Below are 57671 nucleotides of genomic sequence, written 5' to 3'. Positions count from 1 at the left end.
AGCTTCCAGCTATAACCAAGCACCAACGCGGTGTCGATTTCTTCCAGGGTCTGAGCAATGTCCTGCGCGACCGTGCAGGCGTAGGTCAGCACACGCTTTAACACTGTCCACGCATAGTGCCCCGCAGCGCAGTCGCTTTCGCACAGTTGCCGCAGAGTGCGCGACTCTTCGGCCACAGCTGGCTCAGCGATGTACTCCATAGTGACAGGGTCAAGAATCGAACGGCTCTTGCGCCCCTCTGTGCCCATGCGATAGAAGCCTTGCCGGGTCTTGCGACCATGCATACCCTGTTCGATCATCCGCTGGATCAGCGGATGGGACGGCAAATCATAATGCTGCAGGCCATCTGTCGTAGGCAGCGCACGCATAAGTCCGCCCCACACCAGGGGCACCAGGTCGATGCCCACCAGGTCGAACAAGCCGAAGACACCGGTTCGGGGCACACCAAACGGTTTTCCGGCTACCGCGTCCGCCTGGCTGACAGACAGGCCGCGGTCTATCGCTTCAATCGCGGCGACTGCCATCCAGTAGCATCCAAGCCGGTTGGCAATGAAGCCAGCGGTGTCTCGGCAGGTGATTACGGTTTTGCCCAACTGCGCAGCACCTGCTGCGCTCACTTTCTGCACCACCTGCGGTGGGTTTTCGTCGCCGCAGACGAGCTCTAGAAGCTGCATATGCCGCGGCGGATTGAAAAAATGAGTGATGACGAAGTCGCGCTTGAATGCTTCTGGCATCCCTTCAAGCAGGGCTCGCCGAGTGATCGTCGAGGTATTGGATGACACCACCGACCCAGGCTGGCGGACGGCCTCGATCTTTTTATAAAGCGACTGCTTGAGTGCCATGTCTTCGATGATGGCCTCAATAATCCAGTCCGCATCTGCGACCCACTCTAGGTCGTCATCGACATTACCGACCTTGACCCATGTCGCCGCCTCGGGCGCCATGAATCCGCCCGTGGTCAGCTGTTTTTGCACACCCGCTTTCGCCAGTGCACGGCGATCGGCCACGCCTGGCGGCGCAATATCCAGCAGCACCACTGGGATCCCGGCATTAGCGAATTGCGCAGCGATGCCTGAGCCCATGGCCCCGGCGCCGATCACCGCGGCTTTGCGAATTTGAGTACTCATGCGCGCTCCAAGACCATTGCCGTTCCCATGCCGCCACCGATGCATTGCGTGGCTAGCGCATATCGCCCGGCCTCGCGCTGCATCAGCATTGCCGCTTTACCGATCAGACGCGCGCCGGTCGCTCCCAGCGGATGACCAAGGGCCAATGCACCGCCATCACGATTGAGGATTTCGCCAGGAATCGCCAGCTCTCGTTGACAGGCCTCAGCCTGGGACGCAAAGGCTTCGTTCATTTCTACTGAACACAGGTCATTGATCGAAACCCCGGCCCGGCGCAGCGCTTTGCGGCTTGACTCCACCGGGCCCATACCCATGACCCCTGGCTCGCAGCCAGAGACTGCAAAGCTGGCAATCCGCGCCAGGGGTACAAGCTGATGGCGACGCAGGAACTCAGCCGAACACACCAGCAGCGCAGTGGCACCGTCGGTCATCGGGCTAGAGGAGCCGGCGGTAACGCTGCCTCCCTCAAGAAACACCGGCTTCAAAGACGCCAGTTTTTCAAGCGAGGTTTCGCGCACACAACCGTCGCGATCGACCACAATGTCGCCGACGTTGACGGAGCAGATTTCCGCCGCCAACGCTCCACTTTGTTGCGCCAGAAATGCCTTCTGATGACTTGCGAATGCATAACGGTCCTGATCCTCACGACTCAAGCCATATTGTCGGGCGACGCGCTCGGCAGTCACTCCGACATTGCAGTAATCGGCGACTTGTTCAGCGCTCCAGTCCGGGTGCGGCGAGAGGTTGAAGCCCATCATGGGCACACGCGACATGCTTTCGGTGCCACCGACGATAAACGCGTCGCCAGCGTTCATCGCCAGCATGCCTGCAGCGATCTGTGCCGCCTGAATGGCTGAGCCGCACCAGCGGTTGACGGTCATACCCGCGACGCTGACCGGCAACCCTGCCCTCAACCCGACGATGCGGCCGATATTCAGCCCTTGCTCGCCTTCGGGAAACGCACACCCCCAGACCACATCCTCGATTTCGTCAGGCGGAACGCCAGTTCGTTGCAGCAAGGCACGAATAACGTGTGCGCCCAACTCATCGGGACGCACAGAGGCGAGCCCACCCTTTTTCGCAAACGTGAACGGGGTACGAACATAGCCCGCGATGAAAGCTTCACGACTCATTGGCAACGCCTCATGAAAGAATGGCTGGTTCAGCGAAAATAATCGGATGCAGCGCTCAGACGCTCTTGACACTCAAGCACCATGCCCTGGATCAGCGCCTCGCACGTGGGCACGTCATCGATCAAACCGACCACTTGCCCGGCCCAGACCAGCCCACCTTCTACGTCACCTGACTCCAGCGCTGCACGACCTCGCGCGCCAGCAACCAGATGGTGGATCTCACTGAATTCCACGCCGCCAGGACGTTGCTCTTTGCTCACCACCTCTTCCGAGATGCCGTTCTTCAGTACTCGGCCGGTGTTGCGCAACGTTCTGAAGATCAACTTCGTATCGACTTCGGTCTTGCTGACCAGCAGTTGTTTGATGTGGTCGTGAATCGGCGCCTCGCGCGTTGCGCAGAACCGCGTGCCCATGTTCACGCCTTCAGCACCCAATGCCAGCGCCGCAGCCAGTCCGCGACCGTCGCCGATCCCACCGGAAGCTAACAAAGGAATGCGTATTTTCCGGGCCGCAGCAGGAATCAGCACCAGTCCTGGGACGTCATCTTCACCTGGATGACCGGCGCATTCGAAGCCGTCGATGGAGATGATGTCTACACCGTTACGCTCAGCCGACAGCGCATGGCGCACCGACGTGCACTTATGAATGATTTTTACCCCCGCAGCCTTGAGTCGCGTGATGAACTCCTTCGGGCTGCTCCCGGCGGTTTCAATGATCTTGATCCCGCTGTCGATAATCACATTCAGGTAGGCCTCGTAAGGCGGAGGGTTGGCCGAGGGCAAGATCGTCAGGTTCACGCCAAACGGCTGATCAGTCATCTCACGGCAGCGCGCGATTTCCAGCGCCAGCGCCTCAGGCGTAGGCTGAGTCAGTGCTGTCAGCAGCCCCAGCCCACCCGCGTTGGATACCGCAGACGCCAGTTCTGCACGCCCCACCCACATCATGCCGCCTTGGACGATCGGGTAACGAATACCCAGCATCTCGGTGACTCGATTCTTCATCGCCGGTACTTTCTGATACGTGTCTTCAGTTGCATGGAACATGGAACTCTCCCCTGAACACCTGCCTATCACTGCAACGGGCAGCGGTGCGCACCACATAAATCGGTCTGTGCACAAGAACGGCATTTGAAATTAAAGGGGGCCAATGACGTCGGCCCCCCGTACCCGTTATCCGGCGTGGAAAACGATCGACTTCAGATAGGTGTATTCGTTGAGGCCTTCAATGCCGAACTCACGTCCATAGCCCGAACGCTTGATGCCGCCAAACGGGGCGTGAGAGCTCATGCCACCCGAGCCGCCGTTGAGATAAACCTCTCCGGTGCGGATGTGTTTGGCCATCTCGAAGGCGCGACCGACATTTTGCGAGAAAATGCCACCACCCAGACCATATTGAGAGTCGTTGGCTAGGGCGATGGCTTCTTCATCGGTGTCGTAGCCAATGACTACGCCCACAGGTCCGAATACTTCTTCCTGGGCAATCCGCGACTTGTTGTCGACTTCAGTGAACAGGGTGGGCTCGTAGAAGAAGCCTTTATCCAGGCCCTCCGGACGCTTGCCACCTGTCACCAGTTCCGCGCCTTCCTTGCGCGCCACATCAACGTAGTACTCCACGCGTTGACGTTGAGCGTCACGGATCAGCGGGCCCATACCAACATCAGGGTCTGCTGGATTGCCGAGCTTGATCGCCTTGGCCATGGTTGCAACACGCTCTACATACTGAGCGCGGATCGAATTGTGGACCAGGTGCCGAGTCGTCAGGTTGCAGCCTTGGCCGGCATGCCATGTAAAGTTCATGACGCCGGCAGCAGTTGCCTGATCAAGGTTGGCATCCTCGCAAACGATCAATGCCGACTTGCCGCCAAGTTCCAGCAGCAGGCGTTTGAGCGTCGGTGCCGCTTGCGCCTGAATCGCCGCCCCGACGTTGTCCGAGCCGGTGAAGGTAATGAGGTCAACCCGCGGATCGGTTGTCAGGATTTCGCCGACCTCCTTGTCGCCTGTAATTACGTTCAGCACCCCGGCAGGCAGCCCAGCCTCATGCGCAGCCTGCGCCAGCACCAACGCCGCAAACGGCGTGTAGGGCGAGGGCTTGAGCACGACGGTATTGCCCGCTGCCAGCGCCGGGAAGACTTTGGACACGTTAAGGAAGAACGGAAAGTTGTACGGAGTGATGGCGACCACGACGCCGACCGGTTCACGTATCGTGACACCGGCACCGAGCATCTTGTGATCACCCATCGCGGCGTGAACCTCAACCGGCAGCGGTTTGGTCGTATCAAGGTTGCAGGCGTTGACGAAGAACTGCGCGTGTTGCATCGCAATCCCGAATTGCACGCGCTGGGCGATCATCGTCGCACCCGCCTCGCGGGTGATAAGCGAACGGATTTCGTCGCCTTTGCTTACGAGTACGTCGTAGAACGCCTGCAGCTTGATAGCGCGCTGAGCCCCGCTCAAGCGCGCCCACTGACCGAGATCGAATGCCTGCCGCGCGGCCGCAATCGCCGCCTCAGCCTCAACCCTGCCACCCACCGGAGCCATCCCGACGACCTCCTCTGTCGCCGGATTCACCACCGGTTCACAGGCGCCACTTGTCACCGGCACCCACTCGCCATTTATGTACAGCGCTTTATTGTTCTGTGTGACTGACATAGGTTCTATTCCATTCAGCTACGCCAACGATGGCGATCAGATCGAGGCAAACATTTTGTTGACGTCGCCTGAGGTAACCGGACGTTTTTCACCCTCGGTAGGCTTGGCTCCGCCCTTGCCGGCTACAGGGCGGGTGTCAACATGGGTGGCCTGAGCGCGCAAGGCGCCTACAGTGCAGTTTTCGCGACCGAGGATCGAGAACGGATCAAACGAGAACTCGCGCATTGCATTGAGGTGCGAAATCTTGTCGATTACCTCGTCGCTGATACCCGCTACGCCGTCCATAAACACTTCCGGCGCTCTCGGCCACAGGCTGTCAGAATGCGGGTAGTCGCACTCATAGGTCACCTTGTCGATGCCAACATCAGCCAGGTTCTTGACCCCGAACTTGTCATCGATGAAGCAGGTGATGAAATGACGTTTGAAAACATCGCTCGGTTTTTCAACGCCGAAATCGGCGTTGGTCCAGGCGCTGTGGTGCTGATGGGTAAAGTCTGCACGCTCCAGGAAGTACGGCACCCAGCCGATCCCGCCTTCGGAAAGCGCGATGCGCAGATCCGGGAATTTCTTCCACATTGGGGCGTACAACCAATCGCCGGCACTGACCGCGATCGACATCGGGAACGTACCGATCCAGGCATCGATCGGGGTATCCGGCGAAGCATGCGGAGGGGTTGATCCCGATCCAATATGGGTGCAGATCACCACTTTATTGTCAGCGCAGATCTTCCACAGCGGATCCCAGCACGCGTCATGAATGCTCGGCAGATTCAACGATACGGTACTGTCCGGGAACGACACTGCGTGAACGTTATGGGGCACCATGCGTTTGACTTCTTCGACGCAGAGTTTGACATCCCACAGCGGCAGAATGATCAGGGGGATGAAGCGGCCCGGATACTCGCCGCACCAATCCTGGATGTGCCAGTCGTTGTAGGCCTGGATCGCGGCCAGCGCAATTTTCTTGTCTGCGGTGCCGTTAAACACGTTTCCGGCGAAGGCGGGAAAGGTCGGGAAACACATCGAGGCCAGGATTCCGTTGACGTTCATGTCCTCGACACGGGCATGTACGTCCCAGCAACCACGGCGCAAGTCCTCGTAAGCCGTCGGCTCCATTCCGTACTCTTCCGGTGGCCGGCCGACCACGGCGTTCAGGCCGATGGAGGGGTAAACTTTGCCTTCAAACACCCAGAAATCCTTGCCATTTTTGGTCTCGATACGCGGGGCTCGATCTTTCATGGACTTGGGCATGTGATTGATGAATACGTCGCGCGGTTCAATCAGGTGGTCATCAACACTGATCAGAATCAGATCTTCAGTCTTCATGTTTACTCCTGGGTGGTTGGACGTCACTGCCTGTCGACGTAATCGATGATATGGAAGTACAGCACAGTGACCGATACATCAATTCAAAGGCCGGCACACCTCGACGCCCGGTAATCGGGCCAGAGTGGGCCTGCCTGCGGAATTCGTTAATCAGCTCTTGGACTGGTACTCGCGCATCACGCGTTGCTGGATTTCGATCGTCGACAACGTATGGTCATCCGCAGCGTCGGGGAACTGTCGTTCAGTGGCGGATTCAATCTCGGTCCAACGCTTGTGGGCGACGTCGACGACATGCCGATGCGTCAGAATGAAGAACTCTTCATTGCGCACAGCAGCCACGATCAGCCTGCCCGCCTCCTCTGCGTCCAGCCCGTAGCTCATGGCCTTGGCATTGATCGGGTTGCCGGAAAACTTGCCGCCAAATTCGTCGGGGCGGTTGCGCCCGGCATCCCACATGCCGGTCTTGACGATGCCCGGGCAGACCACGCTGAAGCCTATCTGCCCCTGGAACTCGTCACGGAACGCTTCGGTCATGCCCATGACCGCATGCTTGGAAGCGGTATACGCCGCCGTGCCGATGCTGGCAGCCGCCAGGCCGTTTTCCGATGAGGTATTACATATCCAGCCCTTAATGCCCTGCTTGATGAATCGACTCGCAAACTCCATCGACCCGTTCCAGACGCCGAAGGCGTTGACCGAGAACAGCCACTGCAGGTCTTTGAAGGAGGTATCCAGGGCCATGCCGCTGATCACCACACCGGCGTTATTGAAGATCAGCGCAGTGTGAGGAAAAACGCCAAACGCAAAATCGGCCAGCTCCCGAGCTGCACCTTCTTTAGCGGCGTTGTATACGAACAGCTCGGCTTGACGGCCCAGCGCCCGGATCTCGGCGACCACCTTGCCGGCGCCGACCGCATCGATATCGGCGACCACCACATCAGCACCGGCGCACGCCAGAGCCAGCGCTATGCCTCGACCGATGCCACTGGCTCCGCCTGTTACCACCGCAGCCTTGTCTTGAATATCCACACATACCTCCAGATTCTTGTTTTTGTCTAAGGGGTGAAATCGAGAATAAGCTAGATTAACCATATGATCAAGATGTACTTTCGACGACAAAAACCCCTGACCGAGGGTTATTTCAGCTGTTTTCCACACCCGACAAACACTAACAAAAAGTCTTATAAACCGCTCTAAATAATGGGTTTAAAGGGTATTTCAGAATACAGAACTCGCTGATGGGGTAGTTCCTACACTGTGCTGTCGGATTTTCGAAAAAAACCAAAAAAATAACCGTTTAAAAAAAACTTATTGCATCATTCATCTAGTGGATCTATACATATCCATGACAGATCTCAGCCCTCGCCTACGGAGTCGGACGAGCTGGCACCTGATGATTCGGCTCAAAATAAAAACAAGAGGCAAATTAGATGGTCATTCCACGTTTACTCGTATTGTCGTTAGGCTTGTCGCTTGCTGGCTGTGAAGCGGTCGACCATTTCCGGCTGACCAACGCAGTCGAGCGTTACCGCAATATGTGCACGCAAAGTGCGACCGTGGATTGCGCGACGCAGTTGGTGGATATAAATATCCTGACGCTCGGACAAATACGCAGAACAGCAGACCATGAACAGAAGGAGTTGGTACACCTCAGCGGTAACCGAGGCTACGACAGTGTGATCAGTGCAATTGATAAGGAGATTGCGCACCAGCAAGAGCTCAAGCCCAACCTGATCGCAGACTGGTTCATGCCTCAGTCTCCAGACAAGAGCATGAATGCACCCGTTTCCGTGGATTTCTACGCTAAGCTCAAAGCTCGTGCAGTCGATGATTACGAGCAGTCGATGACAGATTACGGTCTCGCGTCTATCAACGCTGCACGTTGGCAAGCCCTGAATATGAACTTCGGTTCCTCGATCTGGCCGCAGTAACCAGGCCTCGAAAAACTGAAGATCAAAGTCGCCTCCCCCCCCCCCGACACACCGCTACGGTGATCGTGCTGGAAGCGTTGCGGAGTACCGTTGCATGGCTAGGAAATGCAAGGCAGTTGCGGACAAGACCTATGAATCGCTGTTGGATGCTGCTGAAACGGTCTTTAGCCAAAAAGGTTATTCCCAGACTACGTTTCAAGAAATAGCCGAACATGCAGGGGTGACACGCGGTGCGATCTATTGGCACTTCGACGACAAATATCAGTTATTGGATGCCGTGCTGCGGCGCGCGGAGTTGCCTTGGGACCGGCTACCAGGCACCTTCGCCTCGCTTAACGAAGCGCCTTCGTTGAGCGAGCTTGGCCAAATCATCAGCGGCACCCTGCAAGAAATCATCAACGCCCCCCGCCTCCACCGAGTAATGCTAATCCTGCTGCACCGTACGGAACTGGTTGCCGACAACCGTCATGTCTATTGCCGCCTGACGGAGATTCTGAATCGGATCAAGACCTGGCTGATTGCGGCGCTCAGTTGGCGCTTTCAGAACGCCAACGGCAGCCCGCACCGCAACATCCCTGCCGCCGCCACTGCAGTCAAAGCGCTGCTCACCGGTATGATCTACGAGTGGCTGCTGGATCAGGTAGACATAGACCTGGCGCAAGTGCCGCAGACCGTAGAGATGCTGATCAAGCGCTTTGTCGACAACACTGCATGCGCAGCATGACGCATCATTGCGATGAATGCCGCCGTGCCCTCTTTACGAGGGGATCAGCCCCGCCCCTTTCATGATCTCCACCTGAGTGGGATGGATGCCCTCAAGTGAAATGGTGCGACGCCGAAAACGCCAGCGCTCTTCACGAACCATCAAGTCCTGGTAACGACCGAACACCCCACACCTTGGGAACGTCGTCATCGTCGCTGTCTATACGCACGATAGTGCTTTGCACTGTGGCACTGTTGCCCGTTATCTGAATCCGATAAGCCGCTGTGAGATGCTTGTGCCAGCGATGAGGCGCTTTGGTGTGCCCGACGATGAAGGGTCGAAGTGCATCATGACCACGTACTTCGAATGCAATACCAATTCTCGTCTTTACTTCAAACAACCCGTCCGCAGTGAAACAGTCCAGCCACTCTTCATCCAGCCCGTCGTCCATCACCGTCGAGTAGCGCTGAATGGTATCGATGATTTCCCGCTCCGCCTCCAGCAGGTCCAGCCTCGTACTCAACCGAGCGATGCTCACCGAATCGGTAATCACAGGAAGTCCCTCGTCATGATATCGGTGCCGGACTGCGTGCCTTCAACCGACGCCTTGTACGCCCGGGCGGTGTCCACGGCACTCACTACCTCAAGCCCGCCGAACTCGGTCATGCCCCTCGCCAGCATGGTTTCGCGGACGAACGTGGCGCTGACACCGTTGATACGAATGCCACGCTGCATGTCCTTGGCGGCCCCTCCAACGAAGCCATCAATGGCCCCATTGGTCGTCGTGATCGCGGAGAAGCCATGGATCGGATTCTTGTTCATGAAGCCGCTGGACAGCGTGAAAGAGCCACCATCGCTGATTCGGTGGACACCCCTGCGAACCAGGCTGACCTGAGTCATGACTCGACTGTCCCAGGTAGCCAGATAGTCCTCTGGATCAAGCTCCCAGAAAGGCACATAAACCTGCCCGGTACCGATGGCGACAACCAACGCATCAAACGCGCCTGCCGCGTCATAAAACGCGTCAATGGACGCCAGCAAGTGGCATCCACTCGCAGATCGCCGGCATTGCGACTGGCGCGTCGCACCTCATGATCTTTGGATAACAGGTCGGCGACCGCCGTTCCGATGATGCCCATACCCACGACAATGATTTTCACAGCTTGATCTTCCGAGGATGTTTGCTTAAACCACTTTGCTCGGCACAGGCCACACCAGCGGCAGAGCATCCAGGCCAATGACATCGCCGACATGGGCGGTCAGCGCTACCCCTGGCTTTACCTGGAAGTCCGGAATGCGCTGCAGCCATGTCTCTACCATGATCGGGAGCTGAGCTCTTGCTACCGCGGCGCCGATGCAGAAATGCGGACCGAAACCAAACGCGATGTGACGCGCGGTGCGCTCGGTGTCGACGCTCTGCGGACATTCGAATTTTTCTGCGTCCATGCACGCCATCGGCGTCGACAGCAAGACGTTGTCACCCTTTTTCAGCGTGACGCCCCTGATAACCACATCCTGTTTGACGAAACGGTTGGTCGACACGATCGAGTAACGACGGAGCATTTCTTCGACGAATGTAGGGATCGATTGCGGGTTATCACGCAACGCCTGACGGCGATCAGGATTCTGTGCTAGATACCGCAGAATCCACGCTGTACTGGAACCCATGGTGTCCATACCGGCGAGGAACATGAACAAAATGAAACCTGAGCATTCCGCCTCGCTTGGCGAATGCCCATCCACCTGACGGTTAACGAACGCGTTGATCAAGCCCTTGCCCGGTTTGCCCTTGTTGGCGTGGTAGAGGTCCTTCATGGCATCGAGCATTTCACGGGCGCATGCAAAACGGATCATCGGGTCATATTGATGAATGACCTGGAACAGAAAACGGATGTACAGGTCGGACTTTTCGATCGGCGCGCCGACTAACTCGCACCAGACCGCAGCCATCATCTTGTAGCCGCAAGGAACGATGTCGGCTTCGCCAGAATCGATGATTTCGTCAATCACAGAGTCGACGCCCTGGCGCATCACGGGTTCCAACGCCAGAATTCTTGCGCGGGAAAAGTAAGGCATCAAAAAGGTTTTATATTGCGTGTGATCAGGCGGATCCAGTTCAACCGGGATCAACAGTTGATCGACGCCCGCCAACAAACTGAAACCAGAAATATAGTTACTGGTAAAGTTCTGTGTATCACCAAACACTTTCTGAATATCATCGTATCGTGTCAGCACCCAAGTCCCATATGGATTACGGTCATTCTTGGGGATATAGAACAATTCTCGACCACCGTGCAGCTTGGCCAAGTTGGCATTGGGATCGCCATCGGCATCTTCCAGACCGTACCATTTAACATCCAGTACCAACTCCGGTGGAACGTGTGCAGGAAATGCGCTATTCACAATGAAAGCCCTCATTTACCAACCAATCGTTATTGTTTTTATTGTGTGGTGTGACGCTGGTTCAACGTCCTTTGTAAACGGCTGGACGCCGGTCAAGGAACGCGGCTACCCCTTCCCGGAAGTCTTCGGTTTCTGAACAGCGTGCGAAACCGGCTCGCTCAGCACTCAGTTGCTCAGCAAGCTCTGTATTGAACGAGTTTCTGATCAGCCGTTTCAGAATTCCCAATGCAACGCCGGGACTTCCTGCCAGACGCGTTGCCATCTGATGGGTCTGCTCGACCAGGGCATCATGCGCAACCACAGCATTGACCAACCCCAGGCGCAGCGCCGATTCGGCATCCAGGGTGTCGCTCAGGAGTGCGATCTCCAACGCGCGACGCATGCCGACCAGGCGTGGCAAGTTCCACGAAGCACCCAGGTCACAGCTGGCGCCGACCTTTGCATACGCCAGGTTAAACCGCGTATTGTCGGCAGCGATAGCGAGATCACAGGCGAGTGCGAGGCTCATGCCGGCGCCGGACACCGCACCGTGCAGGCTGGCGATGACCGGGGCCTGCAGGTGCGCGAGCAGCAGGATCGCCTCATGCATGGGGTCGATCAGCACCTCTGGCACGCTGAGTGGGTCCTGACGGAATTGGGCCAAATCCCCTCCTGCGGCAAACGCCCTGCCCGCCGCATTGATCACCACGACGCGGATGTTTTTGTCCGTGCTGAGCTCCTGGCAGGTTGCCAGGAAGTCACGTGCCAAATCAGCATTGATTGCATTGAGCACGTCAGGGCGGTTGAGGGTGATGTAAGCGATCGCACCCTCACGACGATAGATAACCGTTGATTCATTCTGGTTCATGCAACACTCCGTGCCGCGATCGTTCGATTGAACTGCAGAATTAAAACTGCGAGATCGGCAAACGGATGATCAGCCCATCCAGCTCCGGGGTGACCGTGATCTGGCAGGTCAGACGGCTATGCTCCTGTACGTGCATGGCGCACTCGAGCATGGCGGCTTCATCGGCGTCTGCGGGCGGAACATGAGCCACCCACTTTTCGTCGACATAACCATGGCAGGTTGCACAGCTGCATGCGCCACCACAGTCGCCAATAATCCCCGGAACCCGGTTATTAATGGCAGCCTGCATTGCGCTCTGACCCACCTCGGCGTGAACTTCCTTACTGGAACCATTGTGTTCGATAAATGTAATTTTCGGCATCTCAGACCTCAACTTTACGCAATTGTTATTATATTAAGCAGGCAATAATTCTTTGAGATTAAGACGCTCATCCGCGAGCAACTCCGCGCTCAGAGGCACCTTATCAGAGATCAAGCGTTTCGCAATCATAAACTCAGCCGGACGACTCACAGTGTCTGCGGCAATTATCACGCCTTCTTTCAGGTAGAACGCGGAAAACGAACGAGTCTCAGTTGAACCCCTTACAACCAATTGATCAAACCCTGCAGAAAGACCAACCATTTTTAGTTTGAGGTCATATTGGTCGGACCAGAACCATGGCACTGCGTTATAGGCCTCACGCTTACCACAAATACTGGCTGCTGCGGTTCTTGCCTGTTCAACCGCATTGGGTACCGACTCCAGACGCAAGCGGCGACCCAGCTTGGCGTTTGGATGGGAGGTACAGTCGCCGGCAGCTACGATGGATTCGTCTGCAGTGCAGGCGTATTCGTCCACCTCAATACCGTTGTCCACTGCCAGCCCTGCCGCTTGCGCGAGTTCGGTGTTGGGTATCAGGCCAATGCCGGCAATCACTACATCCGCCTCTACTTTAAAGCCGCCCGAACAGAGCACGGCCGTCACGGCGTCTTGCGATTTATCGACTTCCAGTGCCTGGACTTCCACGCCAGTGTGAATGGTCACGCCGGCTTCACGGTGAATCCTTTCATAGAAGGCGGATATTTCAGGTGCGGTCACCCGGGCCAACACACGTGGGGCTGTTTCCAATACGGTGACGTGCATGCCCTTCTTGGTTGCAGCCGCCGCCACCTCAAGGCCCACATAACCACCACCAATGATCACTAACCGCAGCCCTTGCTTCATCTGCGAGTGGATTCGCTTCACGTCCGCAATGGTCCGCAGATAGTGGAAGTTTTCTGTCTCCTCCGCCAGCTCAGCACCTTTGATCTGCAACCGCCGAGGACGGCCGCCAGTGGTAAGCGCCAGTTTGCTGTAGTCCAGTACTCGCCCATCAGACAGGCTCACGCGCTTGGCTGCACGATCAATGTGTTGCACCGACACACCGAGCAGCAGTTCGATACCTGCTTCGTCGTAGGTAGAGCGCGGCTTGAGGTACAGGGCCTCGGTCTGGATCTCACCGCTGAGGTAGCCTTTGGACAGCGGCGGGCGCTGATAAGGGATGTGCGGCTCGTCACCAATCATGATGATGCCCCCTTCCCATCCGTGGTTGCGCAAGCTGGTGGCCAGCTCGCCGGCGGCATGCCCTGCCCCCACAATGATCACCTGTTCATGAGTCGTCATATCATCACCTTTTGCCAGGTTTAAAACCTTGGTTATTTGATTTCGTTAAAGGGGACGTCACGATCGACGCGCAGGTCTGATGGCAGCCCAAGCACGCGTTCGGCGATGATGTTGCGTAGAATTTCGTCGGTGCCGCCGGCAATGCGAAGGCCAGGGGCAAATAGGTAGTAGTACTGGAACGGCGAGACCTTCGGGTTTTCGCTGTCAAGGCCGTCCGCTTCCAGCAGGTCCATGCCGAGGGCACCCACCTGCTGGCGAGTCCTGGCCATCACCAACTTGCCAATGGACGCTTCCGGCCCCGGTTCCTGGCCCTTGGATAACGCCGTTTGCGCGCGCATTCGCAAAAACTCCAGTCCGGCATCATTGACGTAAACCTGAGCGATCGCTTCGCGAATCGAGGCGTTATCAAGCAACGGCACACCGCCGCTGCAAACCTCCTGAGCAAGGCTGATCAACTGATCGACACCTGGAGCATCGGCAGCCTTGCCGATCGCCAATCGCTCATGCATCAATGTGGTCAACGCGACCCGCCAACCAGCGCCGACTTCACCCAGACGCTGTGCATCAGCGATACGCACGTCAGTCAGGAACACCTCATTGAAATCCGTATGCCCGGTCATAGAGCGGATCGGACGAACTTCAACGCCAGGCGTACGCATGTCGATGAAAAACATGGTCATGCCTTTGTGCTTGGCAACCGATGAGTCAGTGCGCGCCAGCAACAGCCCAAAGTCGGAATGGTTGGCATAAGAGGTCCAGACCTTTTGCCCGTTGACCACCCACTCATTCCCTTGTCTGACTGCACGGGTACGGACGCCGGCCAGGTCGGAACCGGCAGCAGGCTCCGAGAACAGCTGGCACCAGATCTCGTCGCCGCGCATGGCGGGGCGCACGTAACGCATGGCCTGCTCTGCCGGCATATAGGTGTAAAGCGTGGGAACACACATGCCCATCCCGACTTGAAACGGCGTAACAAACACGTTGTAGCGCGACTCTTCCTGGCTGAAGATGACCTGCTCGATAGGATTACCTCCTACCCCACCCACTTCGACCGGCCAGGTGATGCCCACATAGCCGTGTGCGCTTTTCAGCGACTGCCAGCCACGGGCTCGTGTCATTTTCTGGGCTTCGGTTTCTTTTCTGCCCACGGGCTGCGCCCACTTGGGAGCCTGCTCTGCCAGCCATTGCCGGACTTGCTGCCGATAAACGGCTTCTTCATGTGAATCATCAAAATCCATGACCGAAACCTCAATTAGCCGTGTCAGAGGAGCTGCGGGAAGACACCAGGGAGCTGATCAGCCGGCCCGACCAGCGCTGCTTGTTGCCCAGCAGCAAAGCCAGCGATCTGGCGCGTCGGTAATATAGGTGGCAATCACTTTCCCAAGTGAACCCGATGCCGCCATGCAACTCGATAGACTCTTCCGCCGCAAAGGTGCAGGCGTCTGTTGCGGCGAGCCGCGCCCCTGCGGCAGCAGTGGGGATCTGCGCAGAGTCTGTCGACAACGCCCAGGCGCCGAACAGGCAATGCCCACGCGCCAGTTCGATCTTGGTGTACATGTCTGCCAGGCGATGTTTGACCGCTTGCTGACTGCCGATGAGCGCGCCGAAGGCACGGCGGGTCTTGGCATAGTCGACGGTTGTTTCGAGCAACGCTTGCGCTGCGCCGACTTGTTCGAACGCCGCAAAAATAGCCGCCATGTCGAGCAGTCTGTTCGTCAGGCGCGTGCCATCACCCGCTGCACCGATGCGCCTGACAGGCGCCGCATCAAAAGTGACTTGCGAGTAACCGCGCAGGTTGTCGATGCTTTCGATAGGCTCCAGGTGGACGTGGCTTGACTTCAGTTGCACCAACCACCAACCGAAACCCTGGCCATCCTCCTCTGAGCTGGCAGAGACAATTGCAATATCCGCTACTGCTGCATCCGCAACCGAGCGTTTGAAACCACTGAGCAGACCATCCTTCACCTGACATCTTGGCAAAACATCCCAGACGCCGCCGCCTTCGCTGAATGCGACCGTGCCGATGACCTCACCCGAAGCCAATCCGGGTAACCAGTTGTGAGCGACTTCGCCACCGGCCAATTTCAACGCCTCTGTCGCATGCAAGACCGAGGACGTCAAAGGCAGCGGGACCAATGTTCTTCCTGCCTCCTCGGCCAATACGCAAAGCTCCAGTGCCCCCAGGCCGAGGCCTCCGAGTTCTTCGGGAATGGACGCAGCAGTAAAACCGAGTTCGCAGAATTGAGCCCACAGGGCCCCGTCGAATGCGCTGCCCGCATCGAGCTGGGCTCTGGCCAGTTGCGGACCATTATTGAATAGTCTGCGCAACTGCTCCCTCAACGCATGTTGTTCCGGTGAGAAATCGAAGTTCATTGTTGCACCTCGCCCGACCCGTTGGCTGCAGGGTAAAAACGTTGGTCACGCTCAGCGCGCATCACCAGCCACTGGCTGGGCCGATAGCGCTCGCCGAAACGCGCTGCCAATCCCTGACAGTTATGGACGAATTCGCGGATCCCCACAGTGTCGATGAAAGAGAACACGCCGCCGGTATAAGCCGGAAAGCCAATTCCCAATACAGAGCCGACATCGCCGTGCGCGGGATTGGTAATCACGCCTTCCTCGAACGCACGCGCCGCTTCCAGTGCCTGGATGTACAGCATGCGGGTTTTCAGCTCTTCGACGTCTGGCTGCTGAGCAAGGGGCGCATAGACCTGAGCCATCCCCGGCCAGACCGAACGCTTGCCGTCGACGTAGTCGTAGAAACCCGAGCCATAGCGGCGGCCCTTGCGATCGAGGTCACGCACGAAGGTGTTGAACACCGAAAGTCCGTGGGGTTCTACCCAGGCGTCAGCGGCGTCGGCCTTGTACTGCTGTTGCGCGTTGTAGGTGAGTTCGATGGTCAAATCATCGATCAATGACAACGGACCAATGGCAAAGCCGGCCTGCAACGCAGCATTGTCGATGAGGACTGGCGAAATACCTTCAGCCAGCATCCCTGCACTTTCGAACAGATAGGCACTGATGACCCGTGTGGTAAAAAAACCTTTGGCGTCATTGACCGCTATAGGCGTTTTTTTCAAGACGCCGACCAGAGCCAGCGCGCGAGCATAGGTACGGTCAGACGTCTGTTTGGCTTTGATCACCTCAACCAGCGGCATTCTTCCTACCGGAGAGAAAAAGTGCAGCCCGACAAAGCGCTCTGGCTGTTCAATACCTTCGGCAAGGCTGGAAACCGGCAGCGACGAGGTGTTGCTCGCCAGCACAGTGTCAGCGCTGACCACCGCCAGGATCTTGCGGAAGACGTCAGCTTTGACTTGACGATTTTCGAACACAGCCTCCACCACCAGGTCACACCCAGCCAGCTGGCTGTAGTCGCCAGTGGCCTTGATGCGCGACAGTGCTGAGTCGGCAAGTGCAGGTTCCAGGCTACCTTTGGCCACCAGTCGCTGGAGCATTTCACTGATCTTCTGCTTGCCGGCTTCAGCCCGCTCGGTTGTCGCGTCGATCAGCACCACATCCAACCCAGCCGATGCGCAGACCTGTGCAACGCCACCACCCATCAGCCCTGCGCCCACGACACCTACTTTCTGCGGACGTAGCTCACTGTCGGCACAGGCAGTGCGGGCAGCCTTGCGGCACTCTTTGACCGAGATGAACTGAGTACGCATGAGGTTGCGCGACACCGGGTTCATGATCAGCCGGGTGAACTGCCGCGCTTCTTCCCTGAGACCCGCGTCCATGGGCACGCTGGTGCCCCTGGCGACAGCACTGACCAAGGCAATGGGTGCAGGCAGGTTACGTTGGGTCTTGCCAGCAATGCCGGTCGCGGTCTGGGCGTAAAAGGCTCCGAGCTTCGCATCAAAATAGCCGGCGCCACCTGGCACTTGATAGTCGCGTTTGTCCCATGGTTGCACCGCATCGGCCTTGGTCAACAGCCAATGTCTGGCCCGCTCCAGTAGTTGCCCAGGCGCCGCCACTTCGTGAATGATGCCCATTTGCAAAGCCTGCTCAGCGGACACCGAAGTGCCCTCAAGCATTAAGGCAACCGCCTGGCGAATACCAATCAAGCGAGGCAGGCGCTGAGAACCGCCAGCGCCCGGCATTAGTCCTATGGTCACTTCCGGCAATGATATGACCAGTGCAGGATCATTGCTCGCCACGCGGTAGTGACAAGCCAGGGCAATCTCCAGACCTGCGCCAATGGCGGCGCCGTTGATGGCGGCAACAAACGGTTTGCCGCACGTCTCCAGTTGCCGCAGAAGCTCGCTGAATGGCCGCGAGATTTCGGCGTATACCTTTTTCTCATCCGTCAGTCTGTCGAAAAAATCGACCATTGCATTGATGTCGCCACCTGCCATGAAATCACTCTTGGCAGAGGTAATGATTGCGCCGCGGATATTTGAATCGGCGGCGATCTTCCTGACCGCCGCGCGCAATTCATCGCGTAGTTCAGGCGTTGTCACATTCATTGGTTTGCCGGACACGTCCATCGTCAAAAGCGCGATGCCGTCACTGTCCACGACCATATTCAGACTCGCCACAGGGCGTCTCCTTTATTTTTATCCGCTGCTACGCTACCGATCTGCATGGGCACACCAGACCTCAGACTCGCTCGATGATGGTGGCAGTGCCCATGCCCAGGCCGACGCACAGTGTCACCAGGCCCGTGCTTTTTCCGCCACGTTCCAGCTCATCGAGCAGAGTGCCGAGGATCATTGCGCCGGTTGCGCCCAACGGATGCCCCATGGCAATCGCGCCGCCATTGACATTGATCCGCTCGGCCGCAATGTTCAGGCGCTCCATGTACAACAACACCACGGATGCAAACGCTTCATTGAGCTCATAGAGGTCGATGTCCGAAGCCTGCATTCCGGCCAGAGACAAGGCCTTGCGACTGGCCATCTCGGGACCTGTGAGCTGTATGGTCGGTTCTGAACCCACCGAAGCAAATGCTCTGATCCGCGCCCGCGGCTTCAGATTCATCCGCTCGCCAAACGCCGCGCTGCCAATGATCACGCCGCCGCTGCCGTCGACAATACCGCTAGAATTGCCGGCGGTATGCACATGGTTGACGTCCAGTACCTGCGGATAGCGCTGCCGCACCACGGCACCGAACCCTCCGGCCTCGGTCATCGTGACAAAGGCCGGCGCGAGTGCATTCAAACCTTCCAGCGTGACCTCCGTCCGCATGTGCTCGTCACGTTCCAGCAGAACCATGCCCAGATCGTCGACCACCGGGATCACCGAGTTTGAGAAACGCTTTTCTTGCCATGCTTGCGCCGCTCGCGCCTGGCTCATCAATGCGTATTGGTCGACATCGTTACGGGTAAAGCCGTGCAAGGTGGCGATCAAATCCGCACCGATGCCCTGGGGCACCATGTGGTTCTGGTACACCAACTGCGGATCGCTGTACCACGCCCCGCCGTCGGCGCTCATCGGCACTCTGGACATCGACTCGACACCGCCGGCGATGATCAATTGTGCTTGCCCGCTCATCACCTGCGCCGCAGCGTAATTCACCGCGTCGAGGCCGGATGAGCAAAAACGGTTCAACTGAATTCCAGGCACGGTATGGCTGTAGCCGGCATTCAATACGGTAGTGCGCGCCAGGTCACAGCCTTGCTCGCCAACGGGTGAAACAATACCCAGCACCACTTCGTCCAGCTGTGTCGTGTCGAGCTGATTGCGATCACGCAAGGCACGCAGCACCTGACTGGCCAACTCGACCGGAGGCACTTCATGCAACGCACCGTTTGGCCGGCCGCGCCCGCGAGGTGTACGAACGTGATCGTAGATGAAAGCGTCCATGGAACTCTCCCTAAAGCACTCGGAATGCAAATTGCCGCCACTCAGCGTTTGGTCAGCGTGAGTCCTGCTTTCTCACGGTCCCAGGTAGTCGCTGTGCAGCCTTCGTCTCGCAACTGGTACTTGAGAATGCGACCGACCGGATTGCGCGGCAGTTCGGCACGGAACTCGATGTAACGCGGCACGGCAAAGTACGGGAGACGATCCACCGCCCAGAGACAAAGTTGCTCTTCGCTCAGCGTGAAACCTGGTTTGAGCACTGCAGTGACCTTTACGTCATCTTCGGTCAGCGCTGATAACACCGCATGAACGGCGACGTCCTCAATGGCCTCGTGCGCGCGGAAGCTGGTCTCCATTTCATAGCTGGAGATGTTTTCACCGCGACGACGCAGGTAATCCTTCTTGCGATCGATGAAGTAGAAGAAACCGTCATTGTCGAACATGCCGATGTCGCCCGTGTGCAGCCACAGGTTGCGCATGATCTTCAGGGTGTCTTCCGGTCGGCGCCAATAACCTTCGAACATCACATGTGGGTGCAGTGGGCGGCAGATGACTTCGCCAGCAGTGCCCGGTGGCAGCTCAACATCGTTGTCATCGACAATACGCACATCGAAGTCAGGAACACGCATCCCCGACGAGTTGGGTGCCGGATCGACCCCGTGAGGCAAGGACACGATGACCGATGCCTCAGTGATGCCATAACTGTTGGCCCCCATATGGCGACTGCCGAAGCGCGCCAGCCATTTGTCCTGGAGCAATGCCGGGAATGGCGTGCCCAACACCACGCGAATCTGCCCAAAACAACGTTTGGCCGCATCCACTTCTGCGGCTTCAAGCAACAGCGGAATCATCGAACCGAGCAGACTGACGATGGTTGCACCGGTACGTTCGATTTCCGGCCAAAAGTTGGACACCGAGAAGCGCTTGTAGACAGCCGCCTTGCCGGCCACGAGAGCGCTGGACAGGATGGTCGTGGAAGTGGCGTTCATATGGAACAGCGGCAGTGCGGTCCACTGCACATCCTTCTGCGTCCTGCCTGCAGCCTTTACCAACTGACGCGCGAGGTTGACGGCGTAGTTGTGGCTGATCATGCAACCTTTTGACGGACCTGTGGTGCCCGCCGTGTAGATCAGCATCGCCAGATCACCGGGTGCGACGTCATCATCGATAGCGCTGGTGGTGTCCAGGCGATAATCGTCCAGCGCAGCAATGGCTTTTCCTGCCATGCTGCCTTCCGGTGCTTTCTCGCGATACAGCAACGTGCGCAGTTCAGTCAGTCCGTCGGCGATGGCCACCACGCGCTCGGCGTAGTCGAACTCAGCGATCACAACAGCGGAACCGGAGTCGTTCAGTTGATGGCGCAGGAACTCGCCTTTATAGGCGGTGTTCACCGGGACACTGATCGCCCCGAGCTTGTTGATCGCCAACCAGCAGAGAATCGCGTCGACGTTGTTGTCGAGAATAGTGGTGACCGTCTGGCCTTTGACCACTCCGAGGCTGCATAAGCCATGGGCAAGACGCGTGGTTTCATGATCGATTTGCGCGTAGGTCCACTCGCGATCCCCGATATCCAGGAACACCTGTTGCGGATGGCTGGCTACGGCGCGGGCGATGACCCGGTTGACTGTGTCTTGTTCTCCGGCCGACCACGTCAGTGTTTGTGCAGTCACTTTTACGTCTCCTTTTGTTCTTGTTAAGTACGTAATGCATTGGTGAGTAAACGGTTTACGTCCACTTCAGGGGAAGAGCATCGACACCGAATACCACCCCACCGTGCATGCGCACGCTGTCGTCATCCGCAATTTCAAAAGGGGGTACCAGACGCATCCATTCTTCGATCGCAATCACTAGCTCACGACGAGCGAGGTGAGAACCGATGCAGCGGTGCGGCCCGGAAGCGAATGCGATGTGACGGTTGGGGCTGCGACTGAAGTCCATTTCCTGCGGATGATCGAAGTCCTCCGGGTCCAGACTGGCAAACATCGAATACATCGCGATGCAATCGCCCTTCTTCATCGAGACGCCGGCAACTTCGGTGTCCTCGGTGACAAATCGGCTGACCATAACCACCGAATACGCGCGCAGCATCTCTTCGATCGCATCCGGAATAAGCGAAGGATCCTCGCGAAGTTTTTGCTGCTGCTCTGGGTGTTCGGCCAGGTACTTGAAGTAAAAGCCCAGCGAGGACGCTACGGTATCAAGGCCACCGACGAACAGCAGATAACAGATGCCCAGCATTTCGTCGTCGGTCAGCCCGACACCGGCGATGGTGGCGTGGGTCGCGAAGCTTGTCAGGTCGCCGGTAGGCGATTTGCGGCGGGCAGCAATCAGATCCAGCAGGTAGTCGCGAATAGTCGCGGCGGCTTCGACTCGGGCTGATTGGTCAGCGGCATGCAGCAGCGTGTCTTCCCAAAGCAGAATCCGATCCAGATCCTGGAGTGGCAGCCCCATCAGTTGCATGAAAATCCGCACCGGAAACTGCCTGGCGAACGCTTGCACGAAGTCGCAACCGCCCTGATCCACAACGTTATTGATCAGCTCAATGCACGAAGCGCGGATACCGTCTTGCATCTGCGCAATTCGCGCCGGTGCAAGCAATGGATTCAACAGGGCACGAAATTTGGTGTGATCCGGCGGATCCAGCTCCAGCGGGATCATGTCCCAGTCCTCACCCAGAAGCTTGGAGAAGCCTGAAACACCTTTGCTCGAAAATAGCCCTGGCGTCTGCAGCACATAACGAATGTCTTCGCCACGGGTCAATACCCAGGCGCCATCGGCGCTGGAAAAGTGCGAAGGGGTGTAGAGAACGCTACCTTTGCCCCGAAGGGAGTTCATCGTCTGAAACGGACATTGCTTCGCACCTGAAATGCGTAGCAGGTCGAACGGTACCACCAGCTCCGGCGGAATATGCGCGGGCACTTTGGAGGTGTCGATACGTGCGGATTCCTGGATTGTCATTATTATCAGTCTCCTGTCTCATCATTCTGGCTGCTCATCGGCTGGCATCGAATATAGTGGGCTCAAATGCGCCTCACCAGCACTATCGTCAACGCGCTGCGCGCGGCACTTTTTACCTCAACCGGTGGTGCTAGAGCGCTTGTTTGAAACGAGCGGCAGCGCATCACTCCAAAGCAGGTCCGCCGCACCTGCGGCATGTCCAGCGACACCGCCGGCTTCGAGGCTGAGCATTTGCAGACGCAAGGTCCAACGGTAAAGTCCGGACTCCAGGGTGAAACCCTGTGCACCACTTAGCTGATGCGCATCAAGACACAGGGTGTGGGCTGCCGTTGCTGCGTAAGCCGCAGCGGTTGCGGCAAATTCGTTGCTGTCGTGCCAGGCGGCATGGCGTACCAGATAACGCGCGCACTCGAGCGAAACCGCGAGCTCCGACACCCGATGTTGAATCGCCTGGAACGAACCCAAGGCTTTGCCAAACTGCTCGCGAGTGGCGAGATGGCTGGTCAGGTGTGCGATCGCCCCTTCCATGGCGCCGACGATTTCCGCGCCGATGCTGATCTGCCAGCGACGGGTTACCAGGTCGGCAGGCAGAATGGCGATGACGTCGCCTGACACAGCAGCGGGCGTCGCCAGTGGGTAGACAAAGTTGCTTTTTACTGCGACAGCCTTGGCAGGGTCGACGCGATAGACTTTCGCTACATCTTCGCCAATCACCGCCAGCAACGGGGCAAATCCGGCATAACGCACGGGAACGTGTTCTCCCTGACGACACACTGCCAACGCTTCATGTCGATGGTCTGCCATCAGCGGGGCGGTGATCATTGCCTGAACACCGACCGGCGACATGCCATTGAGGCGGGACACTTCCTCAGTCAGAAATACCGCTTCCAGTGCCTCGTACGGTGCTTTCTTGCCGGTTCCGAAATAACCGTGCTCCTGCAAGCCATTCCAGAGCACTGCATCGAAAGGAGCGGTGGCGTCAGCCCGATACCAGGAGGTCAGGTAGGTCTTGAGCGTTGCCAGCCACGCCGTTTGCTTCTCTGATAGATCAAGGTTCATGGTGCTTCCTTCTACTTGGGCATGCGCAGCCAGAGGCGTGCAATCAGGTTGAGTTGCATTTCATAACTTCCGCCGCCCAGCCCTGCGATCATTGCCGTGCGGAATTCACCATCGGACAGAGAGTTTGAAACCAGCCCTTCCTCACCAAGCACTTCGAGGGCAAGGTCCGATACCGCTCGTTCTGAACGAACGATGGCGCAACGACCCAAATAAGCCTCAGGCCCGGCACCCTCGCCGCGTGCCCTTGCCTGGCGGACCTTGTAGGTCAGCAATCGCGCAGAGCTGCAGGCGGCCAACGCAAGGACGGCCTGACGACGAATGCCTGGATCAGTGAAAATCCCCTTGCGGTCAGCGACTTCAACGACCTGCTCAAGCATCTTCTCGGCGCGGGCATAGCGCGGTGTTCCGACCCGTTCATCCGACAGCGCGTCGCGCACAACCGTCCAGCCCTCGCCCTCGTCGCCGAGACGGCAACTGGCATCAACGCGAACGTTGTCAAACGTCAGACGATGTACCTTGTGCACATCGAGCATCGAGGGGATGACCTCGACCTTGATGCCCGGGGTGTCCATGCGCACCAGAAAGATCGTCACGCCAGCTTTGGTCGTGTCGGAGCCCTCAGTGCGGGTCAGCAGAAAACAGTATTCGGCTTTACCCGCGTAAGAGGTCCAGACCTTGTGACCGTTGATGATGTACTGATCACCGTCACGTAACGCGCTGGTTTTCATGGCGGCGAGATCGGAACCGGCCGTCTCCTCCGAAAACCCCTGACACCAAAGCACATCACCGCTGGCAATACGGTTGAGGTGCAGCTGTTTCTGCTCCTCGGTACCCGCGGCAATGATCGCTGGACCGATCCAGTTCACGTTCATGTACTGCGAGCCACGGGGCTCTCCAGCCATCCACAGTTCTTCACTGAGAATGGCGAAGTCCCACGCAGACGCCGCGTTACCGCCGTACTCCTTCGGCCAGTGCGGAACCATCCAGCCGCGCTGTGCCAGCTTGTGACAGAAACCCATGGTGGTATCCGAATAAGGATCTTCGCCCGGTGTCAGGCACGTCCATTCCTCGGGTACTTCCTCGCTAACGAAGGCCCGGACTTCGTTCCGGAACCGCACCTCTTCTTCACGCCATCCGAATTCCATCATCGCTCCCAACTAGATCATATAGTCGATCTAGATTATCGCCACTTTCTCGCAATCGTCAACTGCGTTCCGAAGGACAAATGAACAAATTGCTGAACGCCACGAAATCCGTGCCCTCCAGATTGCCGTCAACGTAACCGAGAGACACCCACCAGCCGCCAATTCCCAGGCAGCCGGAAGCCGCAAACGCAAGGTTTGCGCTGTGATCCAGGTCGATGAAAGGGCGGTGGAAAGGCTAGAGCGTCAGCGCAAGCGCGTCATTTTTACGCATAGCAGGCGGATCGCGCCGCTCATTGACGATCGACGCCGCGAATGTCTGCAACTGACTGGCGAGCGTCACATCGTGCAACGTGGCATGCGCGCAATGACGCAGGCAGAGGCCGCTGACCAACGAGATGATGGCCGCCGCCGCGCCGTCACAATCCTGGAGGATGAAGACGCGTTGTTGCTGGCCCGCATTCAGGATTTCGATGAGTTGCGCATCTATTTTTCGTTTGAACTCAAGCGCGACACTCAGCCCCTCTTCCTCAAGGCTACGAATGTCCAGTTCGGCGATCATGGTACTGTCCATGTTCGCCAAAATGTAAGCACAGTAGAGTTTGACGAAATGACGCAGCGAAGCACCCGGCGGGCGCTGCATTCGCTTTGCCCGTTTCCATATCAGCAGAAAGCCTTGCAGGTACTCATGGATGATTTCCTGCAACAGGGCTTCTTTGCTCTCGTAATGCACATAGACGGAACCCGGCTGAATCCCGCACTCACGCGCAAGGTGTCGCAACGAAATAGAGGAAAAACCGTTTCTGGCGATCAGCGAGATCGCTTGCTGCTTGATCAGCTCGGCTCTGGTCATATCGATCACTCATGGCAAGGACGCGCCCAAGCGCCGCCGAGGCTGCAACGCCCTGAAGCCTGCAAGACTAAACACACCTCGGCTGACATCAGGCCGCAGAGCTCAGCGCCTGAACTAGCGGACGGAAAAGGTTTTGCTGGCGGCCATCACAGCGGCGCGATCCACAGCTGGCTCACCCAACGGATTGCCCAGTTGCGTGTATTTCAGCGCCATCTGCAAGGCTGAGCTTCGGTGCACATCCAGGGATTCCCAGATCGACCGCACCGTGCCTTGTATCGCCGCAGGCGGTTTCGCAGCGATCAGCGCAGCCATCTGCTGAGCACGGGACCAAAGCTCATCTGCTGGCGTAACTTCGGTCACCAGACCGATACGCAAAGCCGTATAGGCGCTGATGCGTTCGTCATTGCCGAGCAATGACATGCGCAAGACATCACCCAGCGGCATGCGATACGTCATACCGATCGGCTCCAGCGCCGCAGTCATGCCATAGGTCACATGCGGCTCGAAAAACTGCGCACCCTCATCACAAATAATAATGTCGCTTTCATTAAGCCAGTAGAAAGCGCCGCCAGCGCACAGCCCATGTACCGCCGCAATGACCGGTTTCCAGCATTTATTTTGCTTGGGGCTCAGGCTTTCGCCAGGATCGGCATGCGTCCAGACATTCGGATTAGGGTCTGGGAATGAAGGATCCTTAATGTCGACCCCAGTGGAAAACGCCCGGCCAGGTGCCGCGCGCAACACCACGCAATAAATGTTTTCGTTTTCCCGAATATGCCGCCACAGCCAGGCGAACTCATCCACCATCTTCCGATTGAACGAGTTCATTGCGTCAGGGCGATTCAAAGTAATCGTTGCGACATGGTCGATGACGTCAAACAGCACTGTTTCAAATTGATCTATCACGTGTATCCCCTATTACCAAGACAACTGAGCTGGTTGATCAAGAGCGGCTGCGCGGCATTTCCAGCGCGCCTTCAGCGATGATGCTGCGATGAACTTCGCTGGTTCCACCGTAGATCGTGCTTGGAATGGAGCGGCGATATTCAAGCTCGATCGCGCCACCTGCCATTTCTCCCATCCACAGCGAGTCGGGTGCTGCCAACTCCATGATGTCTTCGGAGCGCGCTAGCCAAGCTTCGCTGCCAAAGAGTTTCGACATTGAGCCAAACCACTTCTGCGACACCCCCTTCTCGCCGGCCCAGATACTGCGTCGGGTTAACGCGTCGGCAACCTGGATATCGCAAAATACCCGTGCCAGCCTGGCTCGCACTTGAGGCTGATTGATCGCCGCCCGACCATCACGCTGCGCAGTCCGAGCCCATTGCAGGGCGTTGCCCAGCAAGCGTCGCAGCGGCCCGACGTTATAAAGCCCGACACCTTGCTCAAGTGTGAGCGCAGCACTCATGATTTTGATACCGCCATTCACATCGCCAAGACGGTAGTGGTCCGGCACGCGCATGTCGGTGTAATAGGTGATGTTGGTCCGTTCCGCACCGATCGTCTTGACCTCCTGGGACTCATACCCCGGCTGATCGAGCGGCACTACAAACAAGGTCAGCCCCGCGTGCTTGGCCACCGATGAGTCGGTGCGCACCAGCATCAATGCGTAATCCGCCAAATGGCCCTGAGTGGTAAACATCTTCTGACCATTGATGATCCAGTCTTCACCGTCACGAACCGCCTTGGTGGCCGCGGCAAAAACGTCAGAGCCACAGGAAGGCTCGGTATAGCCCAAGCTGCAATATTTGGTGCCATCGGCAAGTGCAGGGAGAATGTCGCGTTTGGCCTGTTCGGTGCCGAATCGCAGAAGCATCTTGCCGACCATATCGGTTACAACCGGCACCAGTATCGGCCAATCCACTTCGTTGAAAACTTCCTGTATTGCCGCCAGGGATGCACCATCACACGCTCGGCCATGAAGCTGTTCAGGCCACTCTGGATAAAGCAGGCGCGCCTTCGCCAGCTTCTGAAAGAACGCCGGATGGTGGGCATCATCCGAGGTCGCCGCAAAATGCTTGAGCTCATCATTCAGGTGCTCAGAGAAAAATTGCCGGGCTTCGCTGGCAACTCGATCCGCCTCCTCGCCCCAACTGAAATCCAGTCCGCTTTCGCCGGCGGCAGGAAGGCTCGCGAGCTGGTCAGCCCAAAGGCGATCCCCCGCTTCCTGAAGCCAGATCGCCGGATCACCGGCCTGCAGCGCAATACCCCGAGCGCGACGCAAATAGAGCTGCGCGTCGTATTCCAGGGTCATGCCGTAACCACCGAAGACACGAATCGCCCGTGTGCAAGCGGTTGTCGCGATGCGGCTGGAGAACCAAAACGCCAGCGAAATATTGGCCCCTGCCACTGACAGGTGCTGTTCGATCGACCAGACTGTGCGCCACAGCAACAGCCGTGCACCTTCCACATCGGTAATGGAGTTGGCCAACGGATGGGCCACTCCCTGAAAACTACCGATGGGTTTACCGAACGCAAATCTCTCGCAAGAATATTCAGCCGCCATTTCAACAGTCTGCTGGGCGATGCCGATGAGCAGCGCACTGCTCAGCAACTTCCACTCTTCAATCGCAGCGAGGAACGCGTTGCTGGCATCCTTACCGCTGGCCAAAAGCACACAGTCGTTACCAGGATAAGTCTTCAGCCCTAACGCCAGAGAGCCCTGATTGGGCGAAGCAGCAGTTACCGAACCGCCACTTTCCAGACTGAGTTTTACCTGCTCACCATCCAGCCACAGAATCGCATCCGCAACGGCGCCGCCCGGAACCGTCTGCTCGCCCACAGAAGCCGCATTGCTCAACGCCAATGTGACCAGTTGTTGGCCCGACAGCAAAGAAGCTGGAACTTGCGAAAGATCCGCATCCAGGGATCGCAGCAACCGGTTGGCGACAATGCATTCGATCAAAGGCGCACTGATTAACGCGCGACCCGCCTGCTCGGCAACCAGCACAGCGTCCAGCAAACCCGCACCGCCGCCGCCCTGCTCCTCGGCAACACGCATTAAGGGGGCTTCCATGGCAACGATTTCGGCCCATAGATCACGGTCGAGTCCAAGGGACTCGGCAGCTCGAATACGGGTAGGTGTGGAAAGGTCACGAAACAGCTTGGCGAACATATCCTGGATGAGATGCTGCTCTTGCGACAAATGAAAATTCATACGTGCTCCTGTGGGGCTGAAAGCTTCCAACGGGCGTTACGCCCCGCTGAAACGCCGGCTTGCATGGGCCGTGTTTGTCATTGCTAGAACCGTATGATAATCTAGATTGTATAGATGTAAATAGCTGCAACAATGTTAATCCCTTGGAACGCGCTGAGGCCGCTGCCCCCTCGGCATAACCCGGCAAGCATTTCAGTCAGGGCAATCGAACAGCGTTGATACACTGGAGTAATCTGAATTGGTACCAGTCAAGCCACCGGTTGTCACATCCGACCTCAACCGCTTTTTCTGGCAAGCGGGGGCACAGGGCAAACTGCAGATTCAACGCTGTCAGGCCTGCCAGTTCTATCTACATCCACCCGGCGCAATCTGTCCGCGCTGCCACTCTGCAGATCTTTTGCCGGAAGCTGTCAGCGGACAAGCTACCCTTTATACGTATTCTGTGATCAAACGCGCCTTCCATCCGGCCTTTACCGAAGACCTCCCCTATGCGGTTGCCATCGTCGAGCTCGTGGAGCAGAACGCGCTGCGAGTCGTCACTCGCATCGTTGACTGCCCAGAACAGTCGCTAGACATCGGGATGAAACTACAGGTCAAGTTTGTTCAGCAGGACGATGTCTGGCTGCCGATGTTTTCTCCCTGCGTAACAGAGTAGCCCTCGCCCTTTCCATAATTGACTGCCAAGGATTTGAAATGAACAAGAAAGGACGGGAAATTGCTGTGGTGGGTGTGGGCTACTCAAATGTCTACCGCGGCCCAAGCCCCTCGGTGGAGGCGCTGACCACCACTGCATGCCTGGCGGCCATCGAGGACTCCGGGCTCACAGCAAAAGACATTGACGGTATCTTCGAATATCAGATTGGTAATGAATCCCCTAAAGCGCTCTATGTACAGGGAGCACTGGGTTGTGCGGATCTTGCCGCCTATGCCGACATCATGGGTACCGGCCCTTCCGGCCTTGCTGGCGTGTTAGCGGCTATCGCCGCAGTTTCCGCCGGCACTTGCGAGACCGCCCTGGCCTACCGGAGCATCGAACAAAACGCCGGTAACACCGGCACCGCCCAAACGATGGTTTCAATGGCGGGCAGCTCTCCGCTGCACGATGAAATGGTCAACCCATTTGGGATGTTCGGTGTGATTCCGTCCATCGCAATGCGCATGAAACGTCGGCAGAAAGAATACGGCGGGCGTGAAGAAGACTATGGGCTGATCGCGCTCAACGCCCGCGTATGGGCCAGCCAGAACGAACGTGCCGTGCAACGCAACCTGTTGACCATGGACGACTACTTGCAATCAAAGGTGTTGTGCGAACCATTGCGCCTGCTTGACTGCGACTATCCGGTCAGCGGCAGTTGTGCAGTGATCATTACCACCCTAGAACGGGCGCGGGATCTGCGGCAAAAACCCGTCGTCGTCAGCGGCCACAGCTATGGAACCGGCAGCGGAGACTGGCTGCATGGCGACGATTTCCTGTATGGCGGCAAGATCAACTGCGCCAAGCGCCTGTGGGATCGCTCGGGCATGACGCCGGCCGATATGGACGTCGCCCAACTGTATGACGGCTTTACCTACGTCACACTGACTTGGCTCGAAGCCCTTGGCTTCTGTCCTTTGGGAGAAGCGGGTCGGTGGCTGGACAATGGCCGGACTATCGGTCCTGGAGGCTCGTTGCCCATGAACACCAACGGCGGACAACTTGCCGAAGGAAGACTCCACGGTGTGTCATTTCTGGCTGAGGCGGTACAACAGTTGCGCGGTTTGAATGGCTCACGTCAGGTACACGGCGCGAAGAACGCCGTGGTTGCAACCTCCACCGGACCGCAATGCGGCGCAATGATTTTGACCAACCAAACATGATGGATGGCGACGCCCTTTGCCTTGATCATTATTGTGATATAGATGATTATAGTCTAAGACGCGCAACCTGAAACAGCTCAGCGCATAATTTCTCTATCAAAAGGTCCTGTATGAAACCAACCCGCCAATCTTCTCCAGCAAAAAGCAAAAATAATGGCGCCGTTGCGGAATCACAAGTAGATCGCTCTATTTCGGTACGCACCGCTCGGGTCCCCGAATTAATGGCTGCGGATATTCGTAAGCGCATTGTGCAGGGTGATTTAAAGCAAGGCGACACACTGCCACCTGAAACACTGCTGATGGAACAATACGGCGTTTCCCGCCCGACACTTCGCGAGGCACTGCGGATTCTTGAAGCGGAATCGCTGATCGTCGTACGCCGAGGCGGTATTGGCGGCGCGGTTGTACAGCGTCCATCTGTCGATGCTACAGCCCGTCACTTTGCGCTGATCCTGCAAGATCGAGGCGCAACAATTGCCGACGTGTTCAAAGCCAGGTTCATCATTGAACCTCCGGCATTCTCAGACCTTGCACGCTCCGTGACAGTAGACGACATCGTCGAAATTGAAGAGCGCCTCGATCAATTGGACTCGACCGTCGGCTCTGCGCGCAACTATGCGCATGCATTCAGCAACTTTCGGGAGTACCTGATCGTCAAGTCGGGCAACCTGACGCTTTCGCTTATTTCGCGCTTGCTGGATGACATTCTTGAAAAGCATGCCGCGCGCACGGGCGAAGCACAGGGCAGCGACTGGGAAGCATTGCAACGTAAAAGCCAGCGCTCGTTGCGTAAGCTGGTTTCGCTGCTCAAAGAAAACGATGCCCAAGGCGCTGCGGCGTTCTGGCAACGTCACCTGGAGCAAGCGGCCGTTCATTTGCTGAAGAATGGCAGTAGCCCTACCACCACCGTTGATTTGATTGGCTGATACTGACATTACAGACCAGCCTTGCGCCGGAAAGCGCGCGCAAGGCTGTTTTTACACACGCTAGACATCCAGGGCAACTTATGACTGCCGAACATTGTGTCGGCCCACATGGGTTCATAACGTGTTGGCGCCATAACCGCATACTGTCCGTGTAAAGAGCAGGTTCTAACTTCTCGTTCCTACTCGTGCCCGATGCAACGTCGCGCGTGGGCCAGTGCCTATCCGCTGCCCAATTTTCCAGTAAGACACACAAGAGCCCGAGCAATGCGTGCCTGGCGAAAAGAAGTGCGCACTTTAAAAGTAATTGCCTTAAACACAACTATTACAACGCATTACAGACTTTCCTGAATAACAACTTTAGCTAATAGGAGGTAGGTTTGCACATCAGTATTCCATTAGAAACCCTGACGGGTGAAACGCGGGTTGCTGCAACTCCGGAAACCATCAAGAAGCTCATCGGCCAGGGTCATCAGGTCACCGTCCAGACGGGCGCAGGCCTTACCGCCAGTGTTCCGGACAGTGCTTATGCAGCGGCAGGCGCGACCATTGGCAGCGCCAACGATGCGTTTGGGGCCGAGCTGATTCTCAAGGTGGTCGCCCCCAGCAACAGCGAGTTGGCGCTGATCAAGAGCGGCACCGTGGTGGTGGGCATGCTCAACCCGTTCAGCGATGAAACCATTGCCAAGCTGGCCGAGTGCGGCATTACCGCGTTCGCGCTGGAAGCCGCGCCGCGCACCTCCCGCGCTCAGAGCCTGGACGTGTTGTCGTCCCAGGCCAACATCGCCGGCTATAAAGCCGTGCTGCTGGCCGCGCACCACTATCCGCGCTTCATGCCGATGCTGATGACTGCCGCGGGCACCGTGAAAGCGGCGCGCGTGCTGATTCTCGGCGCGGGTGTGGCGGGGTTGCAGGCGATTGCCACGGCCAAGCGCCTGGGTGCAGTGATCGAAGCGTCCGATGTGCGTCCAGCGGTGAAAGAACAGATCGAATCCCTGGGCGCCAAGTTCGTCGACGTGCCGTACGAGACCGATGAAGAGCGCGAATGCGCCGTCGGTGTCGGCGGGTACGCGCGCCCCATGCCCGCCAGCTGGATGCAGCGCCAGGCGCAGGCCGTGCACGAACGCGCCAAGCAGGCGGACATCGTCATCACCACGGCGCTGATCCCGGGCCGCAAGGCGCCGACGCTGCTCAGCGCAGACACCGTCGCGCAGATGAAACCCGGCTCGGTAGTCATCGACCTCGCGGCCGCCCAGGGCGGCAACTGCCCGCTGACGGTGGCCGATCAGGTGGTGGTCGCAAACGGCGTGACCATTTGCGGTCCGACCAACCTGGCCGGTGCGGTCGCGGCCGATGCCTCGGCCCTGTACGCGCGCAACCTGCTGGACTTCCTGAAGCTGGTCTTCACCAAGGAAGGCCAGTTCGAGATCAACCTCGAAGACGACATCGTCGCCGCGTGCCTGATGTGCCGCGACGGCCAAGTCATTCGCAAAAACGCCTAAGCAGGATTCAGACGATGGAAGAGTTTATCTCCCCCGGTATCTACAACCTGATCATCTTCGTGCTGGCGATTTATGTCGGTTATCACGTGGTCTGGAACGTTACACCTGCACTGCACACGCCGCTGATGGCGGTGACCAACGCCATTTCGGCGATCGTGATCGTCGGCGCCATGCTGGCGGCGGCGCTGACCGTGACGCCGCTGGGCAAGACCATGGGCACCCTAGCCGTGGCCCTGGCCGCGGTCAACGTGTTCGGTGGCTTCCTGGTCACCCGGCGCATGCTGGAAATGTTCAAGAAAAAAGCGGCCAAAGCGCCGGCGGCCAAGGCTGAGGTGCAGCAAGCATGAGCATGAACCTGGTTACTTCCCTCTATCTGGTCGCCTCGGTCTGCTTCATCCAGGCGCTCAAAGGCCTGTCGCACCCGACCACGTCCCGCCGCGGCAACCTGTTCGGCATGCTCGGGATGGCGTTGGCGGTGATCACCACCGTAGGTCTCATCTATAAACTAGGTGCTGAATTGGCAACCGCCGGCATTGGCTACGTCATCGTCGGCCTGTTGGTTGGCGGTACTGCTGGCTCGATCATGGCCAAGCGCGTTGAAATGACCAAGATGCCGGAGCTGGTGGCCTTCATGCACAGTATGATCGGCCTGGCGGCGGTGTTCATTGCCATCGCGGCGGTCGTCGAACCGCAATCGCTGGGCATCGTCAAGCAACTGGGCGACGCGATTCCAGCCGGCAACCGGCTGGAGCTGTTCCTCGGCGCGGCCATCGGTGCCATCACCTTCTCCGGTTCGGTGATCGCTTTCGGCAAGCTCTCGGGCAAGTACAAATTCCGCCTGTTCCAAGGCGCGCCGGTGCAGTTCGGCGGCCAGCACAAGCTCAACCTGCTGCTGGGCCTGGCGACACTGGGCCTGGGTGTGACCTTCATGCTGACCGGCAACCTGAACGCCTTCGCGCTGATTCTGGCCCTGGCCTTCGTGCTCGGCGTGCTGATCATCATCCCGATCGGCGGCGCGGACATGCCGGTGGTGGTGTCGATGCTCAACAGCTACTCGGGTTGGGCGGCGGCGGGTATCGGCTTCTCGCTGAACAACTCGATGCTGATCATTGCCGGCTCCCTGGTCGGTTCGTCCGGTGCGATCCTCTCGTACATCATGTGCAAGGCGATGAACCGTTCGTTCTTCAACGTACTGCTCGGTGGTTTCGGCAATACCGCCGACGCGGCCGGCCCTGCTGGCTCGAAAGAAGCACGCCCGGTGAAATCCGGTTCGGCCGACGACGCGACCTTCCTGCTGACCAACGCCGACACCGTGATCATCGTTCCGGGCTACGGCCTGGCGGTCGCCCGGGCCCAGCACGCGCTGAAGGAGTTGACCGAGAAGCTGACCCATCGCGGCGTGACCGTGAAGTACGCGATCCACCCGGTGGCCGGGCGCATGCCGGGCCACATGAACGTATTGCTGGCCGAGGCCGAAGTGCCTTACGACCAGGTGTTCGAAATGGAAGATATCAACTCCGAGTTCGGCCAGTCCGACGTGGTGCTGGTATTGGGTGCCAACGACGTGGTCAACCCGGCGGCGAAGAACGATCCGAAATCGCCGATTGCCGGCATGCCGATTCTCGAAGCGTTCAAGGCCAAGACCATCATCGTCAACAAGCGCTCGATGGCCAGCGGTTATGCCGGCCTGGACAACGAACTGTTCTACCTCGACAAGACCATGATGGTCTTCGGCGACGCCAAGAAAGTCATCGAAGACATGGTCAAAGCGGTGGAGAACGGCTAAACCCAGCCGCAAAAAAAAAGCCCCAGCCGGTTCTCCGTGCAGGGGCTTTTGATTGGCGGTGAACGATCTGACCGCAGCTCAAGACAGCGCGCGCGGATGCCCGAACAACGAGTTGCCACCCGAGTAATGCATGATCTGACCGGTTTCGAAGAACTCATCGCGGACCAGCATATAGGCGAATGCAGCAATGTCGTCCGGGGTTGCCACACGACCCAACGGGGTTAGTTCGGCGAAGCTCCGTTCGAAACTTTCGGGGTCCGCCCCGTAGTTACGCATGCCCTGACGCGACAATTCAGTCATCACTAGTGACGGGATGATGCCGTTGATGCGCAAGCGTTTGTGACGGTATTCAAGAGCAGCGCCCTGCACCACGCGATCCCCCGCGCACTTTGACGCCGCGTAACCAACGATCCCCGACATGGCATCGTAAGCAGACAGCGACGAAACATTGACGATGGCGCCACCGTCGACCATTGCATCCGCCACATACTTGATGAACATCGCTGGGCCTACGAAGTGTAGGCGTGCCATGTCCAAAAGATGCTCTTCAGTGAAGTCCTTAATCGACACGCGCGGTGCCTGGCCTACTACGTTGATTGCGATATCAAGGCGTCCGTATGTTTCCAGGGTTTTATCGATCAGGGCCTGAATGGTCTCGTGGCGAGTAATGTCTACCTGCATTGCACTGCAACCCAGAGTGCGGGCGATGTCTTCGGTCAGCGCCACATTCCTCGCCGCCACCATTACCGTAGCACCTTCGCGAACCAGGCGTCTGGCGACCGCCTCACCCATTCCACCGGGCGTAGAAGCACCTAACACGATTGCGACTTTCCCATTTAAATCTGCAGAGGAACGATTAATTGTTGTTGTATTCATACATCCCACTCCATCAGTGAACAGCAAGATCCAACGGCAAACGCCATTGCCCACAAAGCATAAGCACTATCAGCTAGATGATCAAGATTATACGTCTGATTGCACTGTACTTGCATCACTGGGATCAGCTCGACCACAAACCGCTGCTCGTATGGCGTCAGGGGCAATGACCTGTTTGATGGGGCGGCGAACGGCAATCAAGTTGGGCTGCTCCCCGCCCTGATCAGCTTTCATCGGCCGAGATACAAGAGCGGGTTACCCTTGATCTGCTGCCACAACAAGCTCAAGACGATTAATTGGCGGGGCCGCAAAAAAGTCAGACGTCGGTCAACCAGCGGCGCCTGGTCGGAATAGGCCTGAATGGTGGACTCACATCGATGGCAATTCTGGTGTCCGACTTCTATCTCCCCTGACCCGCCCCGCAGGAATAGCCTGGTTGTATGGCTTCGGAAGGGTCGGTGGGATTATCGGGTCTGCACTGAGTGGCCTGCTGATGCAGGCAGGATTTGCAACCGCGACCATATTGCAGATGCTCACCATTCCGTTCTCTGTCACGGTGGTCGCCTTGCTGGTCAAAGGATGGGTGGGGCATCGCACGACGTGGCAGCGTCATACCGTAGAAGCGACTGAAGTCGGCAGCGACGTGCAGTGAAAACGGCGCAAGCTAGACTCATTACGCAGGCGTACCCTGGCTCTATCCCAACAACGCTCTGATATCGGCCGACTCAAGAATCGATTTCGGAGCACCGGTTTTCGCGGCTTTGAGCATTACTAGCCCGATCTCCTCTGAAGACACCACATAATTGGGGAACAACTTGCGTGCCAACGTCAGCAACGGTGCGGTGGCCGCATAAAAGGCGTGATACATCGGCGTTTTCGAGCGAACCCCGTGCAGCGGCTGAATGACCCCAGGGCGGAGCATGTATGCACTTTTGAGTGGCAACGCGAGTAGAGCCTCTTCAGTGCGTCTTTTGACTTTGGCCCACATCGCCTTCTGACTGCCAGTTCCGGCACCGGAAACATACACAAACGTCATCTGCGAATTGAGTCGCGAAAGCAGCATGCCATGGGCAACCGGGATGTCGTGGTTTACCCGCGTATAGCCCGCCTCATCCATACCTGCCGCCGATGCACCCAGGCAGAAAAAACACGCATTGATACCACTCAACTGAGACTCGATTGACGCTGGGTTAGTCAGGTCAGCGAGTAAAATTTCCCGCAATTTGGGATGGGTCGTTCTCGTAGGTGAACGGCCGACTATGTGCACTTGGGTTACGCTATTATCACGCAACGCCTCTCGCAGGACACCCTGCCCGACCATGCCGCTGGCACCATAAATCAACACCTTCATCATGAAACTCCGTTACCGGATCGCCATTCCGAGGGGGTTTGATTTTCCCACTGGCGGAACGCCCGGAAGAAAGAATTCTGGTCTTCATAGCCCAGCATATACCCGACTTCCACGATAGAAACGCTCGCGTCCGACAGATACTCCAGAGCAAGCTGATGGCGCGTCTGGCTAAGCAATCCCTGAAAGCTTTCGCCCTCTTCTGTCAGGCGCCGCTGCAGTGAACGCTCACTCAGGGCCAACTCACTGGCCACTGAGCGAATGTCAGGACGCCCGGCCGTCAATCGCCGCCGCAAAACCCATTGCACTTGAGCGCTGAGCGAGAGATTGTCCAGCTGGTTGACTAGCTTTGACTCAAGCGCAGGTGCCAGGATTTCCAGCAGATCGGCGTTGTAACTCAAAAACAGACGATCAAGATCAGCCCTGTGCAGTGAAAGGCAATTTCGACCCGAATCAAACTGCACCGGACAGCCGAAGTAGCAGGTGTAAATTGCTTCAAAGCACATTGGGCGGGCGAGCTCGACGCTTATTGGGGTAATGTGAACCCCGGTTGAGCGACGGCCCATCTCCAGCAATGAGACCAACGCAGCGTCAATGAGCGAAGGCGGTACCGTTTCAGGATTGTCTTGTGTCCATTCCAGCGTCAATTCACAACGATCATCGAGCTCCGTTATCAGGAGCTCTTCAGGTGTACACAACCGCTTGAAACGCGCGACACGCAATAACCCATCACGAAAATTCCGAGCGTGATAAGCCGCCAGAAAAGACGGTGGCATAACAGAGCCGTCGAGCGCACAAGCCAAGGATAAACCCACAGTCGGATCACCCTTGATCTCGACCATGCATCGCCAAAGATCGAAAAACTGTGCCGTCGATACTGGAGAGTCGTCCCGCAGCAGACGGAACGGGAGCCGACTCCGGGCAATAAGCTCGGCAGGAGACATGCCCAGACGATTCACTCCCTCCCATAACGCGGCAGGAATCTTGATCCTTGCAGGTACTGCGCTCGGCGTTTTACTCATTTGGCCTGAAAACCGCCGTCGACATTCAAGATATGTCCGGTCACGAAGCTGGCCTGATCGGAAAGCAGCCAGAAGATCGCGTTGGCAATTTCGTCCGGGTTGCCCAGACGCTGCATTGGGTGCATGGCTTCAAGCTCTGCCTCGTTGCTGTTGATCTGCTCAGCGATGATATCAGTCCTGATGGCACCAGGCGCCACGCCATTGATACGCAAGCCCTGCGCGGCATGATCAAGCGCTGACGACTTGGTCAGACCAACCACTGCATGCTTGGTCGCGGCGTAGGTTGCACCCCATGGGATACCGTTCAAGCCAGCAATCGAAGCTAGGTTTACAATCGAGCCTTTGCCTTGGCTGAGCATCTGGGTGATTTCGCACTTCATGCAGTGATACAGACCAAGCACGTTAACCTCGATCATGTCACGGAACTGCTTGGTGTCAGATCCGTTGACCGGGGCATATTCAGTGAAAATACCGGCGTTATTGACTGCCATGTCGAGCCGACCGAAGTCTTGAACGATCTGTTCGATCATCGCTTTCACAGCCACCTCGTCAGACACGTCGTTCTGAATAAAGCGCACTTGGGCTTCGCCCGTGGCGACAGCGGAGATTTCAGCCATTGCTGCATTTCCGACGTCTGCGCGGCGGCCGCTAATCACCACGGTTACACCACTAGCAGCGAGTTTCAATGCCACGGCTTTACCGATGCCAGATGCACCGCCAGTGACCAGGGCTACTTGATTTGTCATGAGAATCTCCAAGGTGGCTTGCAACACACAATATGCCGCTGAGAGAACTGTACGAGATATAGACTTTTTCCTGGTATGCGCAAGGCGCCAATCGACTTGCAAAGCACGCCAAGCGTTCTCTGGTGTGCCTGCTCATACAACTGGTGCCGCACAACAGGATCTGATGATTCTGCCGGCAATGGCCGCAGGATGGGTTTCCAGTTTGGACGCCGACGCGCTTGGGTAAGGGACTTCATGCGCTGGTACAACAACGAGCATCGGCATAGCCGTATCCGCTTCGTCACGCCGGCTGAGCGGCACCGGGGGCAGGACCATCAGGTCCTGACACAGCGACATAAGCTGTACGAATGGTCCAAGCATAGGAAGCCGGAGCGGTGGTCGGGCCGTATAGTGGCAAACTTATCCCGGATTTCAGCAGCAGTTCAACCAAAGGGAAAATTAGGGAGTGTCGCAAGACATCAGCATGCAAAGATTCTAGCGAAGCAGGTAGTACCACTAAGGTAGTACCACTAAGCACTTGGAGCATTCGAATGAATTCACCAGGCGCGCCCCCATTTCTCTTATAATTGATTATGTCCCTGATGGTCCGGGCAATGCCGAGCCCTCAATAGCCTTCGGTGTCGCCGTGAGCGACGTCAACCTCATGCTGATCCAGTGCTTTCTCTATCCGTCGTTTCACCTTTTGAACCGCTCGACTGACCTGCCCCATACACGAAGAAAGCCGCGAAACAGGCCAATGCGAAATAGGCAGCGTTAGCATCCAACATTCGAATTTCTAACCGTTTTCATCGACGCGGGAATTGGGTTGTGAGAATAACGTCACCAACGAAGCTCATTGAGAGTGGAGTTGCCAAAGGGGCCCGGCCATTCCTCACCGAAGGCCGCAGGGCCATATAGCTGTAAGTAAACACCACCAATGTTCCCGCGAAAAAAGCGATCCAACATAACTCGCTTTTCTTACTAAACGACCCCAACCGTTAGCTCGATTCTGTACCCATACCCACATGGGGCAGAATCATGCCGCCTACCATCTTTCGCTGCTGATTACTATTCTCACTGGCCATCGTCCATGGCAGCAGCCATGCAGTCTTCGTCCATAAACAAACTCAGCTCAGTTTGATTCTGCAGCAGCTCGACACGATCGAACGGCTTGCCACGCGCACCAACAGCACGCTGAGCCCTGCGCGCGTTATCGCTTCGACTATTCCCGCCTATCCAAAGACATTCAGCGCATCCGCCAAGGGGTACGGGGCTACCTGTCCCCTTCCCGCGCACAACCGCGTGATCCCGCAGAACTGGTCAGTGATTACCGCCTCGACACGCCGCGCGAGGAGACCTCGCCATGAGCGTGACGGCCGCTCAGACCGCCGCGCTCCGAAATGCCTCCGGTTTCTCGACCCAGAACAGTTCGACGCTCATGCTATCCCTGACGCTCGTCCTGGCCATGCTCTGGTGCACCTGAGTGATGTGGAAGGCGTACTGCGGTTGGGCGAATGGCAACGTGCACTTCGGCGCGTTTGGCGGCAGTGCCGCGGGGCTCGTGCTGGAGTTTGCTAGTTCTGATCTTTTTCACCCTGTCCTAACCCAGGAGATTGCCGTCATGTTCAAGTGCTTTACCCCTCTGAAGAACAACCTGCGTGACCGTGCCAACCAGCGTCCGATCGGTTTGGGGACGAAGATGTGGCGCAAGCTCGGCGAATCAGTGCCTCACGGGAACCACGAACCCAATTTAAGATAAATAATCAAACGTCGTCATGACGCTCGTTCTTAGCGCACATCGTCCAATAGCTCGATTACACGCAGGATGCGAATTAAAATGTGAAATTCAACTTGAACTACTTAAATCTATGTAAAAGCGAGCCAGGCGTCCTCGGCCCGAGTGAGAAGCTCAGAGTGGTGGGTGAAGTCAATGGTGGAACCAATCACCCGTACGGCTTTAGCAACATGTTGCGGCTGCAACGTAAAACAACCGCCTGTAGCTTCTGGATGAGAGACCAAATCTAAATTCAAGCCTCGGCCGCCGGAAATAAACACTGATCGACGAAGTGCCAAAGCCATTTCGCACTCTTCTTCGGGCAGTGTGCGTTGCGCCCAATTAGCGAAATCACGCCTGAGATCCTGGTGCCTATAGATTGACCTGGATACTATCCGGGTTTGAAGCAGATCCCACTCAAGTTTCACGCTTCCATTTCGAACCAATCGTGCAGAACGCCTACCATCAACCGCGTCCGCTACTTGCATATCGTAGCGCAGCGAGGATACGCCGCGCGTGGCAGCAGCGATTGACATCTTGCGCACAGACAGGCCGGCGTCGAACTTTAGGCGTAGTACCTCTCGGATTTTACGCATGTATATACCCTCAAGAATGACCTCTTCGCTTCGAGAAAAGAGGTCGAAGGTAGTGAATAATCCTGCGTCGCTACCTGCCTGGGCTTGGGTCAGATCAGTGAGGGATCACTGTCCAAGTAACCGTGGAATGAGTGTCCAAGTCAACGTGGAATCGTTGTCAAAGTGTTCGTGGACTGGGTGTCCAAGTGCGCATGGAATCCCCATTTAGCCGGGCGGTATACTCTTGCTGCTATCGGTAGTTTCAATGACTTTGACTCCACTTTCGATAATCACATTGAGGTAGGCCTCGTAGGGGGAGGACTAGCGGAAGGAAGGATCGTGGGATTGACCCCGCATGGTCGATCCGTCATCTCGGCAACGAGCAATCTCATCGGCAAAGAGCGGCCGGAGTGGGGTTGCGTCAGTGCAGTCAGCATTCTCAATCCACCCGCGGTCGACACCGCAACCGCGAGTTCTGCTCGCCCCTACCCACATCATTCCGCCTTTACGATGGCGTAGCGAATACCAAGCATCTCGGTAATTCGATTCCTCATCACGGGTGCTTTTTAATTCTTGTTAGTCGTGCGTTGCAACATAAAATTCTTCCCTCTTGATCACCTATTCGGCGCAGCATCAGACAGCAGCGCACACGATGAAAAATCAACCCGAGCCTAGAACAACGCATCGAGTGAAATATATCTCCGTTAAGCTATATGATCAATCTGATCTACACATACAAAAGTTATTTGATGATGCAACAAACCCTAAGTGCACAAGCTTGCCAGCGAGGGCCTGCGATCTGAGCTAAAAAGGATCGTTACAAGGATGTATATCGTGAGGGGGTTCGACACCATGACATTTACGGAAGAAAGAAAGGCCGAAATGAACCGGCCGACCTTTTCTTCTTCGTTACGGAGAAAAACGAACTTCAGAGACGACCGGGCTGACTGCATTTATTTTCAGTTAGCAGGTAAGGTCAGCGCACCAGTGGCATCCAGAGGCATGTCAGGGCTCCATACAACTTCCCAGCTATTGCCTTCAGGATCAGCAAAATATCCAGAATAAAGGCCGCCGTCACGCAACTTGAAAGGACTGGTTTCTTTACCGCCTGCAGCCACAGCGTGAGCAAATACAGCGGATGCTTCGTCCTTGGTTGGAACGAATACCGCAAGAGACGCGTTTGTGCCTCTAGCAATTGGCTCCCCACGCTCCTTTGCAAGATAGTCACTGTCCAAAAACACCAAAACCGTATGTCCGACACTGTACGCAATGGAGATCGGTGTGACGTGACCCCAGACTTTCCAACCCAATCCTTGCTCGTAAAACTTTCTAAGCTTGGCGAGATCATGGGCACCAACCATAATCATACAGACTCTCTGATCCATAATTTCCTCCAACGATCTAACTGATAGTGTTGACTATCCCGTGTACAACTATTATTCGGCTAGCAAATAAAAAACAGAGTTAACCTATTCCCAATTAATTATGAAAATAATTGATTTGAGATAAGTGTACTCGTTAAGCTCATCCATACCGAACTCCCCGACCATACCCCGAACGCTTTATACCTCCGAAAGGCGCGTGGGAGCTCATGCCACCGGAGCCGCCATTGAGATAAACCTCACCTGTGCACAAGCGCTTCGCCATTTCAAAAGCATGCCCTTCGTTTTGCGAAGAATGACGCCACCCAGTCCGTATTGTGAGTCACTGGCCAAGGTAATCGCTTCATCGTCGGTGTTATAACCAATAACCACACCTACCAGACCGGATACTTCTTCCTGAACAATACGCAATCTGTTATCAGCATTGGCCAAGAGGTTTGGCTCGTAGAAAAACCCTTATCGAGCCCTTCTGGATGCCTACCACCTGTTACTACGTCTGCGCCTTCCTGACGTGCGAGGTCGACATAATACTCAACACGTTGCCGCTGTCTTTCCCTGAACAATGGCCCCGTGGACACAAGGATCCGCAGGATTTCCCACTTTCGACGACATCTACCCCGGAACGAGCAAGTGCCAACGCAATTCCACGGCCTATCCCACTAGCAGCGCCGGAGACCACCGCAGCCTTGTCTTGAATATCCAAGCATACCTCCAAGTTTCAGCTCTTTGGCAGGGTCAATTCGAGGATAATCTAGATTAACCACATGATCAATACGAATAACCAGCTTTCACTGGCAGACAGCTTGGAGGCCCTAGAAGCCCTCATCTGCTAGGCGGGGAGCGAAGGGGCTCATCGTTGGCATCAGTCATCATGTCAAAAACCTAAGAAATTTCATCTGAAAAAAATCATTGTTCATCTGTATGATATATACATTTAAAAATCGGAGATTCTACCCCTCAATGTCCTAAGAAAAGCCTCGTCCTGCCCCAATGACAAAAAATAACAACAGGTAAATCAGTAGACAAATGGAATGGCCTCACCGAATCTAAAATCCGCTTAAGCAACCACTGCCAGCATTTCCCCGCAGCAGGCGACGCAGGATGTTCCACGGAAGGCCGATCCATAGGAATGGAGGTCCATCCGTACATGCACGCCGACAATTTCAATCCGCTGGCTAAAACCTTCTATCGACCAATCGATGCCGTCTTGCGATGGTGCGATCTCATGCAATACGAGGCCAAAATCGTACAAGCTGGCGAGTACTGTCCGCATAGGCTCGGGGTTTTATTCCCCCAATGGCCCTGCCTTCCGGCCAATCTTGAACGACTGTACGATGCGATACGCAACGGGGAGTTGTCCTATAGCCACTTCGGTGTTTCCGTGCCGCTGGGAACGCCTTGGGACCCTGTTGCGTTAACGGTGCGCCATGCTGACTTGCGCCGCTGGATGCAACGCCACTATCCCGATCATCGACCGGCGTTTCTGTTCGAATCCATCCATGACACCCATGAACACATCAGCCCAGCGGCTTACCTGTCCCTCCAGGCTGAGCGCGACGCCCTCGTACAAGAACGCAATACGCTGCAACGCCAGCTTCACGACGTTGAGGCCAACCTCCACGCACTGGGACTGAAACAGGATGGCCTTGCAGCGTTGGCGAAAACGCAGGGGCCGCTCAGCGAGCGCAGCGAAAATACCTACCTGCAAATCATTGGCGCACTGAACTACACCGTCTTGGACAATTCCCCGGCCGGTAAGCCTCTGTCCGTGTTCAGGAGCCAAGCCGCGATCGTCGATGCCATCACCGCGCGCTTTGCAGACGTTCCCGGCCTCAGCAAACGAACGCTGGACGAAAAATTTGCCTCAGCCAACCGTAGTCTCAAGAAACACAAGTAATCGATGCATTGCACTGCAATTCCTTTGATTGCAGTGCAATGACTACCTCTGTTTTCTGCTATTCAATTCAAGTCACTTCCCACCACGCGCCAATCAGCGCCAGGAGTGACTAGCATGTCCAGCCAAGCCTCCCCCATCACTGAAGCTCCTCAACCGCAGGTCGAACGTCACATCATGCGCCGTGACGAGGTGGAGCGAAAAACCGGCTTCAAGCGTGCGCACATCTACAACCTGATGAAAGAAGGTAAATTCCCTCAAGCCAAACGCATTGGACTGCGCGCGGTCGGCTGGGATTCGCTGGAGATCGAGCGGTGGATCGTTGAACGCTTAGGTCAGCAGGTCTGATGTCATGCGTGTGGTATCGGTGGTTTCCACCAAAGGCGGGGTGGGCAAAACCACAGTAGCCGCCAACCTTGGCGGCCTGCTGGCAGATGCTGGTCTGCGCGTCCTGCTGCTCGATCTGGATAGCCAGCCCACTCTCTCCAGCTATTACGCCTTGAGCCAGAAAACCGTTGCTGGTGCGTACGAGTTCATCGCACTCAACCTGACAACTCCTGCACAGATTATTTCCAGGACGGTGATTGCAGGGCTCGACCTGATCCTCTCCAACGATGATCAAGGCCGACTGACCCCCTTGCTGCTGCATGCCCCCGATGGGCGATTACGGCTGCGCAATTTGCTAGCCAATTTCCGCCCCCATTATGACCTGCTTTTGATCGACACTCAGGGCGCACGTAGCGTGCTGCTAGAGATGGCCATCCTCGCCTCCGATCTCGCCCTCTCGCCCATCACCCCGGAAATGCTTGCCGCCCGCGAACTGCACCGCGGCACCTTGAAGCTACTCAGCGACCTCGAACCATTCCGCCACCTGGGCGTTCCACCGCCCCCCTTGCGACTGCTACTGAACCAGGTAAACGCGATTCGGGTGGACACTCGGATGATCATCCGTGGCCTGCGCGCAACCTTCGCTGGGACGATCAATATCTCGGTTCTAGACACCGTAGTTCCAGACCGAGTGGCTTATCTCAATGCCGCCTCCCTCGGCTTACCGGTCCATCGAATCGAGACGCGTCGCTCACGTGAACGACGCTCGCCATCCGCACTGGAAACCATGCAAGCGCTGGCCATCGAACTGTTCCCGGAGTGGCGCGAAGCGATCTCTACGGTGAGCAGGTGCGCGGAAGTTAAATGAGACGAATCACCAAGCCGGCACTTCTCGCCCAGTCATTTTTTTCGACCTTAATGCCAACAGCGTTTGGCCAGGAGTCTTTTGATGCTGGATCAACTTCCCATCATCGTTCAGCCATCCATTCGATCACACCACCCACCTTGCGAGGAGTACTGCACCGTGGTCTTTCGTCTGCAGGGTGGGCGCTCGGCCATGGGGTGGTTCCTCGCAGAACTTTCCCAACATTTCGAAGGTTCGGGTACTGCCGATATCGTGAAATTCGAGGTCGGTGACCATTTGCGTAACCGGCGTTAACTGAGGCTGCTCAAATGAAGAAGCTCAGTCAGGAGCAGATCACTGACAAGCTGCACCAGGACCACTTCCCTCGGGGTCCAGAACTGGAGCGGCTGTCCGATCCAGTCATCGACACACCTATGCTGGTCACTCTGGAGCAGTTGCGGCCCTATGAACACAACCCGCGTTTCATCCGTAATCCGCTGTATGACGATATCAAGGCCTCGATCCGTGAACGCGGGCTGGATCAACCACCGCCGATTACCCGTCGCCCAGGAGAAACCTATTTCATCATCCGCAACGGCGGTAATACGCGCTTGGCGATTCTCGGCGAGCTGTGGCAGGAAACCCGCGACGAACGTTTTTTTCGCATTCACTGCCTGTTCCGACCCTGGGCCAATGAAATCACCGCCCTACTCGGCCATCTGGCCGAAAGCGATCTGCACGGCCAACTCACCTTCATCGAGCGTGCTCTGGCGGTAGCCAAACTCAAAACCATGCTCGAACCAGATGGCGCTGTGCTCTCGCAACGTGAGCTGGCACGACGCCTTGCCGCTGGAGGCTATCCCATTTCGCAGTCGCACATTAGCCGGATGCTCGACACCCTTGAACACTTACTACCCGCCATTCCACAAACCCTGTATGCCGGATTGGGTAAGCCGCAGATCGAACGCCTGATCGGCCTACGTAGTCAGGCTGAACGAACCTGGAACCGTTATCCAACCGCCACCATTGCGTTCGCCGAATTTTGGCTCGATACCCTGGGTTACTTCGATGCCGAACCCGAGTCCTTCGATCTTGAGCAGATCCAGGATGAACTGCTCGAACGCATGAGCCGCTTGCTCGGACAGTCCTACCGTATGTTGGCGCTGGAACTGAGCGACACCCAACAGGTCATCTCGACTCCTGGCGTTGTCGTCACCACACCCTCAGAGAACAGCCATCCGCCGAGCGCTGGTGAAGCCGCGCCAGGACCTCCCTCCTCCGAGTCCCGTCCCAAATCAACTGAGACCAGAACCCAGACCGAAACAGCGCGAGAGGAAGTGCTCACACCACCTGAAACGAATGTTGTATCAGCGATCAGCCCTCCGTCACGCGTTCAACAGATTCGCGAACAGATCGATCGCGAGACCGCCACCGAAACAGCACCGACCGACGAGAGCTGCACGATCGACGACATCTGGCCCATTGCACCAGCACTGGATAGCCCCGAACAACTGCGTTTAGCCATCGCCGGACTGGCGCGGGAAATGGCCGCCTATGCCGGACATCCCGAGAGCATCATCGATCAGAAGCATGGCTTGGGCTTCGCCCTCGACATCGAGCGACTTGATCTTGCAGCGCCTTGCGCGACCGGCATTCACCTACTGCTCCTGGCCCTGTTACGCGCTCAAGACGACGTGAACTGGGAGGATCGCAAGCAACTGCCTTCAGCCCTGTTCGGGCAGCTGCTGTTGGGGGTCTATCAACTTCCGCTCACAGATCGTCCCGCCATGGATGTGGGACTGGAGCGACTGCCCGACAGGCTGTTAATCAAACTGTATCGCCTGATCCGTTTGGCCCGTCGTCTCATCGACTTAACGCTTGCGCCTGAAGACGACTCACCGGAGAAATTGACATGAGCCTGTCCTTCAATGTGCTCAACCAGGCCATGCTGACCCAGGTGCTGCATGAGCTGCGGCTGGGTAATCTGCAACGCTGCAAGGCACTCGGGCTGAGTGAGGACGATATCTACCTGCTGCAATCTTTACCCCCCACCACGCTGTCGCGCCTGGCCCATGCCACCGTGTCTTGGGTCGAGGTCAAGATCGACTCGCCAGTGCTGCACCGGCTGATCGAGCAAGCCGACCGCGACGAGCAGAACGAGCGCTTGATCAACCGAGCGCTCAAGCTAGGCGCCAGCAGCACCATCATGTATCAGCGCTTCGGCTTGGCGCATTCGGAAACCGCCCTGCGCCGACGTCTGCTCAAGATAGAAACCCGTAAGGGTCGCCCTCAGCATTTGAGCGAAGCGCAGGAACATGCGCTCTGGCAGCGATGGTGCCAGCTACGCGCGCAGGACGGAACTGAGGATCAGCTCGACGCCATGATGATGCTGGCCGAAGAACAACAGATCAGTTTGACCATCGTTTGGCAGCAGATCGACCAATACAGCAACGGAACATGAACACTGCCCCTTCCAGTCGCTGGCAGCGTGTCCTGCAGCAATGCACCCAGCAGCTGAGTGAACGCTGGCCCGCACGCCCTACCACTGAACAGCCCTCCTACCAGGCTCTGCAGGCTGGCTTTCTGTTCAGCGGCCAATCACACGAAGTCGTGCCACGTCGGTTGCTGTTGGATAATCGTCTGACGCCATTGGAACGTAATGCCTGGCAGGTGTTTCGACTCATGCTACAAGGCCAGGGTGTGGTCACACCCCGCTATGAGGATTTTCAACCTTACCTGTCGAGCGTCCCCTATGGCGCGTCAGCCTCCCGTGAAACCATCGCACGCGTCTTGACGATGCTCAGGCTGACGCGCTGGCTCAGCTTGGTGAGTCGTGGCCGCGATCAGCTCAGCGGACGCCTACAAGGTTCTCTGTACGTCCTGCACGATGAACCGTTAACCCCCGCCGAAGCCATGGAACTGGATCAGTATTACCTGGAGCTGGTCGGACATTGCCTCACCCATAAAGCCAAGGCGGTGCGAATTGTCGCTCAGCACGTTGTGACAGAGGTCCACCAAGACACGGATATCGATCAGAGTCGCCTCCCCACCCGGCTCGACAGCTGGGGCGAACACTGGACGCAGCAAGGATTGGATTTGGCAACCGATGACGCGTTACACGATTCCGAACTGGGTGGCGATCACTGCGTTCGGAATCGTGCAGGCCCTCGTTCGGATTCCGAACCGGGCTTGAACGCCAATGATTCCGGCACCGTTCGGAATCCGAACGCCGCCTGTACTGTATTAAAAGAAAGTATTTGTACTGTACCGCGCGCGACCCCAGCGGTGGATAACCTGCACTGGCCCGATCCGCTACACCTGAGGCCAAGCGAGCGTCAGGTCATCGCTGTGGCGTTGAACAAGCTCAAACCAGTGGATCGTCAGGCGGTGCTCAACGAAGCGGGGGCACGCTGTAAGGCCGGAGGTATCCGCAAGCCAGTGGCGTATCTGATGGGCCTGATCCAGCGCGCACTGAAAGGCGACTTTCGTCCTTGGGCAGGTCAGACAGAGCACTCACCCGTCGCGGAGCCACTTACTCCATCACCCTCACGCCAACCCAGAAAACAGGGCGAACCTGCCTCTGCGCTCGCCCAAGCGTGCCTGAATGAGTTACGCCAACTACGCGGCAAACGCTCTGGACGTCAGTAGATTTGATGCCAGTGGCATCAAATCTACTGAGTTCTACTGCGAGATCGCGAGGGGGTGAACCTATGTAAACCGAACAGCACGGCTATAGCCATCCATGGAAATAATGCAACTGGCATCACTCACGAATCTCTCGAAGTTAACCCTCTCATACCAAACCGAACAGACCGCATTCAGCTTTTTGGCTGCCCTGGTTCCTCATCTGTCGCAACGTTCCCGTCCAAGCTTATGCGAGGACAACACCGTGGCCGACCACTATCAACTCAACCTGGGTTCATTGCGCAGCAGCATCACCCTGACCCTGCACACGCACCACGCCGCCCGTATCTGGCAAGGTCGGACCGCACGCGAAGGCGTCCACTCGATCATGGGCATGGCCGGCTACATCAGTGTCACCAATCTGATCAAACAAACCGCCGCCCAGGACGATCCCTATGCCGACTGGGCCATCGTGCAGCTCGAAGAAAAACTGATGCAGGCCAAAGCTGGAATGCTAGAACTGACCCATCAACTGGATCGGATCAGGCAAGACCTGCCGACACAGATCAACATGGGCGACAACCTCAACATCCACCCCGTCACCTTGCCGTTATACATCGGCAGCCAGCTGGGTTTTCTGGCGGTCTACCTGCTGACCGACTACGACACCCTGGTACGTCGGACTCTATTGGCCCATCACACCGCCCTGATCGGCCGTATCGACATGGAAGCCTGGATCGACGACGGCGCCCATCTTTTGCGCAGCCTATTCGGCCAGGCCCAGCGCTATCGGCATGCTGGCGTCACTCGTGATGACATGGCGGCGAACAATGCTCGTGCTTTGGCGGCCATCGAGAAATTGGGTTTGCCCCCGATGGACATCCTTGGGGGGCATCGCCGCTCCCAGTTCGCGCCGCCAATCGTTCGTCGTGGTGCTGTGGCAGTGGATGACGCCGACGCGTTGGCAGAGGAAACGGGAGAGCCATCTGCAACAGTGGATGAGCCGGAGGACGAAGCATGAATCCCCTGATCCCAGCTCAACCAATGCCCTTCGAAGCGTTGACACCGGATGCCTATCGACAGCTCGAACACGCAGCCTCCCTAAAAGGCCTTTTAAAGCCCTTTAAGGGTAAGGGGGAGTTGGAGCACCTGGCGCAGGTGGCGAGGGAAATCGAGGCGCAGTTATGTCACCTGATGAAGGCTGTGGTGCAGCAGGCCGGACAGCCCCCTTACTCACTGCTGAATATTCGATTGGTGCTGCAGAACACCAGCGCTGGAAGCACCTTTTTACGTTGGCGCACCCGTGATTTCGCCCGTATGGGGGTTGCGGTCTGGGAACGCCAGGTCGGCAACCAAGCCCTACCGCAGGTCGTGCGCGAGGGTTTGCACCGTTTCGAATGCGAGCGCATTGCACTGAACCTGCAGATGAGCGTGGTGCATTCGCTCTACCGCCAGGCCTCGACCTGTGCGATCAAAATGGCCAGTGCTGAACGGTTACTGCGCCAGTTCACAACCGCAGTGGAGGTATCAGGATGAGCACTTTTTTTGTCGGCGAAGGCAATATCGGCAGTGCGCCAGAGTTCCAGGAGTTTCCATCAGGCAATGACGAGCCACGGCGTTTGCTGCGGCTGAATGTGTATTTCGACAACCCCGTGCCACGCGAAGGCAGTTATGAAGATCGAGGCGGCTATTGGGCGCCGGTTGAGCTCTGGCACCGCGAGGCTGAACACTGGAGCACGCTGTACCAGAAAGGCATGCGCGTGTTGGTCGAGGGCCGTACCGTGCGCGATGAGTGGGAGGATAGCGAGGACAATGCGCGGGTGACCTTCAAGATCGAGGCCCGTCGCGTTGGCATCCTGCCTCACCGGATGCACAGCGTGATCATGCGGGAACGCTCCAGTGAGCCAGCGGCTTCTGTGGCACACGCCGGGCAACATACAGAGCAGGCCGGCTCACCTGCATCGAAACCCAAAAAACGCAGAGGGCAACTACCGTCGGACTGACAGAGCTCAGGCATAAAAATTGCGCCTATGCGCGAAATGGCTGGCCTGCAGTTACTCGTTACTCGTGAAGACCCACCTGTCGTCCACACTACAAATCGCCCCGTCCCATTTAAGCCTGCCCTCACCGACTAATATGAGGAGCCTCCCATTCAGGTTTCTCATATCTCGCCACTGCTGTTTCCAACCACGCTGCTCCGAACTCAATCCGGAGCAGTTCTATGCGCCTCTTCCTCTGCGAGAAACCGTCCCAGGGTCGGGACATCGCCAAGGTACTCGGGGCCACTCGCCGTGGTGACGGTTGCCTGACCGGCACACAGACAACCGTCACCTGGTGTATCGGCCACCTGCTGGAGACAGCACCGCCTGAAGCCTATGGCGCTCAGTACAAGAACTGGGCATTGGATCAGCTACCGATCATTCCAGCGCAATGGCAGGTCGAGGTCAAACCCAAGACCGCCGCGCAGTTCAACGTCATCAAGCGCCTGCTCAGCGAAGCCACCACCGTCGTTATCGCGACCGACGCCGATCGCGAAGGTGAAATGATTGCCCGCGAGTTACTGGAGCGCTGCCAGTATCGAGGCCCCGTCCAACGCCTCTGGTTGTCCGCACTCAATGAGGCGTCGATTCGCAAGGCACTGTCTTCGCTGAAGTCTGGGCAGGAGACCTTTCCGCTCTACCACTCAGCCCTCGCCCGCAGCCGCGCCGACTGGCTGATCGGCATGAACCTCAGTCGTTTGTTTACCCTCCTCGGACGCCGGGCGGGCTACGATGGCGTACTGTCGGTGGGACGCGTCCAGACACCGACTTTACGTCTGGTGGTCGATCGGGATCGTGCGATTGCCAGCTTCGTCCCAGTGCCCTACTGGGAAGTGGAAGTGCACCTGTCCTCCATGGGGCACCCCTTCATCGCGTCGTGGCAACCACCCAACTCAGGACAAGATGAAGCCGGTCATTGCCTGCAGCAGGCGCTAGCCCATTATGCTGTCCAAACAATCACTGACGGTAAGACCGCCACAGTACTCTCGCTGCAGACGGAGCATTTTCGCGAAGCTCCACCCCTGCCCTTCGACCTGAGCACACTGCAAGAAGTCTGCTCGCGCAAGCTGGGGCTTGGCGTTCAGGAAGTCCTGAACACCGCCCAAGCCCTGTATGAAACTCACAAGGCCACCACCTACCCGCGCAGCGATTGCCGCTATTTGCCAGAGAGTATGTTCAACGAAGTACCCGCGGTATTCGATGCCCTGCTCAAAACGGATCCCGCACTGCGCCCCGCACTCGAAAACCTTGATCGATCATTGCGCTCACGAGCATGGAGCGACGCTAAGGTCACCGCACACCACGGCATTATCCCCACCACCGAGTCGGCGAACCTGGTGCGGATGTCTGAACAAGAACGCCAAGTCTACGAATTGATCCGCAGCCACTACCTCGCGCAATTTCTGCCGCACCATGAATTTGATCGAACCCAGGTCGAACTGCAGTGTGGCAAAGAACGATTGACGGCGGTTGGCAAACAGATCCTGGTCCAGGGCTGGAAAGACTTGCTCTACGACAACACCGAGGACGATGACTCCAGTCAAAAATTCCAAGTCTTACCCGTCTTGCAACAGGGTACGCAGTGCGCAGTAAACGACGTCGAACTCAAGTCTATGCGCACTGCCGCCCCCAAACCGCTGACCGAGGGCGATCTGATCAAGGCGATGAAAAACGTGGCCAAACTGGTCAACGACCCGCGTCTGAAACAGAAGCTCCGGGACACCACCGGTATCGGCACCGAAGCTACGCGTGCCGGCATCATCAAGGGCTTGATCGAGCGCGGTTATTTGCTGAAGAAAAAACGCGCCTTGATGGCCTCCGCAGCGGCCCATACCCTGATTGAGGCGGTACCCGCGGCAATCGCGGATCCGGGCATGACCGCGATCTGGGAACAGGCCCTGGATGAAATCGAAGTGGGACGCCTGAACCTGGATGCATTCGTCGCCAAGCAGGCGAACTGGATTGCGCAATTGGTCGAACACTGCCGAGCGCTCACCTTGACGTTACCGGTCGAAACCGGACCGGCTTGCCCCATTTGTAGCGCCTCAATGCTCAGACGAAAGGGAAAATCAGGGCCGTTCTGGTCATGCACCCACTACCCGGACTGCAAGGGCACTGTGCCGATCAGAAAAGATACGTCATGCCCATGAAGTCGCAATGGATATCAGCAGGAATATTGGTCGATCTCTTAGGCCGCGCACATCGCCTTGACGTCGTCCCATCCTCTCTGCTGTAGTACCTCAGGATCATCGCCAACGGCGACTCAAGACCGATTCGCTCCGGGTAGCTCGGTCGAACTCTTAGAGTTCGGAGCCTTCTCTTCTGCGAAATTACATTCCCGTTTTGTGCTCGACCTGATCGTGGTGGCGGATGACCACTGTTGCCTCTACCCGGCAATAGCGGTCATCCGCTTCGGCGATCGTATTCAGTCCCGGAGCCCACCGGGGAAACACGGGGCACCCTTTGTGCGCGGATGCGTGCCAGCAGGTTCCGACCCAGGCCACGACAAGGGTCGGTTGGCGAATCATGGCGCAGTTCAACTAAGTTTTGCGAGGAGCTTGTCGACTGCGTAAGACCGTCAAAGGTGGCTTTTCTCTTCCTCGCCTGGCACCCCGCCAGGCCCACTCTTCATTTTCTTCATGCCAGTGACTGCCACTGTAATCCAGGCGTAAAAAATCGGGTGGCAGCGTCTTGACGCTCCCCGGTGACAGGCTTATACAAAGGGCGTGGTTCGCTGTCGTTGACAGCCCAGCCCAGGTAGCCAGAACCTTCAAGGCTACGCCACGTTTGTGGTGGTTTACCCAAGTGCGATCAGCGTTCGGAAGCTCGCACGGTTGCCGCTTCAGCGGTGATGAATGCCCACTACCCCATGTTTGCGGACCACTTCCGCAGCCGTTCCTCTGCTGCATCACTATTCCCCCAGACGCATTGTTCTGCTCGTTATCGATTTGCCGGTGGCGAGTCGTTCATCGCTCGCCTTCACCTTACCCACCCTGACGGGGGCTCACTTCCCCGTCAGGGCCTGTGCGTCGCCGTTTTCCCTTGAAACAGGAGAACCACCATGGCCCACGCCAACCACTCCCAAGAAGCGACCACTTACTTCAATCTGCACACCGTCGGTATCGGCTACCTCAACCGCGTTCGTGAAGTACAAGTCCGCCGCGGCCAACCCTTCATGGCCTGCGATATCGCCGCCCTGCACGGCGCCACCGATGCGGTCGAGTACACCCGCTTCGACTGCAAAGTCGCGGGGGGTGAAGCTGAACGCTTGATTCGTCTCTACATGGACGCCGTCAACGCCGAGAAAAAGGTCTTGCTGTCATTCCGTATCGGCGACCTGTGGATCGATCCGTTTCTCTACGAGAAAGGCGATAAACAAGGCCAACCGGGCGCCAGTCTGAAAGGTCGTTTGCTGTTCATCGACTGGATCAAGGTCAACGGCACCTTCGAATACAAAGCGCCCGCCAGGCAGGAAGCAACAGCACCTGCTGAGCCAGTGCCCACCAGTGAGCCATCCCCAGCATCGGCAGATGCCGAAGTTGAAGAGATCGAAAACCCAGCGGAGGCTCGGGTCGAACCTGAATCTCCACCTACTCCCCGCACGGCCCGCACGGCCCGCCGTGACCCCACCCGTACCGTTCAGTCCGCCTGAACAGTCCACGATGTTCCACATCAAGGCGCTCCCTCGAGCGCCTTTTCTTCAATCCGCACAGGAGAACCATCATGGAATCCTTCTGGCTTTGCGACGACTGTCTGTTCGCTGTGGCGTACGAGGACTACAGCACGTTATCGCTCTATTACACGACGGATGAAATTGAGAAACGCATCGCCGGCATCCATCGAGGACTGGTTCGGTTAATGCCCATCAGTGCCGACTTCGATCCCAAAACTGGCTGGGGCATAAACGCCTTTTCCCCGTTGCCCTGCGACGGTTGTGGTTCACCCCTACACGGTCAACGCCACCGATTCACGCGGCTGTAAACAGCGCGCCATCTGCTAACGCCCGCGACTCCACACCCACCTCGGGGACACCACTCCCCTCGGGCGTGTACCCCTGATTGTTCCCTTCGGAGGTACCACCATGAGCACCCAACTCACACTGATTGAGACCTCGGATGTCGAGGCTGATCGCATTGTCCAAGAAAATCAGCTGATCGACGAAGCGCTGCATATTCTGGATCGTCGGCTGTTCACCCGCGGCCCTATCCTGACCTCCCCTGACGTCGTGGCTGCTTATCTAAAACTGCATCTTGCTCAACAAGAGCATGAAGTCTTCGGTGTGATTTTTCTCGATGCCAAGCACCGGGTGCTGGCGTTCGAAGTCCTCTTTCACGGCAGCATTGATGGTGCCAGCGTTTACCCTCGACAGGTCATTAAGAGATCCATGGCTCATAACGCGGGCGCTGTCATTTTGGTTCACAACCACCCCTCAGGGTGTACGGAACCTAGCCAGGCGGATCGCATTTTGACCGCACGGCTGAAGGAGGCCTTGGCCTTGATCGAAGTGCGGGTACTGGATCACTTCATCGTGGGTGAAGGTCGTCCGCTTTCCCTGGCCGAACATGGCTGGCTTTAACCCTCACAGGCGCCTTCGGGCGCCTTGTTCATTTTCATCTGGAGAACGCTCATGAACCCCACACCCCTAGCCCCAGCCCTGCTGGCGGGCTCAAACCCATTTGCTCGCGGCTACGACAACCTGCATATCGAACGGCTGCTACTGATCACCTACGAAGACGACTGCCCTCCCTGCTTTCGCCCCGTGCACGACTCACAGGCCCATCTGCCCGACCATGAGCTGCAACTGTTCCCCTGCCTGTTCAATGACGATTTCGCCTTGATCAACGAAGGCCAATCCATTCCGGAGGGGTTGGATGAACGCTGCCAGTCCACCGGGCTGGTGCGCCAAGTGATCTACGCCGTGATGGGCGAAGTGCTCAACGAGCGGCATCACGTCGGCGACCTGTACTCCCTGGAAGAAGCCCAAGCCGTGGTCCATCGCTTGAGCTTCGAAACGGGACACTACAATCGAGCCTGGGAGATCAGTACCGCACACCTTCCCGAAGAAGCGATGCTGTGTCTGGAAGAATGGGTCAGTCACTTCGTTCCGAGGCAAACCGGCCTCTTGTTCGAACTGTTCGCGTTGCCGGATTGCTGCGGTATCGGATGCAAACTGATCGGCACACCATGGACGGACGATAACCTGCTGAAGATTGAGGGCCGTCCTTACTCATCGCTGAGGCAAGAGCAACTCGATGCTGGTACGCCAGTAGCGTTGATCGAGGTGCTGTACCTCGCGGCGTTGGCGGATGTGCGCTTGCTGATCTTCGACCCCGACGCGGCCGTCTTGGATGGGCTCGCCATTTTTGATGAGTAATAACGCGCTCGGCGTTAACACGACCCGCCTTGAATCAACTTTCTCACTGAATCACTCCTTCACCTCATGTCAGGTTCTGCACTGAATCTGACATGAGGTTTTTTCCATGGAGCGTTTTTTCACGCCTGTCTGCCTGCTGGGTTTGTTGAGCGCCTGCACCGCGCAAAGCCCCAATCCATTGCCGACCCATCCAGAGATCGACAGTGGCTCCAATCGAGCCCAGCTTTCGAGGGGGCCAATCGAAGGAAACCATCCGGCAGAACTCCGCTATGGCCGCTATACGCTGGTCAGCACCGAACCCACCACGGAACAACGCGATCTTCTCGCCCAAATCATCGACGTGAGTATCCCGTCCAGCCTGAGCCCCTCGGTGCAGGATGCGTTGCTGTACGTCTTGCAGCGCTCGGGCTATTCGCTCTGTCCCGATACCGCGGCGGTGAAGGTGCTCTTTACTCGGCCCCTGCCGGCGGCCCATTACCGGCTCGGCCCGATTTCTTTGCGCCGCGCGCTCCAAGTGCTGGCTGGCCCCGCCTGGCAACTCACGACCGATGAAGTCGGCCGTTCGGTTTGCTTCGAACAGCAGAAAGCTGATGTAGGCATCGTGCGGGCCACACCAGGCTCGTCCCATCAGGCGGAGGCACGCCCATGAGAGCCTCGACGTTTCAAACCCTCATCATTGGGCTGCTGTGCCTGGCGGTCGCCGGCCTGAGCGGTGGTTTGTATAACCAGTATCAGCGCATGGCGGAGCTGCAGAGCACGAACACCCAATACCGACAAACCCTGGACACCCTGCAACGTGATGCAAGCGCTTTCAAGGATGCCCAGGAAAAACTGCAGTACGCGCTGAAAGACCTGAAGCAGATAGTCGATACCGGTGAGCAACAGGCCAATACCCTCGATCCCATGCTGGATCAATGGGCGCAAGAAATACAGGAACTACACGACGGTCTGACAGCCCGCGCCACCGCAGCGGACATGACAGCGCTACGCGCACGCCTTGAGCACGTCGAGCAACAGCTCCTGGAGCTCAAGCCCCAGCCATCAACTCCACCATCGACGTCTTCC

General features: G+C 57.2%; 55 protein-coding genes and 4 pseudogenes (2 of these 59 cut by a window edge). 29 read left to right on the top strand and 30 right to left on the bottom strand.

Annotation, left to right across the window (positions count from 1 at the left end):
- From ACMTA2_RS17385 to ACMTA2_RS17360, 6 genes are all read right to left on the bottom strand, one after another.
- Nucleotides 1-1127, bottom strand: the beginning of a protein-coding gene (locus tag ACMTA2_RS17385) for a 3-hydroxyacyl-CoA dehydrogenase/enoyl-CoA hydratase family protein (RefSeq protein WP_413790979.1). The gene continues 1168 nt to the left of window position 1, outside the view; the window shows 1127 of its 2295 coding nt (coding positions 1-1127); the start codon lies at nt 1125-1127; its stop codon lies off the left edge, out of view.
- Entirely contained in the window at nt 1124-2260 is a 1137-nt protein-coding gene (locus tag ACMTA2_RS17380; protein ID WP_413790978.1) for a thiolase family protein, read from the bottom strand. Before ACMTA2_RS17380 ends, ACMTA2_RS17385 begins: the two co-directional genes overlap by 4 nt.
- A gap of 29 nt (nt 2261-2289) precedes the next feature.
- A complete protein-coding gene (locus ACMTA2_RS17375) occupies nt 2290-3261 on the bottom strand; it encodes an NAD(P)H-dependent flavin oxidoreductase (RefSeq protein WP_413795675.1) in 972 nt (323 codons plus the stop codon).
- Between the two features lie 168 nt (nt 3262-3429).
- A complete protein-coding gene (locus ACMTA2_RS17370; RefSeq protein ID WP_413790977.1) occupies nt 3430-4908 on the bottom strand; it encodes an aldehyde dehydrogenase family protein in 1479 nt (492 codons plus the stop codon).
- A 36-nt stretch (nt 4909-4944) separates the two neighbouring features.
- Complete coding sequence (locus ACMTA2_RS17365; protein ID WP_413790976.1) at nt 4945-6234, bottom strand: amidohydrolase family protein; 1290 nt, start codon at nt 6232-6234, stop codon at nt 4945-4947.
- A 150-nt stretch (nt 6235-6384) separates the two neighbouring features.
- On the bottom strand, nt 6385-7263 hold the full coding sequence (locus ACMTA2_RS17360; protein WP_413790975.1) for an SDR family NAD(P)-dependent oxidoreductase: 879 nt from the start codon (nt 7261-7263) through the stop codon (nt 6385-6387).
- 401 nt (nt 7264-7664) lie between these two features.
- On the opposite strand from ACMTA2_RS17360, the gene ACMTA2_RS17355 reads away from it, so the two are divergent.
- Together ACMTA2_RS17355 and ACMTA2_RS17350 are read left to right on the top strand one after the other, a co-directional pair.
- Complete coding sequence (locus ACMTA2_RS17355; RefSeq protein WP_413790974.1) at nt 7665-8165, top strand: hypothetical protein; 501 nt, start codon at nt 7665-7667, stop codon at nt 8163-8165.
- Between the two features lie 94 nt (nt 8166-8259).
- Nucleotides 8260-8889: a TetR family transcriptional regulator gene (locus ACMTA2_RS17350; protein WP_413790973.1), complete on the top strand. Its 630-nt coding sequence runs from the start codon at nt 8260-8262 to the stop codon at nt 8887-8889.
- Nucleotides 8890-9019: 130 nt separating this feature from the next.
- Here ACMTA2_RS17350 and ACMTA2_RS17345 read toward each other — a convergent pair whose 3' ends face one another.
- The 17 genes from ACMTA2_RS17345 to ACMTA2_RS17265 all read right to left on the bottom strand — a co-directional run bounded on the left by ACMTA2_RS17345 (nt 9020) and on the right by ACMTA2_RS17265 (nt 28734).
- A complete protein-coding gene (locus ACMTA2_RS17345) occupies nt 9020-9421 on the bottom strand; it encodes a nuclear transport factor 2 family protein (protein WP_413790972.1) in 402 nt (133 codons plus the stop codon).
- Nucleotides 9418-9909, bottom strand: a complete 492-nt coding sequence (locus tag ACMTA2_RS17340; RefSeq protein WP_413790971.1) for an SDR family oxidoreductase — start codon at nt 9907-9909, stop codon at nt 9418-9420. The genes ACMTA2_RS17345 and ACMTA2_RS17340 overlap by 4 nt, the downstream gene beginning before the upstream one ends.
- Nucleotides 9910-10053: 144 nt before the next feature.
- Nucleotides 10054-11286 (bottom strand): cytochrome P450, encoded by a 1233-nt coding sequence (locus ACMTA2_RS17335; RefSeq protein ID WP_413790970.1) that lies wholly within the window; start codon nt 11284-11286, stop codon nt 10054-10056.
- A 46-nt stretch (nt 11287-11332) separates the two neighbouring features.
- On the bottom strand, nt 11333-12118 hold the full coding sequence (locus ACMTA2_RS17330) for an enoyl-CoA hydratase/isomerase family protein (protein ID WP_413790969.1): 786 nt from the start codon (nt 12116-12118) through the stop codon (nt 11333-11335).
- Nucleotides 12119-12158: 40 nt separating this feature from the next.
- Complete coding sequence (locus ACMTA2_RS17325) at nt 12159-12479, bottom strand: 2Fe-2S iron-sulfur cluster-binding protein (protein WP_413790968.1); 321 nt, start codon at nt 12477-12479, stop codon at nt 12159-12161.
- 33 nt (nt 12480-12512) lie between these two features.
- Nucleotides 12513-13760, bottom strand: coding sequence for an NAD(P)/FAD-dependent oxidoreductase (locus tag ACMTA2_RS17320; protein ID WP_413790967.1), 1248 nt, complete (start codon nt 13758-13760; stop codon nt 12513-12515).
- A 32-nt stretch (nt 13761-13792) separates the two neighbouring features.
- Nucleotides 13793-14998, bottom strand: a complete 1206-nt coding sequence (locus tag ACMTA2_RS17315) for an acyl-CoA dehydrogenase family protein (RefSeq protein WP_413790966.1) — start codon at nt 14996-14998, stop codon at nt 13793-13795.
- A 10-nt stretch (nt 14999-15008) separates the two neighbouring features.
- The gene (locus tag ACMTA2_RS17310) at nt 15009-16133 is read right to left on the bottom strand and encodes an acyl-CoA dehydrogenase family protein (RefSeq protein ID WP_413790965.1); all 1125 of its coding nucleotides are present in this window, start codon (nt 16131-16133) and stop codon (nt 15009-15011) included.
- Complete coding sequence (locus tag ACMTA2_RS17305; protein WP_413790964.1) at nt 16130-18301, bottom strand: 3-hydroxyacyl-CoA dehydrogenase NAD-binding domain-containing protein; 2172 nt, start codon at nt 18299-18301, stop codon at nt 16130-16132. The genes ACMTA2_RS17310 and ACMTA2_RS17305 overlap by 4 nt, the downstream gene beginning before the upstream one ends.
- Before the next feature lie 61 nt (nt 18302-18362).
- A complete protein-coding gene (locus tag ACMTA2_RS17300) occupies nt 18363-19568 on the bottom strand; it encodes an acetyl-CoA C-acetyltransferase (protein WP_413790963.1) in 1206 nt (401 codons plus the stop codon).
- Between the two features lie 41 nt (nt 19569-19609).
- The gene (locus ACMTA2_RS17295) at nt 19610-21235 is read right to left on the bottom strand and encodes an AMP-binding protein (RefSeq protein WP_413790962.1); all 1626 of its coding nucleotides are present in this window, start codon (nt 21233-21235) and stop codon (nt 19610-19612) included.
- Nucleotides 21236-21290: 55 nt separating this feature from the next.
- Entirely contained in the window at nt 21291-22523 is a 1233-nt protein-coding gene (locus tag ACMTA2_RS17290) for a cytochrome P450 (protein ID WP_413790961.1), read from the bottom strand.
- Nucleotides 22524-22640: 117 nt separating this feature from the next.
- On the bottom strand, nt 22641-23582 hold the full coding sequence (locus tag ACMTA2_RS17285; RefSeq protein WP_413790960.1) for an acyl-CoA dehydrogenase family protein: 942 nt from the start codon (nt 23580-23582) through the stop codon (nt 22641-22643).
- 11 nt (nt 23583-23593) lie between these two features.
- A complete protein-coding gene (locus tag ACMTA2_RS17280; protein ID WP_413790959.1) occupies nt 23594-24727 on the bottom strand; it encodes an acyl-CoA dehydrogenase family protein in 1134 nt (377 codons plus the stop codon).
- A 235-nt stretch (nt 24728-24962) separates the two neighbouring features.
- Complete coding sequence (locus ACMTA2_RS17275) at nt 24963-25577, bottom strand: TetR/AcrR family transcriptional regulator (RefSeq protein WP_413790958.1); 615 nt, start codon at nt 25575-25577, stop codon at nt 24963-24965.
- Nucleotides 25578-25691: 114 nt separating this feature from the next.
- The gene (locus tag ACMTA2_RS17270) at nt 25692-26483 is read right to left on the bottom strand and encodes an enoyl-CoA hydratase/isomerase family protein (protein WP_413790957.1); all 792 of its coding nucleotides are present in this window, start codon (nt 26481-26483) and stop codon (nt 25692-25694) included.
- Nucleotides 26484-26520: 37 nt separating this feature from the next.
- On the bottom strand, nt 26521-28734 hold the full coding sequence (locus ACMTA2_RS17265; RefSeq protein WP_413790956.1) for an acyl-CoA dehydrogenase family protein: 2214 nt from the start codon (nt 28732-28734) through the stop codon (nt 26521-26523).
- Between the two features lie 238 nt (nt 28735-28972).
- Between ACMTA2_RS17265 and ACMTA2_RS17260 the strand changes: the two genes are divergently transcribed.
- The 6 genes from ACMTA2_RS17260 to ACMTA2_RS17235 all read left to right on the top strand — a co-directional run bounded on the left by ACMTA2_RS17260 (nt 28973) and on the right by ACMTA2_RS17235 (nt 34802).
- Entirely contained in the window at nt 28973-29389 is a 417-nt protein-coding gene (locus ACMTA2_RS17260) for a Zn-ribbon domain-containing OB-fold protein (RefSeq protein ID WP_413790955.1), read from the top strand.
- Between the two features lie 38 nt (nt 29390-29427).
- Nucleotides 29428-30591 (top strand): thiolase family protein, encoded by a 1164-nt coding sequence (locus ACMTA2_RS17255; RefSeq protein ID WP_413790954.1) that lies wholly within the window; start codon nt 29428-29430, stop codon nt 30589-30591.
- Between the two features lie 110 nt (nt 30592-30701).
- Complete coding sequence (locus ACMTA2_RS17250; protein WP_413790953.1) at nt 30702-31517, top strand: FadR/GntR family transcriptional regulator; 816 nt, start codon at nt 30702-30704, stop codon at nt 31515-31517.
- Between the two features lie 377 nt (nt 31518-31894).
- Entirely contained in the window at nt 31895-33016 is a 1122-nt protein-coding gene (locus ACMTA2_RS17245; protein ID WP_413790952.1) for a Re/Si-specific NAD(P)(+) transhydrogenase subunit alpha, read from the top strand.
- 14 nt (nt 33017-33030) lie between these two features.
- A complete protein-coding gene (locus ACMTA2_RS17240; protein WP_413790951.1) occupies nt 33031-33363 on the top strand; it encodes an NAD(P) transhydrogenase subunit alpha part 2 in 333 nt (110 codons plus the stop codon).
- Nucleotides 33360-34802, top strand: a complete 1443-nt coding sequence (locus ACMTA2_RS17235; RefSeq protein WP_413790950.1) for an NAD(P)(+) transhydrogenase (Re/Si-specific) subunit beta — start codon at nt 33360-33362, stop codon at nt 34800-34802. Before ACMTA2_RS17240 ends, ACMTA2_RS17235 begins: the two co-directional genes overlap by 4 nt.
- A 78-nt stretch (nt 34803-34880) precedes the next feature.
- Here ACMTA2_RS17235 and ACMTA2_RS17230 read toward each other — a convergent pair whose 3' ends face one another.
- Nucleotides 34881-35678, bottom strand: a complete 798-nt coding sequence (locus ACMTA2_RS17230; protein WP_413790949.1) for an SDR family NAD(P)-dependent oxidoreductase — start codon at nt 35676-35678, stop codon at nt 34881-34883.
- Between the two features lie 436 nt (nt 35679-36114).
- Here ACMTA2_RS17230 and ACMTA2_RS17225 point away from each other — a divergent pair, with 436 nt between their 5' ends.
- Nucleotides 36115-36330, top strand: coding sequence for a hypothetical protein (locus ACMTA2_RS17225; protein ID WP_413790948.1), 216 nt, complete (start codon nt 36115-36117; stop codon nt 36328-36330).
- A gap of 42 nt (nt 36331-36372) precedes the next feature.
- Here ACMTA2_RS17225 and ACMTA2_RS17220 read toward each other — a convergent pair whose 3' ends face one another.
- The 3 genes from ACMTA2_RS17220 to ACMTA2_RS17210 all read right to left on the bottom strand — a co-directional run bounded on the left by ACMTA2_RS17220 (nt 36373) and on the right by ACMTA2_RS17210 (nt 38794).
- On the bottom strand, nt 36373-37029 hold the full coding sequence (locus ACMTA2_RS17220; RefSeq protein ID WP_413795674.1) for an NAD(P)H-binding protein: 657 nt from the start codon (nt 37027-37029) through the stop codon (nt 36373-36375).
- Nucleotides 37029-37970 (bottom strand): AraC family transcriptional regulator ligand-binding domain-containing protein, encoded by a 942-nt coding sequence (locus tag ACMTA2_RS17215; RefSeq protein WP_413795673.1) that lies wholly within the window; start codon nt 37968-37970, stop codon nt 37029-37031. Before ACMTA2_RS17215 ends, ACMTA2_RS17220 begins: the two co-directional genes overlap by 1 nt.
- A gap of 74 nt (nt 37971-38044) precedes the next feature.
- Nucleotides 38045-38794, bottom strand: coding sequence for an SDR family NAD(P)-dependent oxidoreductase (locus ACMTA2_RS17210; RefSeq protein ID WP_413790947.1), 750 nt, complete (start codon nt 38792-38794; stop codon nt 38045-38047).
- A 167-nt stretch (nt 38795-38961) separates the two neighbouring features.
- Here ACMTA2_RS17210 and ACMTA2_RS17205 point away from each other — a divergent pair.
- The 3 pseudogenes from ACMTA2_RS17205 to ACMTA2_RS17195 form a co-directional block, all read left to right on the top strand.
- Nucleotides 38962-39178: pseudogene (locus ACMTA2_RS17205) on the top strand (IS3 family transposase); the annotation flags it as partial.
- Between the two features lie 672 nt (nt 39179-39850).
- A pseudogene (locus ACMTA2_RS17200) lies at nt 39851-40140 on the top strand (integrative conjugative element protein, RAQPRD family).
- 254 nt (nt 40141-40394) lie between these two features.
- A pseudogene (locus tag ACMTA2_RS17195) lies at nt 40395-40463 on the top strand (TIGR03745 family integrating conjugative element membrane protein); the annotation flags it as partial.
- 176 nt (nt 40464-40639) lie between these two features.
- Here ACMTA2_RS17195 and ACMTA2_RS17190 read toward each other — a convergent pair.
- From ACMTA2_RS17190 to ACMTA2_RS17180, 3 genes and pseudogenes are all read right to left on the bottom strand, one after another.
- Nucleotides 40640-41143 (bottom strand): hypothetical protein, encoded by a 504-nt coding sequence (locus ACMTA2_RS17190; protein ID WP_413795765.1) that lies wholly within the window; start codon nt 41141-41143, stop codon nt 40640-40642.
- A 938-nt stretch (nt 41144-42081) separates the two neighbouring features.
- Nucleotides 42082-42489: a VOC family protein gene (locus ACMTA2_RS17185; protein WP_413790946.1), complete on the bottom strand. Its 408-nt coding sequence runs from the start codon at nt 42487-42489 to the stop codon at nt 42082-42084.
- A 157-nt stretch (nt 42490-42646) separates the two neighbouring features.
- A pseudogene (locus ACMTA2_RS17180) lies at nt 42647-43082 on the bottom strand (aldehyde dehydrogenase family protein).
- A 569-nt stretch (nt 43083-43651) separates the two neighbouring features.
- On the opposite strand from ACMTA2_RS17180, the gene ACMTA2_RS17175 reads away from it, so the two are divergent.
- The 17 genes from ACMTA2_RS17175 to ACMTA2_RS17095 form a co-directional block, all read left to right on the top strand.
- A complete protein-coding gene (locus ACMTA2_RS17175; protein ID WP_413790945.1) occupies nt 43652-44401 on the top strand; it encodes a hypothetical protein in 750 nt (249 codons plus the stop codon).
- A 114-nt stretch (nt 44402-44515) separates the two neighbouring features.
- On the top strand, nt 44516-44746 hold the full coding sequence (locus ACMTA2_RS17170) for an AlpA family phage regulatory protein (protein ID WP_413790944.1): 231 nt from the start codon (nt 44516-44518) through the stop codon (nt 44744-44746).
- Nucleotides 44747-44750: 4 nt separating this feature from the next.
- Nucleotides 44751-45593 carry a ParA family protein gene (locus ACMTA2_RS17165; protein ID WP_413790943.1) on the top strand — a complete coding sequence of 281 codons (843 nt, stop codon included), beginning with the start codon at nt 44751-44753 and terminating at the stop codon, nt 45591-45593.
- 81 nt (nt 45594-45674) lie between these two features.
- Nucleotides 45675-45884: a hypothetical protein gene (locus ACMTA2_RS17160; RefSeq protein ID WP_413790942.1), complete on the top strand. Its 210-nt coding sequence runs from the start codon at nt 45675-45677 to the stop codon at nt 45882-45884.
- Between the two features lie 14 nt (nt 45885-45898).
- Nucleotides 45899-47485, top strand: a complete 1587-nt coding sequence (locus ACMTA2_RS17155) for a ParB family protein (RefSeq protein ID WP_413790941.1) — start codon at nt 45899-45901, stop codon at nt 47483-47485.
- Nucleotides 47482-48030 (top strand): DUF2857 domain-containing protein, encoded by a 549-nt coding sequence (locus ACMTA2_RS17150; protein WP_413790940.1) that lies wholly within the window; start codon nt 47482-47484, stop codon nt 48028-48030. Before ACMTA2_RS17155 ends, ACMTA2_RS17150 begins: the two co-directional genes overlap by 4 nt.
- Complete coding sequence (locus ACMTA2_RS17145; RefSeq protein ID WP_413790939.1) at nt 48027-49217, top strand: STY4528 family pathogenicity island replication protein; 1191 nt, start codon at nt 48027-48029, stop codon at nt 49215-49217. Before ACMTA2_RS17150 ends, ACMTA2_RS17145 begins: the two co-directional genes overlap by 4 nt.
- A gap of 241 nt (nt 49218-49458) precedes the next feature.
- Complete coding sequence (locus ACMTA2_RS17140) at nt 49459-50214, top strand: PFL_4669 family integrating conjugative element protein (RefSeq protein ID WP_413790938.1); 756 nt, start codon at nt 49459-49461, stop codon at nt 50212-50214.
- Nucleotides 50211-50729: a DUF3158 family protein gene (locus tag ACMTA2_RS17135; protein WP_413790937.1), complete on the top strand. Its 519-nt coding sequence runs from the start codon at nt 50211-50213 to the stop codon at nt 50727-50729. Before ACMTA2_RS17140 ends, ACMTA2_RS17135 begins: the two co-directional genes overlap by 4 nt.
- Nucleotides 50726-51196 (top strand): single-stranded DNA-binding protein, encoded by a 471-nt coding sequence (locus ACMTA2_RS17130; RefSeq protein ID WP_413790936.1) that lies wholly within the window; start codon nt 50726-50728, stop codon nt 51194-51196. The genes ACMTA2_RS17135 and ACMTA2_RS17130 overlap by 4 nt, the downstream gene beginning before the upstream one ends.
- A gap of 218 nt (nt 51197-51414) precedes the next feature.
- Nucleotides 51415-53382 (top strand): DNA topoisomerase III, encoded by a 1968-nt coding sequence (locus ACMTA2_RS17125; protein ID WP_413790935.1) that lies wholly within the window; start codon nt 51415-51417, stop codon nt 53380-53382.
- A 911-nt stretch (nt 53383-54293) separates the two neighbouring features.
- Nucleotides 54294-54884 (top strand): STY4534 family ICE replication protein, encoded by a 591-nt coding sequence (locus ACMTA2_RS17120; RefSeq protein ID WP_413790934.1) that lies wholly within the window; start codon nt 54294-54296, stop codon nt 54882-54884.
- A 71-nt stretch (nt 54885-54955) separates the two neighbouring features.
- A complete protein-coding gene (locus tag ACMTA2_RS17115) occupies nt 54956-55213 on the top strand; it encodes a hypothetical protein (protein WP_413790933.1) in 258 nt (85 codons plus the stop codon).
- Nucleotides 55214-55313: 100 nt separating this feature from the next.
- Nucleotides 55314-55808 carry a RadC family protein gene (gene radC / locus ACMTA2_RS17110; RefSeq protein WP_413790932.1) on the top strand — a complete coding sequence of 165 codons (495 nt, stop codon included), beginning with the start codon at nt 55314-55316 and terminating at the stop codon, nt 55806-55808.
- Nucleotides 55809-55859: 51 nt separating this feature from the next.
- Nucleotides 55860-56606, top strand: a complete 747-nt coding sequence (locus tag ACMTA2_RS17105) for a DUF5983 family protein (protein ID WP_413790931.1) — start codon at nt 55860-55862, stop codon at nt 56604-56606.
- 106 nt (nt 56607-56712) lie between these two features.
- The gene (pilL2, locus tag ACMTA2_RS17100) at nt 56713-57255 is read left to right on the top strand and encodes a PFGI-1 class ICE element type IV pilus protein PilL2 (RefSeq protein ID WP_413790930.1); all 543 of its coding nucleotides are present in this window, start codon (nt 56713-56715) and stop codon (nt 57253-57255) included.
- A protein-coding gene (locus tag ACMTA2_RS17095) for a chemotaxis protein (RefSeq protein WP_413790929.1) crosses the window boundary here: on the top strand, nt 57252-57671 show its 5' portion. Its footprint extends 252 nt past the window's final position; 420 of the gene's 672 nt are visible here — the first part of the coding sequence; its start codon is at nt 57252-57254; its stop codon lies beyond the right edge, outside the window. The genes pilL2 and ACMTA2_RS17095 overlap by 4 nt, the downstream gene beginning before the upstream one ends.

The sequence above is a fragment of the Pseudomonas medicaginis genome (genome assembly GCF_965119365.1).
Lineage (GTDB): Bacteria > Pseudomonadota > Gammaproteobacteria > Pseudomonadales > Pseudomonadaceae > Aquipseudomonas.
The sequence above is the reverse complement of the archived record's forward strand: the minus strand, read 5'-3'. Positions and strand labels throughout refer to the sequence as shown.

Excerpts from the sequence above, each read along its gene's own strand:
- ACMTA2_RS17365 (WP_413790976.1), bottom strand. The coding sequence starts at position 6,234 with ATGAAGACTGAAGATCTGATTCTGATCAGTGTTGATGACCACCTGATT.
- ACMTA2_RS17330 (WP_413790969.1), bottom strand. The coding sequence starts at position 12,118 with ATGAACCAGAATGAATCAACGGTTATCTATCGTCGTGAGGGTGCGATC.
- ACMTA2_RS17300 (WP_413790963.1), bottom strand. The coding sequence starts at position 19,568 with ATGGACGCTTTCATCTACGATCACGTTCGTACACCTCGCGGGCGCGGC.
- ACMTA2_RS17230 (WP_413790949.1), bottom strand. The coding sequence starts at position 35,678 with ATGAATACAACAACAATTAATCGTTCCTCTGCAGATTTAAATGGGAAA.
- ACMTA2_RS17255 (WP_413790954.1), top strand. The coding sequence starts at position 29,428 with ATGAACAAGAAAGGACGGGAAATTGCTGTGGTGGGTGTGGGCTACTCA.
- ACMTA2_RS17370 (WP_413790977.1), bottom strand. The coding sequence starts at position 4,908 with ATGTCAGTCACACAGAACAATAAAGCGCTGTACATAAATGGCGAGTGG.
- ACMTA2_RS17265 (WP_413790956.1), bottom strand. The coding sequence starts at position 28,734 with ATGAATTTTCATTTGTCGCAAGAGCAGCATCTCATCCAGGATATGTTC.
- ACMTA2_RS17165 (WP_413790943.1), top strand. The coding sequence starts at position 44,751 with ATGCGTGTGGTATCGGTGGTTTCCACCAAAGGCGGGGTGGGCAAAACC.
- ACMTA2_RS17220 (WP_413795674.1), bottom strand. The coding sequence starts at position 37,029 with ATGAAGGTGTTGATTTATGGTGCCAGCGGCATGGTCGGGCAGGGTGTC.
- ACMTA2_RS17185 (WP_413790946.1), bottom strand. The coding sequence starts at position 42,489 with ATGATTATGGTTGGTGCCCATGATCTCGCCAAGCTTAGAAAGTTTTAC.
- ACMTA2_RS17240 (WP_413790951.1), top strand. The coding sequence starts at position 33,031 with ATGGAAGAGTTTATCTCCCCCGGTATCTACAACCTGATCATCTTCGTG.
- ACMTA2_RS17215 (WP_413795673.1), bottom strand. The coding sequence starts at position 37,970 with ATGTCTCCTGCCGAGCTTATTGCCCGGAGTCGGCTCCCGTTCCGTCTG.
- ACMTA2_RS17120 (WP_413790934.1), top strand. The coding sequence starts at position 54,294 with ATGGCCCACGCCAACCACTCCCAAGAAGCGACCACTTACTTCAATCTG.
- ACMTA2_RS17290 (WP_413790961.1), bottom strand. The coding sequence starts at position 22,523 with ATGACAATCCAGGAATCCGCACGTATCGACACCTCCAAAGTGCCCGCG.
- ACMTA2_RS17155 (WP_413790941.1), top strand. The coding sequence starts at position 45,899 with ATGAAGAAGCTCAGTCAGGAGCAGATCACTGACAAGCTGCACCAGGAC.
- ACMTA2_RS17380 (WP_413790978.1), bottom strand. The coding sequence starts at position 2,260 with ATGAGTCGTGAAGCTTTCATCGCGGGCTATGTTCGTACCCCGTTCACG.
- ACMTA2_RS17280 (WP_413790959.1), bottom strand. The coding sequence starts at position 24,727 with ATGGAATTCGGATGGCGTGAAGAAGAGGTGCGGTTCCGGAACGAAGTC.
- ACMTA2_RS17125 (WP_413790935.1), top strand. The coding sequence starts at position 51,415 with ATGCGCCTCTTCCTCTGCGAGAAACCGTCCCAGGGTCGGGACATCGCC.
- ACMTA2_RS17310 (WP_413790965.1), bottom strand. The coding sequence starts at position 16,133 with ATGAACTTCGATTTCTCACCGGAACAACATGCGTTGAGGGAGCAGTTG.
- pilL2 (WP_413790930.1), top strand. The coding sequence starts at position 56,713 with ATGGAGCGTTTTTTCACGCCTGTCTGCCTGCTGGGTTTGTTGAGCGCC.
- ACMTA2_RS17375 (WP_413795675.1), bottom strand. The coding sequence starts at position 3,261 with ATGAAGAATCGAGTCACCGAGATGCTGGGTATTCGTTACCCGATCGTC.
- ACMTA2_RS17335 (WP_413790970.1), bottom strand. The coding sequence starts at position 11,286 with ATGAGGGCTTTCATTGTGAATAGCGCATTTCCTGCACACGTTCCACCG.
- ACMTA2_RS17210 (WP_413790947.1), bottom strand. The coding sequence starts at position 38,794 with ATGACAAATCAAGTAGCCCTGGTCACTGGCGGTGCATCTGGCATCGGT.
- ACMTA2_RS17315 (WP_413790966.1), bottom strand. The coding sequence starts at position 14,998 with ATGGATTTTGATGATTCACATGAAGAAGCCGTTTATCGGCAGCAAGTC.
- ACMTA2_RS17160 (WP_413790942.1), top strand. The coding sequence starts at position 45,675 with ATGCTGGATCAACTTCCCATCATCGTTCAGCCATCCATTCGATCACAC.
- ACMTA2_RS17235 (WP_413790950.1), top strand. The coding sequence starts at position 33,360 with ATGAGCATGAACCTGGTTACTTCCCTCTATCTGGTCGCCTCGGTCTGC.
- ACMTA2_RS17350 (WP_413790973.1), top strand. The coding sequence starts at position 8,260 with ATGGCTAGGAAATGCAAGGCAGTTGCGGACAAGACCTATGAATCGCTG.
- ACMTA2_RS17275 (WP_413790958.1), bottom strand. The coding sequence starts at position 25,577 with ATGACCAGAGCCGAGCTGATCAAGCAGCAAGCGATCTCGCTGATCGCC.
- ACMTA2_RS17325 (WP_413790968.1), bottom strand. The coding sequence starts at position 12,479 with ATGCCGAAAATTACATTTATCGAACACAATGGTTCCAGTAAGGAAGTT.
- ACMTA2_RS17320 (WP_413790967.1), bottom strand. The coding sequence starts at position 13,760 with ATGACGACTCATGAACAGGTGATCATTGTGGGGGCAGGGCATGCCGCC.
- ACMTA2_RS17285 (WP_413790960.1), bottom strand. The coding sequence starts at position 23,582 with ATGAACCTTGATCTATCAGAGAAGCAAACGGCGTGGCTGGCAACGCTC.
- ACMTA2_RS17130 (WP_413790936.1), top strand. The coding sequence starts at position 50,726 with ATGAGCACTTTTTTTGTCGGCGAAGGCAATATCGGCAGTGCGCCAGAG.
- ACMTA2_RS17250 (WP_413790953.1), top strand. The coding sequence starts at position 30,702 with ATGAAACCAACCCGCCAATCTTCTCCAGCAAAAAGCAAAAATAATGGC.
- ACMTA2_RS17105 (WP_413790931.1), top strand. The coding sequence starts at position 55,860 with ATGAACCCCACACCCCTAGCCCCAGCCCTGCTGGCGGGCTCAAACCCA.
- ACMTA2_RS17135 (WP_413790937.1), top strand. The coding sequence starts at position 50,211 with ATGAATCCCCTGATCCCAGCTCAACCAATGCCCTTCGAAGCGTTGACA.
- ACMTA2_RS17170 (WP_413790944.1), top strand. The coding sequence starts at position 44,516 with ATGTCCAGCCAAGCCTCCCCCATCACTGAAGCTCCTCAACCGCAGGTC.
- ACMTA2_RS17355 (WP_413790974.1), top strand. The coding sequence starts at position 7,665 with ATGGTCATTCCACGTTTACTCGTATTGTCGTTAGGCTTGTCGCTTGCT.
- ACMTA2_RS17115 (WP_413790933.1), top strand. The coding sequence starts at position 54,956 with ATGGAATCCTTCTGGCTTTGCGACGACTGTCTGTTCGCTGTGGCGTAC.
- ACMTA2_RS17190 (WP_413795765.1), bottom strand. The coding sequence starts at position 41,143 with ATGCGTAAAATCCGAGAGGTACTACGCCTAAAGTTCGACGCCGGCCTG.
- ACMTA2_RS17145 (WP_413790939.1), top strand. The coding sequence starts at position 48,027 with ATGAACACTGCCCCTTCCAGTCGCTGGCAGCGTGTCCTGCAGCAATGC.
- radC (WP_413790932.1), top strand. The coding sequence starts at position 55,314 with ATGAGCACCCAACTCACACTGATTGAGACCTCGGATGTCGAGGCTGAT.
- ACMTA2_RS17175 (WP_413790945.1), top strand. The coding sequence starts at position 43,652 with ATGCACGCCGACAATTTCAATCCGCTGGCTAAAACCTTCTATCGACCA.
- ACMTA2_RS17150 (WP_413790940.1), top strand. The coding sequence starts at position 47,482 with ATGAGCCTGTCCTTCAATGTGCTCAACCAGGCCATGCTGACCCAGGTG.